We start from the raw sequence: 57,671 nt of genomic DNA on the forward strand, positions 1-57,671 counted from the left end.
GCACGCTCGTTCGTGGCCCGGCCGGTTCTGAACAACCTAGCCTGTTCTTGACCATGGTGCAGCACGACCCGGTGTTACAGCGCGTGAAACTCATCGCCGAACCGTGGGATGTTGGCTTTGATGGCTACTGGGTTGGTCGCTTTCCACCACCATGGGCCGAATGGAATGGTCGTTATCGTGATACGGTACGACGATTTTGGAAGGGTGATCCCGGTCAGGCTGCCGAATTTGCTTCGCGGTTTATGGGTTCGATGGATCTCTACCATCACAACGGGCGTCGGCCGTATCACTCGATCAACTTCGTCACTGCGCACGATGGTTTTACACTGCGCGATCTGGTTTCGTACAATGAGAAGCATAACGAGGCCAATGGTGAAGAGAACCGCGACGGCGACTCATACAACAACTCGTGGAATTGCGGTGTTGAGGGACCAACCGATGACCCGGACATTCGCGCACTGCGGTTGAGGCAGATGATGAACTTTATCGCTACGCTCTTCCTCTCGCAGGGGACACCGATGGTGCTGGCAGGTGATGAACGTGGGCGAACGCAGCAGGGTAATAACAATGCGTACTGCCAAGACAACTCGATTTCGTGGGTGGATTGGCAATCCGACCCTGAGGCCGAGCTGCTGTTGACGTTTACCCGTCGTCTGATCGCGTTCCGTCGTGAGCATCCCGTTTTGCGCCGACGCCGCTTCTTTGTCGGTCATCTTGCGAATGCTGAGTATGACGTCGAATGGTTAAGCCCGGATGGGCAAGAGGTGAGTGCTGAATTGTGGCAGCAGCCCGATTTGCACTGTATTGGGGTGTTGTTGAACGGCGCCGTCATTGATGATCGCACCGAAGACGGTAAACCCATGCGTGACGATGTATTGCTCGTGTTGATCAATGCCGGCAACGAGGAGGTGCCGTTTATCTTACCTGACTGGCCTGACGATGCTGAATGGCACGTTGTCATTGATACCGCACATCCCGATTTGCACGAACCGGTGCGGGTAACAGATCAGTTGTACCACATTAAGCCACGTGCGCTGGCGGCATTGATTGAGCGGATCGAACGGGATCCGCCGGTTCACATCGACCAAACAACCTTGTAGTACCGTTTGGTGGATGGGTCATATCGGGCTATTCGGTAGGGGTATAGTATTGTTATACCCCTTGTTAATTGTGCATACCTGATAAAAGAATCCACATCAATTCGAGCAAAAATGGTATCATACCACTAGCACAATTCCTTGTAGTAAGCAACAGGTGGTTTCAAGCATACGTACCAACTGGTTAAGGAATTGGGATTCATGGAGCATTCCGCACCCCCGTCTGCTTCCGAGCACTCGGCGCAAGAAACCGAACTCGCTCAGCAAATTGCCGATTTGCAAGCAGAAATTACCCGATTGCGCACCCAAAACCGGTTTCTCCTCGCTGCTGTTAACGAAATGGCGAGTGGGATGATCGTGACCGATGCCGGTGCTGATCAGCCAATTGTGTTCGTCAACCGGGCATTCAGCACGATTACCGGCTATGCTCCCAATGAGGTTCTTGGCCGTAACTGCCGTTTTCTGCAAGGTCCACAGACCGACGCGGCAACGGTGGATCGGCTACGCGAGGCGATTGCGGCGGCGCACCCAATTCAGGAGCGTATCCTCAATTATCGCAAAGATGGGCAACCGTTTTGGAATCAGCTTTCGATCAGTCCAGTACGCGACGAGACCGGGAATGTTGTCGCGTTTGTCGGTGTGCAAACTGATATAACGGCACAGGTTGCCGTTGAGCAGGCGCTTGCCGAACGTGAACAATTACTGCGCGCTGTGGGGAAGATGGCAAGCGTAGGTGGCTGGGAGCTTGATCTGGCAACGGGAACAATGGTTTGGTCGGAGGAGATGTTTGCTATTCACGAGTTGCCGGTCGGTGACATACCACCATCTCCTGAGTTGATAGATTTCTACCCTGCCGAAGTACATCATCTGATCAGTGAAGTGTATGAACGGTGCCTTGCCACCGGGGCCGAATGGGATCTCGCCTTACCGTTTCGGACAGCAAAAGGCAATCTCCGTTGGGTGCGTTCGATCGGCCAGCCGGTCTGGGAGAATGGGCGCATAGTCAAGCTGCGCGGTACGTTTCAAGATATTACCCGCACCAAAGAAAATGAGCTAGCACTTCGTGCGAGCGAACAGCGCTATCGCATGCTGGCCGACATGCTACCAGGTACCATCGTGTTGATGTTCAACACCGATCTCCGCCTTACGCTAGCTGCCGGTCCTGAATTAGCTCGCTTTGGCGTCACTTCAGCACAGCTTGAAGGTCGCTTGTTGCCTGATCTGCTTCCTGAACCGTACTGTTCAAAATTACTATCCCTGTGTCATGAGGTCTTGAACGGTGCGACGCATCGCATCGATTATCCTATCGATGATCAAGTGTTTGATACCGTCTTACTTCCCGTCGAGATCACACCAGGGCAAATTAGTGGTGGTCTGATTGTTGGTCGGAATATTACCGTCGAGCGACAGATCGCAACCGATTTACTGCGCGCCAAAGAAGCTGCTGAGCAGGCCGAACGTGCTCGAACCTCGTTTCTTGCCGCGATCAGCCACGAAATGCGGACACCGTTGAATGCGGTTATTACGAGTACGGAGGTCTTGTTGCGAGGAGGCTTGACCGACAAGCAGCGCGACTTCATCGAGACAATTCGGATCGGGAGTGAATCGCTCCTAACTCTTATCAATAATGTGCTTGACTTTTCCAAACTGGAGGCGGGGCAGGTAGAGCTAGAGCCCAAACCGACCGATCTGCGGGCAATTATCATGGCTGTGTGTGAGTTGTTTCGCCGCGAGGCCGTGCGAAAAGGCTTGCACATGGGTGTCAGAATCGATCCCGCGCTTCCAGCGTTAGTCATCGTTGATGGGATGCGAGTACGCCAAATCGTGACAAATCTGGTCAGTAATGCAATAAAGTTCACCGATCATGGGAGTGTCTCGATAACAGTTGATCTGCTTGATGTCGCCGATGACCGGTGTCAAGTAGCGATCAGGGTGAGTGATACCGGTATTGGGATCACATCCGAACATCTGCCCAGGCTCTTCCAGCCGTTTATCCGGTATCGTAGCGAACAAGTACGGCGTGATGGGGCCAGGTTGGGTTTGGCGATCAGTGCTCAATTGGCTTCCCTGATGGGTGGTGAGCTACGGGCCGATAGTCGTTTGGGCGAGGGTTCAATCTTTACTCTTAGCTTACCAATGCAACGTGTGGTAGCGCCGGTAGAACCGTTGAAGTCGGTAGGATCACCCTCGTCTGTTCAGACACCAGCACTGCACGTCTTAGTGGCCGAGGATAACGAGATCAACCAGCAAGTGGCGTTGCATCTTCTACGGGTCTTGGGGCATCACGTGACGGTAGTTGCGAATGGTCGTGAAGCTTTACATGCCGTCCAACATGGCCAGTTTGATGTTGTGCTAATGGATCTACAAATGCCGGAAATGAACGGGGAAGAAGCGACGCGCCACATTCGTGCGCTTGGCAATCGCATCCGGCAACCACGGATTATTGCTCTCACCGCCTATGCCTTTGCCGGTATCCGTGAGCGTTGCCTGGCAGCCGGTATGGACGGTTTTCTTAATAAACCGGTTCGTTTACAAGATCTTCGCGATGCCTTACATCCACCCACCGACCGACGTGATCAGATAGTCCATAGTACCGCTACAGATGAGGAGCTGGTGATCGATAGGGCAATGTTCAACGAGCTGTTGGCCGCACTCGGTGGTGATCAGATCGAAATAAGACGCACAACCTGTGAGCTGATCCGACACGAGTTCCAACAACAGCTCGATCAGGTAACTGTGGCCATTGCCCGGCGTGATCGTGAACAAGTACGACAGATAGCCCATCGTCTGAAAGGCGGTGCTCGTCAAGTTGGGGCCGTGCTGGTGGCAGCCGCAGCGCAGGCGCTCGAACGTGCAGCTACCACCGATCAGCCGCTTGAAGACTGCTTGAGCGGTCTCCAGCAGGCGGTCGCCGAAACGCTGCGCGTATTGCAGGTTGGTTGACCGTTCCCTTGAACTGTGCTACAGTAAAGTTATCGCAGCTCGCAATATACTGACAGAGTGGTCAGCCGGTCATATATCAAGAGGAGTAGTGTATGGCGAAGAAAATTCTCTTCCTCGTCGGCGATTATGTCGAAGATTACGAGGTCATGGTGCCGTTCCAAGCACTTGCCGCTCTCGGCTATCAGGTGCATGCCGTCTGCCCCGGTAAGAAAGCCGGCGAATTCGTGCGCACGGCAGTTCACGATTTTGAAGGCGATCAGACCTACAGTGAGAAGCGGGGTCACAACTTTGTCCTTAACAAGACTTTTGATGAGGTGAATGAACACGAATACGATGCCCTGGTCATTCCTGGTGGTCGCGCACCGGAATACATTCGACTCAACCCGCGTGTGCTCGAAATTGCCCGCCACTTTTTCACCGCCAATAAGCCGGTGGCAGCGATCTGTCACGGTTTACAAGTACTGGCAGCGGCCGGCGTCTTGAACGGTCGTCGCTGCACCGCGTATGCAGCAGTTGGCCCTGATCTGCCGTTAATTGGTGCTGAGTATCACGAACTTCCCGCCGATCAGGCGATCACCGACGGCAATTTGGTCACTGCACCGGCATGGCCGGCACACCCGGCATGGCTGGCGCAGTTCCTGAAAGTGTTGGGGGCTAAGATCGAGATTGAGCCGCAAACTGAGCCGGTCACTGCATAGTGATACGCTTTGTACCGCATGGTTTGCCCTGAGACGCGGACCAAGGAGATGCCATACCTCCTTGATCCGCGTCTTGTTTGCGCAGCAAACGGCAGAATAAGCGATTGTTTTAGGCTGTGCAGTGGAACCTGAACAACGGTAGCTACGTCTCAGAAAAGAAGTGAGGTTTTGTCTTGTCAACGCGGCTCATTATCGGTACAATGCCAATACATTCCATATTCAGGTAAGTATCTACCGGCGGACGGATGCCTATGCCCTATATCTCGTTCATCTACCCCGAAGCGTTGTGGTTACTCATCATACCGGTTGTGATGATTGCGGTCGCGCTGTTAGGCCCGCGCCGCTTATCACCAATGCGGTTCTGGGGTAGCTTGATCGTGCGAACCTTGATAGCGGTATTCCTGGTGTTTGCCTTTGCCGGCATTCAATTTGTGCGTCCGGTTGACCGACTTACGACTGTTTTTTTACTCGATGGCAGCGACTCAATGCCGGCATCGACCCGTGCTCAGGCCGAAGCCTTTATCCGTGCGGCGTTGCAAGAGATGCCGCCGGACGATCAAGCGGCAATCGTTGTCTTCGGTGGTAATGCCTTGGTTGAACGAGCCCCCGATAGTGATCGACGATTAGGACGCATTACTTCAATTCCCATCACTAACCGTACTAACATTGAAGCCGCCATTCAACTAGGCATGGCATTATTCCCCGCCGACTCGCAAAAGCGGCTCGTGTTGCTCTCTGATGGTGGCGAAAATAGTGGGCGGGCGATTGATGTGGCCCGTTTGGCGGCTAGTCGTGGTATTCCTATTGACATTGTCGATCTGACCCTCGTCGAGACCGATGCAGAAGCATTGGTGGCCAGCGTTGAAGCGCCGAATAGTGTCCGCGATGGTCAAGAGGCGTTGATCGTGGCAACTGTCGAGAGCACGGTAGCGCAGCGTGCAACGGTGCGCCTGATCGATGATGTTGGGGTCGTCGCGGAACGTGAACTCGATCTCAGACCCGGTGCGACACGGGTTGAATTCGTGGTTCCGATTAAGGGAAGTGGTTTCCAACGCTATCGGGTGCAAGTCGAGACTGCGCAAGATGGGCGGGTACAGAATAATGAAGCAGCAGCCTTAATTCGGGTCCAAGGGCCGCCGCGCGTCTTGTTGGTGGCACGCAACGCCACCGATGCTCGTCCGTTAGCGACGGCGCTTACTGCAGCCGATATTGTGGCCGAGATTATTGCGCCGGAGGCTGCCCCACGTTCGTTGGCCGATCTCAGCACTTACGATGCGTTGGTATTAGTAAATACACCTGCGCGGGCATTGCCGGTTGGGCTGATGCAGGCTATCCCCGGTTATGTGCGCGATCTCGGTCGTGGTTTGTTGATGATCGGTGGGGAAGAAAGTTTTGGCGTCGGTGGCTATGGTCGTACTGCGGTCGAAGAGGTATTGCCGGTCTATATGGACGTTCGCAACCGTGAGCTACGGCCCGATCTGGCAATTGTGTTTGTGATCGATAAGTCAGGCTCGATGGATGCTTGTCATTGTGCCAATCCCGATCGCGGCGGCCCCATTACCTCTTCGACCGAGCGAAAAATTGATATTGCCAAAGATGCAGTGGTGCAAGCGACGGCATTGCTCAGTCCACAAGATACGGTCGGGGTGGTGACGTTCGACGGCGCCGCTTTTCCGACGTTTGCCGCTACCCGCGGGGCTACGGTTGAACAAGTGATTGATGCAGTGTCCGGCGTTGAGCCGCGCGGACCGACTAATATTCGCGCCGGTCTGCTGCGCGCCGAAGAGATGCTCCAGCAGGTCGATGCCCGTATTAAGCACATGATTTTGCTGACCGATGGTTGGGGGAGCGGTGGTGATCAGCTCGATATTGCGGCTCGTCTGCGTGAACAGGGAATTACATTGACTGTGGTGGCAGCGGGAAGTGGTTCGGCAACCTATCTGCAACAGTTGGCGGCTGAAGGTGGTGGTCGGTATTATCCGGCGGCTGATATGGCTGATGTACCGCAAATCTTCGTCCAAGAGACCATTACGGCGATTGGTAATTACATCGTTGAACAGCCATTTGTACCGGTACGCTACAGTAATAGCCCTATTTTGGCCGGAATTAACGCAGTTCCACCACTCTACGGTTACAACGGCAGCACGCTCAAAGATACTGCGCAGTTGATCCTGGCGACCGAAGACCAGCAACCAATACTGGCAACCTGGCAGTATGGTTTGGGACGCAGTGCGGCCTGGCTTAGCGATACCAAAGGCAAGTGGGCCCGTGATTGGTTGACATGGGACGGATTTCCACGATTCGCAGCTCAGTTAGTCGGGGATCTGACACCACGTGGTGGTTCCGATGTCCGCGCCGAGGTGACGGTTGCTGGTGGTGAGACAGTTGTGCGACTGATGACGGCTGCCGGGCAAAATGATTTGACGGTGACGGCTACGCTGATCGGTGGCGATGGTTCGCGTCGTGAAGTGCGGTTGACACAGGTTGCACCAAACCAGTATCAAGCGCGGTTAGAAAGCCCCGTGCCCGGCACGTATTTAGTGCAAATTGCCGGCACTCGCGGTGATCGGGTGGTCGTCCAAGAGACAGCTGGAATGGTCGTTCCGTATTCTTCGGAATATCGCAGTGCTCAAGCCAACCCCGGCTTATTAGCCGAACTGGCGAATATGACCAAAGGTCGGTTTGTTGAACAACCGGCTGAGGTGTTCAGTCGGATCAATCTGGTTTTCTCGGCACAAGAGATTGCGTTGCCGCTGCTCCTATTGGCGTTGATCCTGTTGCCCATCGATATCGCCTTGCGTCGGCTGATGTTGCGGCGGAGTGATTTTGGCGCGCTCGGTACATTGGCCGGACGCTCCCAACCGGCCGGCTCAGTGCCGGTTACGCCTGATCCGGTGCTCGGACGATTGCGGTCTGTGCGTGATCAAGCTCGCCGCCAGATGGCCGGTGCCCAGCAACCGCTGACGCCACCACCGTCGGTTCCTGCGTCATCAACCTCGTCGTCGCACCCGGTAGCTCCTCCCACGTCTGCGACCGAAGATGCGCTGGCGCGTTTGCGGGCTGCTAAGGAGCGTGCGCGCCGACGAATCACCGGTGATGAAAATAACGGTGAGGGAACTACTTCGTAGGCTTACATGGTGGTATCTCCTTTTGCTCGTAACTGGCGGTAGCAACTAATACAGTGCTGGTTCGTTTGTGGTGCGAGTAGTCGCTCGGCATTTGCATAACGTGTTGGGCAACCGACCTTGCCGAGCTAAGCTTGCGTCGGTTTGTAGTCAGCTAAGGGTGGAGTGATGAGCATCGCACATAACGCGACGGTACCGCAGCGGAACTGGCTCGGCCGATTAGTATTAGCCCTCTTGATCGGGTCGCTGGCCGGTATCCTTACGTACCTGACTGCAAGTGCCATCGGATCGGTATGGCTACTGGTGAATCAACGTGAGCTGGTCGAAGCAACCCAACAAGCTCTCCAGCAGGGAGTGATGGGGTTGGCAAATAGTAATCTGCGCACCCTACGCATGATTGCCGAGGCTCAGCAGCGGTGGAGCGCCGAGTTGAGTATATGGCTAGGGCTTGGCGTAGGATTGGTAACGGCCATTGGTACGTATATCCGGCTTGAGTTAAACGCCGGTGCATCATAATGTAGTTTCTGTTCAGAATTCACGCCTATTTTTCTTCCCACTGCCAAAGTTCATTCGGCAAATCGAGCACAAACGGTGACGGTTGATCGGCATCGGCGCATACCAGGAGGGCGCACATTGCACGGCTACACCCAACATAAAACAGGCGGCGCTCCTGTTCGATCATCTCGTCTCGTTCTTCCGGTGGTAAATGCTCGAAACTATGCGGCAAATGGTCTTGCGCTAACCGCAGCACCGCCACAAATGGAAACTCAAGCCCCTTGGCCGAATGGATGGTCATTACCTTCACCACCGGCTTACAGAGATCGATCTGCCTCTTTTCGGTAAGTTCTGCCGACAACCCGATCTTTTGTAATTCATCACAGATCTGCTGGGCTACCTGCCGGCTATGGCAGAGTACGGCACCGGCGTGAATGGGCAAGCGCCACTGGCGGGCTGCGGTCATCAAGAAATCGCGGATGGCGATAGCCTCTTCGCTAACGGAGCGGCAACATCGCACGACCGGACGGTGGCCTTCGTGGATGGCGTCGATTGAGATGTGGCCGTCGGTTTGATTGAGAATAGCAGCGCACGCCATCGCAATTTGGTCTGTGTTACGATAGTTGCGGCGCAAGATGTAGCTCCGTCCACGCACTTGCAACATGGTATCGATATGTTGCCATGCAAAACCGCGTTGGTACAATGACTGCGCAGCATCTGCTGTTAAATAAATTGACGCTCAAAAGTTATGGGGCAAGCTAGTTTTGATAATTATAAAAACAACCATCACGACTCTGCAAAGCAGGGTCGTGATGGTTGTGTCCTACTAAACCGGTTTAGATTTAGGGTCGGAACGGCTGCGGTTCTGGAATGGTCGCCGGATCGAGATCACCACTGACCGGATCGACGCCGGTTGTCAACTCACCCTTGGTCAGGGCGGCAAGAATCTCCTCCATCCGGCGCTTGACCGCATCAGGTACATCATCGGCGGTGTCGTGATAGTCGGCGTAACCGATACCACCGTTCGCTGCCTCGTACATCGCGATACCGTTCCCTTTGAAGGTACCGTTCACAACCGCCTTGATTTGATCGTAGACGGCAACATCAACCCGCTTCAATGCCGAGGTCAGTAACCGGTCGGCACCGGGGGCGGTACCACGGGCGAATGTCGTAAAGTATTCATCTTGATCAACGCCGATCACATAGACACCACGCGCTGCGGCCTCTTTGATCGCACCGGAGCCGGTAGGTCCACCGGCGCCCATAATGACGTCTGCCCCCTCACCGATCATCTGCTGGGCCGTGCTCGCACCGAGGGCGGGGTCGATGAAGGTAGGCAGATAGACGCCGAGCAGGTTGATGTTGGGATTGACATAGCGTGCGCCGTTATCAAAGGCATTCTTGAAGCGCTTGACCGGTGGGATCTCTTGTCCGGCAACAATACCGACGGTGTTGGTCTTGGTCATCATCCCGGCCAGCGCGCCGACCAAGAAACCGGCCTGATCCTCACGGAACTGCAATCCGACCAAATTGTCGGTCACCGTGCCCGGCTCGTAGAACTGGTCGACCCCAATGAAGATAATATCAGGGTGTTCGGCGGCGAACTTCTTGGTAGCGTCGGCAATGAGGAAACCGACGGTGATGATCACATCAAAGCCCTCATCAATGAAGGTCTGAATATTCTTCTCGTAGTCGGCTTGGGCCTGCGTCTCGATGTACTTGTACTCCAGCCCAAACTCTTGCGCCGCCCGTAACGCACCGAGGTGAGCCGACTCATTAAAGGTTCCATCGTTGACTTTGCCCAGATCGGTCACCAGCGCGATCCGGGGTAGCTTGACATCTGAGGTGCGGAACGGCTGCGGTGTTGGGATAGTCGCCGGATCAACATCACCGCTGACCGGATCGACGCCGGTCGTCAGTGTGCCGTTGGTCAGCGCCGCGAGGATCTGCTCCATTCGCACCTTCACTTCAGCCGGCACGATGTTAGCAGTGTCGTGGTAATCAGCGTAGCCGATACCCCCGTTCGCCGCTTCGTACAGGGCGATACCGTTTCCTTTGAAGGTGCCGTTCACAACCGCCTTGATTTGGTCGTAGACGGCGACATCGACTCGCTTGATCGCCGATGACAGAATTTTATCGGCGCCGGGAGCCGAGCCGTTGGCAAAGGTGGTGACGTATTCGTCCTGGTCGACACCGATGACAAACACGCCACGCGCTGCCGCTTCTTTGATCGCGCCGGAGCCAGTAGGGCCGCCCGCACCGAAGATCACGTCTGCCCCCTCACCGATCATCTGTTGGGCCGTGCTCGCGCCGAGGGCGGGGTCGATGAAGGTGGGTAGATAGACACCGAGCAGGTTGATGTTGGGATTGACATAGCGTGCGCCGTTATCAAAACCGTTCTTGAAGCGCTTGACCGGTGGGATCTCTTGACCGGCAACAATACCGACGGTGTTAGTCTTGGTCATCATCCCGGCCAGGGCACCAGCCAAGAAGCCGGCCTGATCCTCACGGAACTGCAACCCGACCAAATTGTCGGTCACCGTGCCCGGCTCGTAGAACTGGTCGACGCCGATAAAGATGATGTCAGGGTGTTCGGCGGCGAACTTCTTGGTAGCGTCGGCGATGAGGAAACCGACGGTGATGATCACATCGAAACCCTCATCGACGAAGGTTTGAATGTTCTTCTCGTAGTCGGCTTGGGCCTGCGTCTCGATGTACTTGTACTCCAGCCCGAACTCTTGCGCCGCCCGCAACGCACCAAGGTGGGCAAACTCGTTAAACGTTCCATCGTTGACCTTGCCCAGATCGGTCACCAGTGCGATCCGGGGCTTGCTGGAATCTGTTGGAGCAGTAGTTGGAGCGGTGGTTGGTGCGGCTGTGGGAGCCGGTGTCGCTGTCGGTTGAGCCGTAGGCTGACCACACGCGGTCAGTACCGGCAGGAGTAGCGCGAGGAGCGCTATCAGTGTAAGAAGAGTCTTTCGCATGCTTCCTTCTCCTGATCTACGATGACCGGAACACTTGCGAAGAACCATGCGGGCGACATGGCCCTTCACTTGTCGGCGCGCCGATTGGCTTGCCATGACATTCTGGGTTAGCGCGATTATAGCACAATTGCTGTGCAACCTTTCTGGGATGAATCCGTATGTTATACTGACAGCACAAGGAGAGGATACACGCAATGGCCCTCATATCGGTTCCGTATATCGCTTACCGTCGGCATTCAGGTGTCTTTCTCATGCGTTCGTGGTGACGACCGCGAACGCATATCTTTTTCGGTTGATAGCGCTGGGTCGTTAGCAACGACAAGGAAGGTGGTTGTATGGACGTTACGCTTGGGGTTGTCATCGGACTGTTAGGGTGGTTTATTGTTCGCTACATCGCCTTCAGCTTTTACACTGTCGATCAAAACGAGCGCGCAGTGAAAACCATCTTCGGACGAGCTGAACGCCTGCCGGGACCACCGATGGACGATCCATTTGCCGAGTATTTGCGCCCGGATGAACGCGAACGTTATCGCTATCCGCAGGTGCGGGTTATTCCTCCCGGTGGTCCTTATTTTAAATGGCCGTGGGAACGTGTGTACAAGGTGTCGGTCGCAACCCAGACCATCAACATGGCGCTCGATCTGGAAGACCCGACGGCGAATCAGGGTGGTCGTGTGTTGGAGGCGGTCACCAAAGACCAACTGAACGTCGGCCTGAAAGGCCAGATCCGCTATCGGGTATCGGAGCGCCACCTCTACGCCTATCTCTTCGGGGTGAAAAATCCGGTGGTTCACGTGATGGGATACTTCATCTCAATCTTGCGTGAGCGGATCGCCAACTTTTCGGCACCGGCTACAGAAACCGGTCAGTTAAATGCGATGGCTGGGGAAGGGAGCGAAATGACCGGTGTTTCGATCAACGATCTGCGCAAGAATCTGCGTGACCTCAACGAGCTAATGGATCGCGAGTGTCTGTCATCGGCGGCACGCTACGGAATCATTCTTGACGCTTCACTAATCACCGAAATCGATGCACCGCCGGAAGTGGAGTCGGCAATGGCAGCGATCAATACAGCGCACAACCAGGTATCGTCGGATATCAGCCTCGCCCAAGCTACAGCCGATCAGAAGATCGTACAGTCGAAGCGGGCGGTTGAGATCGAGACGCTGAAAGCGCAGGCCGAAGTTGAGCCGTTGCTGGCGTTGGCCGAGCAGTTACGAGCACTCAAAGCGAGTGGGCGTGATGCGCTCAATGCCTATCTACGTAACGTTCGTTTAGGTCTCTACCGGCAAGCTGAGCGTGTTATTCTGGAGGTGGAGCAATGACCTTTCTCTTGACCGTGATCATAGTTGCCACGATGACCTTCATCGGCGCATTTATTGTAGTGCCCACCTTATTTGGCCTGCTGCGCTTATTCGGTATCTACACAATTGTGCAAGAGGGTACATGCCACGTGTATACCCTCTTCGGTAGCGTGGTTGGGGTATTGCGTGAGCCGGGGTTGGTGATCTTACCACTCCATTTAGGGATAAACGCTTTCCTAATCGGCCTGTTTGGTCGCCGTTATGTGATCGATATGCGGCTTGATCAGCGTTACCTACGCAGCCAACCGGTGAATTCCGAAGAGGGTGCGCCGATGGGTATCGGTGTTTGGTACGAGATGGCAGTAACCGATCCGGTGGCCTTCTTGTTCAAGAACGCCGACCCGCAAGGTTCGTTAGCGGCGAACGTTAGTAACGCTGTGGTGCGAACCTTGAGCAATATGCCGTTGGCGCAAATGTTGGAAAACCGGCATGCAATGAGCCAAGCGGTGCGTGCTGAGGTATCGCCGAAGGCGGCAGAGTGGGGGTATCGGTTGGGGTCGGTGTATATTCGGAAAGTTCACTTCCGCGATATTAACATGATCCGGCAGATCGAGGCGAAGGTAGTGAACCGGCTGCGCCAAGTGACGTCGGCGATTTTGCAAGACGGTGCTAACCGGGTGAATATTATCACGAGTACTGCCGAGCGGCAGGCGGCTATCGAATTTGCCCGTGCAAAGGCGGTCAGGCCCCAGATTTTGGGGCAAGCACTGGCCCGTATCGGTACCGATCCTGAAGTGCGCGATGCGCTGTTTACTATTCTCGAGTTACAAAACTTAGCCGAGAGTAATGCCCGGGTGACGCTTGTACCAGCCCAAACCGATCATCGGATGATCCCGGCCTTGATGGCAGCGCAAAACGAGCGACACTAGAGCATTCCTAACGATGACTGCCCGTCATCATGGTGATGACGGGCAGTACTGGTGTATGAAGAGATCATCGTTCGTTGTCTCCGGCTCGATCAGGCTTCTCGCTGGCGGGCTTGCTCGGTTTGTAGGGCTAAGCTACGGAGTTGCTCGAACAGTTCGATGTTCAGTAACACTGCTGATGGATACCCCTTTTGTGTGATCACAACCGGCTGCCCGCTCTCTTTCGCCCGCCGGATTAAGGCCGCTAAACTAGCCGCAGCTTGTGAGATTGGTACTACGCCTCCCTGTAAGTCGATATTAATTGACCGTCCCATGTTTGTACCCCTTTGAACGAGCACTATTAATAGTACAGTTCCATTGTATCACGTTGTATTCTCGCTGTATAGATCGAATGTTCAAGATTTTGTAGAATGAGAGGCTATTTTTTCAGATACTCTTCCGATGATCGCATTTGCATCGTTACGATTGAGATAGGTTTGTAAAAACTTTGTATATTCGATAAGCAGGGATTGGCGTAGCATATTTGCGTAATCAGCCAAATTATGCTGGCGTCCACTTTAAGAAATGCGTGCTAAGCATAGACACAGTTTTAATACTCTGCCAACGTCATTCTAACAATCACCTGTTAATGTATAGGCAGGCTCGAATGAGAGCACTGCTCTGAAAAGAATCAATACCATCAATACCAATGATGCAAGGAGGACGGCTATGACGAACATCACCCGTTGGGATCCCTTCCGCGAGATGACGCAACTGCTCGATGACACTTTCTTCACCGGCTTCACCGGTGTGATGCCACGCAATGGCAGCCTGGTGCCGGCGCTTGACCTGAGCGAGACCGCCGATGCCTATCATATTGAAATGGCGGTGCCCGGCATGACGGCCGATCAACTCAACATCACCTTCGAGAACAACGTGCTGACGATCAGTGGTGAAATTACACAGAGCAACGATCGCAAGGATCGCCAATATCACGTGACCGAGCGCCGCTATGGCCGCTTCAGCCGCAGCATTCGCTTGCCCAACCAGATCCATCCGGATCGGATTGAGGCCAAGCTGGAGAATGGTGTGCTGACGGTGACGGTACCGAAGGCGGAAGAGATCAAGCCGCGCAAGATTGCGGTCAACGTCGCTCACTAGTCGTCGCACCAAGCATCGTCGTGGCGTATACGGTGCGCGGGGAATGTACCTCCTCGCGCACCGTTTTATATTTGCAAAGCTGATCCTGTTGTCGGCGTGATCGATAACCTTGATCGCGTGATCGGGTACAATACCTCTAAATAAATCCCCAATTATTTACAAGACGGCAATGCATGTAAGTGAGCCTCGTCTGGCTAAGGAGATGGCATGAACGCGATCGATGATGCCTTGTTGCAACAAGCACACTACTGGATGCGGTTGACCCGCGCACTTGACGACCGAGGCACCTTTCTTCACAAGCAAAGCAAAATTGTTGGCGGCTATTTTTCCCAGATCGGTCACGAAGCGTTAAGCGTGGCCGCTGCCATGAGCCTTGGTCCGCGTGATATTATCGCACCGATGCATCGCGATCTCGGTGCGTATCTCGTCCGTGGCCTGACTCCGCGCCGGATTTTGGCCCAGTGGCTGGGCCGCGAAACCGGAGTAACGCGCGGGCGTGATGCAAATCTGCACGGGATGGGTGATCTTAGTCTGGGTATTATCGGTTTTATTAGCCATTTGCCCGCCTCAACCGGCGTGATTACCGGCGTGGCCCACGGGATCAAACTCAAAGGCGAACCACGAGTAGCGATGTGTTTCTTCGGTGATGGCAGTGCTTCGCAGGGCCTGGCACACGAGGCAATGAACTGGGCGAGTGTGTTTAAGTTGCCGATGGTTATCATCTGTGAAAATAACCAGTACGCCTATTCGACCCCTCTCAGTCGCCAGATGGCCATCGAGCATATTGCCCAACGTGCAGCCGGCTACAACATGCCGGGCGTCATTGTTGATGGCAACGATTTTGTGGCTGTTTATCAAGCAGCTACCGAAGCAGTTGAACGGGCACGGGCCGGTGGTGGTCCAACCTTTATTGAGTGTAAAACGATGCGAATGCGCGGCCATGCTATCCACGATAATATGGCGTATGTGCCGAAAGAGCTACTGGCCGCATGGGAAGCACGTGATCCGATTGCACGGATCGAAGCCGAGTTGCGTGCGCGGGGCCTGCTCGATGATGCGAAACTGTCAGCGCTACTGACCAAGATCGAGGCCGAACTCGATGAGGCACAAGCGTTTGCCGAGGCTTCGCCCTACCCCGATCCGGCTACACTCACCGATGGCGTCTATGCATAATATACCGGCAGGAGGAGCCAATGACATGGGATCAAGGTTTGCATAAGCTGACAACAACGATCACCGACGAGCAGGGAACGCGCGAACTGACCTATCTGGAAGCGATCCGAGCGGCATTGCGGTACGAGATGCAGCGCGACCTGCGGGTGCTGATTATGGGGGAAGACATTGGCGTCTACGGTGGCGCATTTAAGGTGACGCAAGGGTTGATCGAGGAGTTTGGCGAAGATCGGGTGATCGATACCCCGATGACCGAGCTGGCAATGATCTACGCTGCTATCGGTATGTCGTTTGAAGGTTTCTTGCCGGTAGTCGAGATGCAGTTCGCCGATTTCATCTCAACCGGATTTGACGCCATCGTCCAGTTTGCGGCTACTAACCATTTTCGCTGGCGGCAGCCTGTGCCGATTACGATCCGTGCGCCTGGTGGCGGTGGTTTGCGTGCCGGTCCGTTTCACTCGCAGTCGAATGAAGCATGGTTTGTGCATACTCCCGGATTGAAGGTCGTGGCGCCGGCTACGCCTGCCGATGCCTATGGTCTATTGCTGAGCGCTATCCGTGACCCCAACCCGGTGATTTATTACGAGACCAAGTATCTCTATCGGTCACTGAAGGGACCGGTGCCGGAAGGGGAGAGCTTGGTACCGATCGGTCAAGCGGCATTGCGACGCAGTGGTGAAGAGTTGAGTATCATCGCGTATGGCGCGATGGTGCAGGAGGCGTTGCAAGCGGCGATCACCCTGGAGCGTGAGGGTCATAGTGTTGAAGTGCTCGATCTGCGTACCCTCAAACCACTCGATGAAGCGGCAATTCTGGCAACGGTACAGAAGACCGGCAAGGTGCTGATCGTCCATGAAGCGAACCGCACCTGTGGCGTAGGCGGTGAAGTGGCGGCGATTATTGCCGAGCGTGCCTTTGAGTATCTCGACGGGCCGATTACTCGCCTTGCGGCGCCTGATACCCCTGTCCCTTACAGCCCTCCCCTCGAAGACGCATACCGACCAAATGCCGCAAAAATCCTCGCCGCAGCACGAGAATTGTTGGCATACTAAATATAGTACGGTGAAGACGCAGAGCGTATCTTGTGCTACCTCTGCGTCTTTAGGCCGATTGAGAATGTGCTATCATAGCGCGGAGGCAAGCAGATGAATGAGATAAGCTAACGCTATGGCTGCGATTGAATTGCATGCGTGGTATCGCCAGTATCGCAAACTAAAAGAAGAGGCTGCCGATGCGATTTTGCTCTTTCGCTTCGGTGATTTCTACGAGACGTTTGATGATGATGCAAAGTTGATTGCAGAATTACTTGACGTAACGTTAACACGTAAAGAATACGCCGTTGATAAGCGAGCGCCGAAGGATCAGCAGAAGCTGTATGCGCCGATGGCGGGAATGCCTTACCACGCCGTTGATCGTTATGTGAGCGAATTAGTTGCCCGTGGTTACCGGGTGGCTATTGCCGAACAGTTGAGCGAGACGGAGGCGATGCGCAATGATACGCGGCCTCGTTCGGTCTACGCTGCCGGTTTGACCCCGCTCGAAAGCAGCGGCAAGATGGTACAGCGGGCCATTGTACGGATTATTACGCCGGGTACAGTGATCGATCCGGCGATGTTGCCCGATCGCACGAATAACTATTTGGCAGCAGTGCTGGTTGAACAAGGGAAGGTAGGGTTGGCGTATGCCGACCTTTCGACCGGGGAATTTGCCGCTGCCGAGTTTGTTGATGCACGTGCACTGACCCAGTTGCAAGCCGAGCTGGCGCGTCTTCGTCCCGCTGAGGTGCTCGTCCCTGACGATGAGGCGCTCCGTTTGCCAAACCTGGCCCCGGTACAGGCACGTTTGAGTCAAGACTTGGCCCCGCTCACCAAAGAGGAGCGTGAGGTATTGTTGCCCCACGAGCGGGTGGCCCGTCGTCTTGATGCCCCCAGTGCTGCCAGTTGGACGCAAGGTCACGTGACCGAGTGGCCGACGTGGCGCTGGGAGTTGGCGACGGCTGCCTCCGCGTTGTGTGAGCAGTTGGCGGTTGCGACACTGGCGGTGTGTGGTCTTGAAGACCGCCCGTTGGCGACGCGCGCTGCCGGTGCATTGATTCAATACGCCCAGACCACGCAACGCCAGCGGGTCAACCAGTTGCGGTATCTACGGGTGTACCAGACCGGTGCATATATGCTGCTCGATCCACAGACTCGGCGCAATCTTGAATTGCTGGAAAGTAGTGGGCGGCAAGGGGCAAAAGCTTCGTTGATCGGCGTGCTCGACCGCACGTGTACGGCAATGGGGGCGCGTTTGCTACGGCGTTGGATTGCCCAACCGCTGATCGTTTTAGAACCATTGCAAGTGCGTCAGCATGCTGTAGCACGCCTGGTCGCCGAGACGATGGCTCGGCTTGAGCTTCGTGAGGCACTGGCCGAGTTGCCCGATATGGAGCGGGCGCTCAATCGGATCGCACAAGGTATTGCCGTGGCAACACCGCGTGATATGGTTCAGTTGCGGGCCGCGTTGCGTAAACTACCTGGCATCGCGCAAGCTATCGCACCGTTGTTACCCGACTTGCTCGCCCCTGAAATAGACGGCGAGCCGTTGCTCATGTTTGATCCGTGCAGTGATGTGCTCGATCTGCTAGAACGGGCACTCGACGATGATCCACCGGCGTTGCTCGGTTCGTCAAACTATCTGCGGGCTGCCGAAGAGGGTGGCGAGCGACCGCGCCGTGTGATCCGGCCCGGTTTCGATCAGCGTCTCGATGCACTGATTAAGGCTAGTCGCCATGCCCAAGAGTTCATCGACCGTCTCGAAACGAAAGAACGTGAGCGGACCGGGATTCGTTCGCTCAAAGTGGGTTACAATCAGGTGTTTGGTTACTATATCGAAATATCGCGCGCCGTTGACCCGAAACTGATCCCATCACATTACGAACGCAAGCAAACGCTGGTGAATGCTGAGCGTTATGTGACTGAAGAGCTGAAGTACTACGAAGGGTTGCTCAGCGATGCACGGTTAAAGCTGGTTGATCTGGAACGAGATATCTTTCAACGGTTGTGTGATGATATTCAGCAACACCTCGACCGGCTACGGATAACAGTGGCTGCGGTGGCCCGCATCGATGCGTTAGCGGCCCTGGCCGAGGTAGCAGTGCGTGGCCGCTATGTCCAACCGACCTTGCGAACCGATCGGGTATTGCGGATCAAGCAGGGCCGTCATCCGGTTGTTGAGCGGACGCTGGGTGAGCCGTTCATCGGCAACGATGTCGATCTTGATGGTGATAATGTCCAGATTTTGATCATTACCGGCCCGAATATGGCTGGTAAAAGCACCTTCTTGCGCCAAGTAGCTTTGATTACCCTGATGGCGCAAATCGGCTCGTTTGTCCCCGCCGATGAAGCCGAAATTGGCTTGGTGGATCGCATCTTTACCCGGATCGGTGCTCAAGACGACATCGCCACCGGTCAGAGCACCTTTATGGTCGAGATGACCGAAACTGCTGCATTGCTTATGCAGAGCACACCCCGTTCGCTGATCATTCTCGATGAGGTGGGGCGTGGGACGAGTACGTATGACGGTATGGCAATTGCCCGGGCCGTAGTTGAGTACATCCATAACGAGCCTCGGTTGGGGTGTCGGACGTTATTTGCGACTCACTATCACGAGTTGACGGCACTTGATGCCGAACTACCTCGTGTGCGCAACTTTCACATGGCGGCTGTCGAGCGTGACGGCCGAGTCGTCTTTTTGCATGAGCTGCGTCCCGGTGGCGCCGATCGCTCGTATGGTATTCATGTCGCCGAGCTAGCCGGGATTCCGGCGAGTGTAATCAGGCGGGCCAACGATTTGCTGGCCGAACTCGAGGGTCACACGGCACGACCGATGGATCAGCGCGTCGAACCAAGTTCGGATGGGGAGCGGGTATTGCCACCGGCGCCCTCAACCGCGGGTAGTATGCAATTATCGCTGTTCGATCTCGTACCGCACCCGGTGGTGGAGTACCTCCGTCGGTTGCGGATTGAGGAACTCACCCCGCTAGAAGCGTTGAACCGGCTGGCCGAATTACAACGGCTGGCTCAGGAAGGATAGAAACGGAGCAGAAAACCTTGCAGATCGCCCGTGATCTTGTTCCCGGCTTGGCCAACCGGGCGACGGTTTTGAGCATTGGCCGTTTCGATGGCGTTCATCTCGGTCATCAACAACTGATCCGTACCACAGTCGAACGGGCACGTGCCTTGGATATGCTTAGTGCAGTGCTGACGTGGGAGCCGAATCCGCGTGCCGTGTTACAGCCCGGTCAACCATTACAGTTATTGACGGATCTCGATGAGAAGATCGAGCAAATTCGACGACTCGAACCGGATGTGCTGATTATTGCGCCGTTTACAAACGAGATCCGCCAACTGAGTGCTGCCGAATATATGGCGCGGATCTGCGCTGCATTGCCGGTACGTGAGGTTTGGGTTGGTGAGGATTTCGCGATGGGACGGGGACGCGAGGGTGATATTCCGCGACTAATGGAGATCGGGTGTGAGCTGGGGTTCGCCGTCGGTGCCATGAACAAGTATACGATAGCCGGGATTCCGGTCAGCTCCTCACGTATCCGCGAACTGGTGCTGGCGGGAAACGTCGCCGGTGCCGGTGCGTTGTTGGGACGGCCTTTCGCGCTGCGGGGCCTCGTTACTCGTGGTGATGGACGTGGTCGCCAGATTGGGTTTCCTACTGCGAATTTGCAGGTGAATCCAGATGTAGTAGTGCCGGCGCATGGGGTCTATGCTTGCCGTACCTATCTCGCGACCGGTGAGGTTGTGCCAACGGTGACAAATATCGGGGTACGTCCGACGTTCGATGGTACCCGCCAAGTGGTTGAGGCCCATCTCATCGATTGGCAAGGTGATCTGTACGATCAGTATGTGCGGATCGAGCTGTTGATGCGGCTTCGTAACGAGCGGAAGTTTAGTGGTATTGATGAATTGGTCGCCCAAATCCGCCATGATGTTGCCGAGGCACGTGTAGTGTTAGGTATCCCTCCAACCTCGTAGGATGAACTGCCACAAGGGCACCCGCTAGGGGGGCTATCCGTTCGCAATAATCGTACACGTCGGCGTGCCGTTCGTTTGTGTGTTTCTCCCCGAACGTCGCGGCTACTCCTTGTGTTATGCCACGGTACCACCTGCCCTTGTGGCGGTCTTGCCGAGTACAGATCGCCCTCTCGGTCGGTGCAAGGTCTACCGTGCCGTCCAACCTAAAGCAATTTCGTACACTGAGCCGGTAATAGCACCAGCGGCGTCGGAGCAGAGAAAAGCTGCTAAGCCGGCCACTTCTGATGGCTCAATGAGGCGCTTGATCGCTGCCGGTTCGAGCATTACCTTCTCGATCACCTGATCTTCAGGAATACCACGAGTACGGGCTTGATCGGCGATTTGCTTTTCGACCAACGGTGTGCGCACATAGGCCGGTGCGATTAGATTGACGGTAATTCCGTAAGGGCCTCCTTCGAGAGCAGCCGTGCGGGTAAGCCCAAGCAAGCCGTGTTTGGCCGAGATGTAGGCACTCTTAAACGGCGATGCCCGTAGACTATGCACCGATCCGATGTTGACAATCCGACCACGACCGTTGGCTTTCATGCTCGGCCAGACATACTTGGTCAAACGAAACGGTGCAGTCAGCATCACTGCGATCATCGTTTCCCAACGATCTTCGGGAAAGTCTTCGATGGCGTCAATGTGTTGAAAACCGGCATTGTTGATCAGAGCATCGACTCGGCCATAAGTATTGAGCGCGGTATCAACCGCTTGTCGGCAACCCGCCTGCGTTGCTAAATCAACGCCAACAAACATGCCGCCGAGCCGTTCGGCGACTGCTTCACCGGCAGAGCCGGGGAGATCGACCAACACCACCCGGTAGCCGTCGGCAGCAAATCGTTCGGCACAGGCTAAGCCGATACCGCTGGCTGCACCGGTAATTAGGGCAACGTACTCGCTCATCACTGAACTCTCCTGTCCTGTGGCGCATAACAGTGCGGTTCTTTTCCTACAGATTCATCTGCTGGTGCGCTATCTCTTCGCCGGTCGGTCGTGCGGTGATTGTAGCACACAGCTTCCTAGTTCAGATTTAATCGTCTTGCAGCACCTTGTTGATCACAGCGACGACCATTTCCGGTGATTGATCGGCGTTAATATGGTGGACTAAACCACGATGCCTGTAGAAATCGAGTACTGGTGTTGTTTCTTGTTCATAAAGACGGAGGCGAGCGCGGATTACTTCGGGTCGATCATCGTCACGTTGACGAAGGACGCCTCCTTTTGCCAAGCATTGTGCTATCCGTTCGGTGTCATCGATGTGCAGCGTCACATCGTCTCCAGCAGGGCTACGACAAACCCGGCGTCCACTGAGGCGATGAAGGATCGCTGCCTCACTGAGATCGAGCACGATGACGTTATCGACCTGTCGTCCTAGTTCGGCCAGCATTGTTTCAAGCATCTGTGCTTGTGCAACACTACGAGGATAACCGTCGAGAAGGCACATTTGTGATAGCGGAATTGCCTGCAACCAGGCACGCATTAGCTTGGCCATCACATCGTCGGGCGCTAGCCGACCTTGTTCGAGCAATGTTGCAATCTGCCGACCGATAGGACTTTGTGCGCGAATCTCGGCCCGGAGACGCTGACCGGTGGCAACAACGGCCACCCCGGACTCTTGGGCAAGCAGGTTAGCGATAGTCGTTTTGCCTGTACCAGGTGGGCCGATCAGGAGGAGCGTTTTTCCAACTGTCATTGTTTATCTGTTATGATGATACGCGCTCGATCACTTCATCGATGTTCGGATATGTTGGATCGAGCTGCTTTACCGTTTGAAAGGCTTCTAGTGCTTCGGCAAAACGACCTTGCTCTTCATACGACCGACCTAAACCAAAGTAGGCGTCAGTGTAGGAAGGTTTCAAGTCAATTGCTTGTTGGAAGAACGTTTCAGCCTCACTGTAGTGTTTGCTATAAAAGTAGGACCACCCAAGACCGTTAAATATTTCGGCGTTTGTATTATCGAGGCGAAGGGCTTTTTGCAGCACTTCAATTGCCTCATCATACCGATCTTGGTACAAGAGGATCCAACCGAGACCATTGTACGCAAACGCATCGTAATCATTGCGGTTTAGCGCTTCACGGTAGGCCGCTTCGGCCTGCCTGTACCAATCGCCGGCGGTTTCACTGTCAGAGCTTTGAAAACCGATAAAGAGCTTTGTCTCACCGAGATACGCATATGCGTTGGCGAAGTGTGGATTTGCATCGATTGTCTGCTGAAAGTAATCCAACGCTTGTTCAAAATTTTTATCATCGAAGGCCAGCCGGCCCAACCCAAAAAGTGCCAAGCTCTCATCAGGGTTCAATTGGAGCGCCTTCTGAAACGCCGCTTGCGCTACATCGGTTTGATCGTCGCGATAGGCCAGCCCACCCAATGCAGCTTGGGCTGCGCTGAAAGTTGGATCGAGCGTCAGTGTGTTCTGAAGTTCATCACGGGCCAATGTGCTATCCTGATCGGTAGTGAGATAAATCGTCCCAAGTTCATAGTGAAAGAGGGCGAGGGTTGGGAAGCGATCGATGGCTGCTTCAAGGCTACTAACAGCCTGTTCCAGCGTGTTTGGATCGTCGCGCAGGAGAAAATCCCGGCTAAAAGCCCAACCAAGAAGGGCATGTGCAAAGGATTGGTTAAGCGGATCGGAAGCAGCGAGTCGATCTTCCGCCTTACCGATCGCGTTAAAGGCGCGATCCATCAAATCGTTATCGTGACTATCTGCCGCATCGGTTGCCAGCACCGCTGCATAGAGCGCGTGGCCGAGCGCTTCGTTGTCATCCGCCTTGATCGCACGTTCGCCGGAGAGACGTGCTTGAACTCGATTACCGAGATGCAGATAGGCGTATCCGCTAATACCAAACCCCATAGCTTGGGCGCGTCTATCGGTAGCATTTATCAGCGGATCAGCCGCCGCAATTACTTCGTTCCAACTCCCTTGGGCCAGCAATGCGCCGGCCAAACGCGCATGGGCTGTCATGTCGTCGCTGTTCGCAGCAACGGCTTCGCGGTAAGCTGCAATAGCCTCAGCCAATCCGCCAGAGCGGGCTAATGCAGTATCGCCGGTGCTTATCAACGACGCAGTTTCATCGGTAGGAGGAACCGGTGGTGATGAAGATCGGAACAGCGCAAACAGCGCGACCCCACCACCGGCAAGCAACCCAAGCGTGATGACACCCACCAGAATGCCTATGAGTAGCCCTTTTCTGGTTGAGCGGGTAGGGGTAGCGGGTACGTTAAGCGGATTAGGAGCTGGGGTAGTAGGGGCAGCAGCGTAAGGATGAGATGCTGGCATCGACGGTGTTTGGAGGTAAGCCGGTGATGGGGTGGTTGGGCCGTACACCGGCGGTGGCGTAGCCGGCTGGGTCGGCGGGAAGGGCGTAGCCGGATGGGTCGGCAAAGGAGATGGTAGTCCGCTGCCGATTGCCGGCATCCCACCTTGTGGAGTAAGTGGCCGGCTCAGCTCACTTTCACTCATCCCAACCGCTTGGCGTAGGGCTGCCACCATCTCGGCTGCGGTGGCAAAACGAGCTTCCGGCTTACGAGCCAGTGCGCGCATAATCACATCTTCCACTGCCGGTGGTAAATCACTGCGCACATCGCGCGGTGGGATAGGAGCATGGACGAGGCGCGCGGCCAGCATCGCCATTGGGGTCTCGGCTTTAAACGGAAACGCGCCGGTTAACAACTCATAGAGCATCACCCCAAGCGCGTAAATGTCGGTTGGTGGCCCAACGTTTGGCAGACCCTGTGCCTGTTCAGGTGACATATACTCCGGGGTTCCCATCACCGTACCGGCAATTGTGAGACCGCCGTTACTCCCCGTACCACGGGCAAGACCGAAGTCGGTGAGATAAATCCACCCCTCGTCGGTAATCATTACGTTAGAGGGTTTAATATCGCGGTGAATGATTCCCTGTCGGTGAGCGTAATCGAGTGCTTCACCAACTTGCGCTAGGATCTGAGTGGCGCGCTTAACAGAGAGGGCACCCTCTTGTTGGAGCAATTGCTTGAGCGTGCGGCCCTGAATAAACTTCATAGCGATGTAGTGGTAACCCGCTACCTCGCCGACCTCATAGATCGGCATAATGTGAGGATGTTCCAGCCGGGCAGCGCTGCGCGCCTCTTGCCGAAAACGGGCGATGTAACTCTGATCGCTGGTCAGGCTAGGCGGTAAGATTTTGAGCGCCACTATCCGATCCAAATCGGTCTGACGCGCTTTATAAACGACCGCCATACCTCCCCGTCCTAATTCTGACAGGATCTCGAAGCGCCCAAGGGTCTGACCAACCAGAGAAACATCGCTCATAAGATACTCACCCACACGCTATGAAGATTTTGTTTACCACATCGCAGGAAAGCCTACCCCTGCCATCACGAATCATCACCAAACCCTACGCGCCGGCTGCATAGGTATAACGACTGACAAGGTTCCCATTTGCATCACGCAATATTGCACTATCACCGCTATTATTCCAAATTGGGCGGCGTGATCCCCAATACAGGTTATTGGCGTCATCGGTACCGGCTTTCGTCCACACTTTCACCTCGGCGCCACTGGTCAGCGTAAAATGCGGGAAGGTGTATGTGTGATGTCCTCCTTCATCGATCAACGTCCACCCAGTAAGATCGACGGGCTGGTGAGATACATTCGTGATCACAACAAACTCACCTTCCAGATCGCTACCGGGCGGGTCGTATTCAATATACGTAATACTCACATTCGGCGGTTCAGCTATGAGCCGTTCAATATCGGTAATCGATGCGGAAACCTCGTCGGTGATCAGCTCGGCAATGTCTTCTTCAATCGGCTCGTCATTGCTGGGGGGCGATGGTGGTGTTTCTTCCCGCAGTGGTGATGCAAGCGGAACCTTTGCTTCTTCCGGTGTAATCATGACTGTCAAGTGTTGTTCTGGTTCATCACGGCGACGGTACCGTGGTTGCTCGTCTACCCAACGAATGATTTCACGTTCAGCAATGCGGGCGAAATCACCAGGGAGGCTGGCAAAGGCGCGACTCAGTTCATAGATAGCGCGTTCCATATGGGTACGACTTTGTGCAGGTAACAGACCGAGCGGTAACCGTAGCAGACCGTATCCAATACGACCAATCTGAACCGTCGTCGTCGTGATTGCGTTGTAGAGCGGATCTTCACTTCCTGAGCGGGTAGACATTGCCCCCTCCTCGTCTGTATCCAGTCGGCAGTTGCCAATCGACTGCCGGTTGCTACTGCAAGCTCGTCACCAATCCGGCATATTTATCGGTGAGTATGCGGGCGTGCTCTTCGCTACTGCCTTCAGCAATGACGTGAAAAAATGGTCCATCGGGATCGGGTAAAATAAGGACCCATTCTTGTCCCAATTCAATTTTGATTCCGTCAATTTGTTCGCCGTGTCGTTCGTGGTATTGTTGATTGAGAATACGCATCACTTTGCCTTTGCTTTCCCAGCGACACGGCACGCGGGTTTGCCAAATATAGTAAGGTGGGAGATCGGCCAGAACCTCACTCAGAGTTGTTTGATTGAGCGTGAGAAGTTCCATCAACCGTGCAATTGCAAACATGCCGTCGGCGACAGGGTAGAAATGGGGGAAGATATAGTTGCCGGTACCATCACCAAGGAGCAAGAGGTCAGGCCGTTCGGCGGCGAGGTTCATCAATGCGCCGAGGTGAGCGCGTGTGCGAATGATACTTCCGCCATACCGTGCGGCAATCTGTTCAAAGGCACGGGGTGCTGTCACCGGGACGGCAACGATCCCACCGCCGTATGCGCGCATCGAGAGCGCCGTCATGGCGGCCAACGCACGGAGCGGGTGCAAGCGTTGACCACGATCATCGATGAGAAAAATCTTCTCGCCGCCGGGATCGAGACGGACACCGAACTGTGCGCCAACTACCGGCGTGATTTTGGTCAATCGCGTCATTGCGGCCTCAAACTCTGCACCGGTCTGAAACACCATCCGTTCATCGAGATAGACGTTCAGTTCGACGGCATCGGCCTGCATCCGACGCAGAATCTCGGCCATGACCGTACTGGTACTGGTGTTCGCGTAATCGATCACGATTGGAAAACCCTTGCCAAAAGCGGCATTTTGGCCAAGGGCTTTCATAAACGCGGCTCGGTACGTCTCTTCCACATCTTCGCCGTAGAAAATGCGGCCAATTTCATCCAGATAGGCACGTCGGTAATCTTCACGGAAGAACGTACTCTCGATTTTACGCTCGATCGTACTATTGATGTCAAGTCCGAGATGGTTAAAGAATTTGATCTCGGCAACTCGGTTATCAAACGGTGAGATTCGGACATGGACACCTCCGGCGGCGCCGATCGCATGGGTATAGTAACGGGCTAATGGGATTGGTACATTGCGTAGATCGCAGACATTCACCCCCGCCGAAGGCAAACCGGCAATAATTGCACGCTTCAGCATGCGAGGGGTAAAATGTGCATCGCGGTTAATCGTCACCGTAGTGCCACGCGGTAGTGTCGCACCGTATGCTGCACCGAGCCGGGCACACATTTCAGGCGTAATCTCGATATTAACTAAACCGGTAATCCCATAGCGGCCAAACAGCACACGGCGTCCTTGGCTCCCCCAAATGATACTTGACGTAACAGTTGCGCCTTCATCTACCTCTTTGGAGGGCCAAATCTTAACGTTTGGTTGCACCACTGCACCAGCGCCGATCTGAACTCCATCGCCGATCACAGCTCCCTCGAAGATCATTGCCCGGGAGCGAATGTTGCACTGGCGTAACACAATCGCACCGCGCAGCTCGGCCCGTTCACCAATGTACGAGTTACGCCAAATGATCGAGCGATCGATATTGGCCCGTGAATCGACAATGGTGTAGTCACGGATCACCGACGGCCCGTGAATAATCACCCCACCTTTGATCTTAGCTCCGTGACCAAGGTAGATCGGGCCGTGCAGTTGGGCATCAGGAGCAATTTCGGCATCGCGATCAATCCAGATGTCGCCACCAATATTGTGACCGATGCGCGGTAGATTGACTTTGCCCGACAAATAATCGCTGCAAGCGCGCATGTAAGCCTCGATAGTACCGACATCGGTCCAATACCCATTGGCGATATACCCGTACAGTCGATCACCACGGTGCAACATACGTGGGAAGACATCTTTCGACCAGTCGGTGACGCGGCCTCGTTCAATGTAACTAAAGATATCGGGATTGAAGACGTAAATACCGGTATTGACGGTATCAGAAAAGACCTCTCCCCAGCTCGGTTTTTCGAGCAACTGACGGATGCGGCCTTGTTCGTCGGTGATGATCACGCCGTATTCAAGTGGATTAGCGACGCGGGTGAGGGTGACGGTTGCGGTCGCACCGGAGGCCATATGGTACTCGATGATCTGAGTCAGGTTAAAATCGGTCAGAGCATCACCGGATATAACGAGGAAAGGTTCGGTGAGCAGGTGCTCGGCATTTTTGACACTACCGGCAGTGCCCAACGGTATCTCTTCCAGCGAATAGGTAATATTAACCCCATACGCGCTGCCGTCACCGTAGTAGTCTTGGATAACATTTGCCAGGTACTGCACGGTAATGATAATGTCGGTGATACCGTGCAGTTTGAGTAATTCAATGATATGTTGCATCACCGGTCGGTCGACCAGTGATACCATCGGTTTCGGGCGATTTATCGTGAGCGGTCGCAGGCGAGTACCCTCGCCGCCGGCCATCACAACGGCTTTCATGGCGGCTCCTGCTGACTGTCGATACCGCGACGGTATACGAAATGCGCGGCGGAAGGGGGCTTCTGTCACATAGCCCCTTTAGTATAACATGTCACGAACCTGCCCGGCAACCTCTTGCCGGAAACAGCTTCTCGTGCTATACTCGCCAGCGGGGGACGTGGCGGAATGGCAGACGCGCATGACTTAGGATCATGTGCCGCAAGGCGTATGGGTTCAACTCCCATCGTCCCCACCAGGCTCCGCCCATCATGCGAATGATGGGCGGTTTTTTATTGCAGTTCATTCATTAACACTCAGCGCAATGCGTCGGTGTTCGTTATCGATCGCGAGGATCGTGACCATCACCTGACTACTGAGTGGGAAGCATTCACGTAATGGTCGGCGCTTCGCCGGAATTTTGCTAATATGGACGAGACCTTGGATGCCGGGTAAGAGTTCGACAAACAGACCAAAACCGGTGATACCGGTAACAGTGCCTTGCACCGTCATGCCGCCGGCAAGGCGTTGCGAGAGACTTGCCCACGGATCAGGGGTGAGTTCGCGGATGCTTAGATTGATACGCAGATGCTGCCGGTCAATGTTGGTAATCATCGCACGGACCGGTTGGCCGGGTTGCAGGACGTTGCGTGCGTCGCTGATCCAACGCCAGTCGATGTCGCGCACGTGAACAAACCCTTCTATCCCACCGAGATCGATCACTGCTCCATAACTCAATACGCGCAACACCGTTCCCTCAACGATGCTCCCAACGCTGACGGATGCGATCCGCTCTTGTCGTTTGCGGAGGCGTTCACTCCATAACACCGTTGGTGCAGGATCTGGCGACGGTGGCGATGGTTCCTCGGATGTAGTGGTCACTTGCTCTAGGATGGTGAGGCAGCGGGCCGCATGATGACGAATTTCGGCGTTGGGAAAGCTCTCAGCCAATTGGGCAAGTAATGGCATACTCGCCCGGTCATTCCATTCGACCAGAATCTGCATAATCTGGATCGTCAATGACCGTCGGTTGGGGGCAGAGCGTTGGAGAAGAGCACGTAGTTCCGGGAGTGCAGCTCGATAATCGGCCATCTTCACCAAACGAATAACTTCGTGTGAGAGATGAATGCTTTTTTCATTCAAGAGTGATACAATCTCCGGAGCGGCTTCAACCGCTTGGAGTTGGTTGAGAGTACGCACTGCTAATGTTCGTAGGCCGACGACATAGCGGGCAATTTCAACGAGGAGTGGTATCGCCGTGCGGGCACGTAAGCGCGCTAATGCCTGCATTGCGACACTTGCCGCTCGGCTGGGAATATGGGGCTGAGTTTCCTGCCACGCCGTTATGCAATCTTCGAGCAAGCGTAACAGCCCAGGGACGGCTGCCGGGGTATGCAGCATTCCCGCCGCCTCGGCAGCCGCGATGCGGATGGCAAGGTGTGGGCTGTTGAGAAAGTTGGGAATGGCTACAGCGAGCGTGGTATCACCAAGGCGGGCAAGTGCGGCGATGGCGGCAGCAACGATGGGAGGATCTGGATCATCGAGACAAGCTGTGATTTGTTCACGTGCCTCTGCGATCTGTTTTCGTCCTAACGTGCGGATTGCCGCGGCGGCTACAAACGGTTTCGGGTCATCGATACTTGCTAATAAGGCATCGATGACCGCAGGACTCAGCGGTTTACTGGTATACCCAATCGCTTCGATGGCAACTTCACGCACGGCCGGCCAATGATGGTGCAGGGTCGGTAACACCAGATCAGGATCGACCTCAAGATTGACCAGTCGGCTGGCCGCACGTGCGCGCACCAGTTGATCGCGCGAATGGATCGTGCGGGCCAGCTCTTCGAGCTGATCGGTTAACAGTTCACTCAGGCGCTCACGGTTGAGAGCCGGATCGCCTTCGTAATCATCGAGATCACTCATCGCTGTTCCTCGGCTACGGGTGGATCGATTCCGAGTAGATGACGTTGTACCTTCCCCATGGCATTGCGTGGTAATGCCGTGACGAAGCGGATCTGGCGTGGCCGTTTGTACGCAGCCAGTTGATGACGACAATGATCAATCAGTTCTTGTGCTGTGGTATGGATGCCTGATCGTATCACTACATCGGCCACCGGTACTTCGCCGAGATCGGGATCGGGTTGGCTGTAAACGGCACATTCAGCGACTGCCGGATGCTGGGCGAGAACTTCCTCGACTTCACGAGGATAGATATTGTAACCGCCACTGATGATGAGTTCACGACTACGACCGGTAATGTGAACATAGCCATCGGTATCAACGAACCCGATATCTCCGGTGTTAAACCAGCCATCGTTAGTAAACGCAGCCGCTGTAGCACGCGGATTACGCCAGTAGCCACGGAAAAGGTGTGGTCCGCGTACTTGGATCTCGCCAACCTCGCCTGCCGGTAGCGGTTGGCGTGTTGTCCGATCGACAATTCGAGCCTCTTGACCGGGAAATGGCATGCCAACACTGCCGGGGCGGCGCTCGCCTTCGTAGGGATTGGTCAAATTCATTCCCGTTTCGGTCATGCCATAGCGTTCGAGGATGGGTTGTCCGAAGAGAGCAGCAAAATCGGCAAAGGTCTGCGGGCTGAGTGGGGCCGAACCGGAAACAAACAGTCGCATGCGATGACGAGGAACGCCGTGCTGGCGTGCTGCTTCGATCAACCGCACATACATAGTAGGTACGCCGAAAAAGAGGGTAATAGCCGGGTCGGCCATGCGTTGCAAGGCCAGTTCGGCATCAAATCGTGCGTGCAATTCAAGACTCGCGCCGCTTCGGATCGTGCCATGGACACCTACACCTAGTCCATGGACGTGAAACAGTGGCAACATCAAGAGTAAACGATCGGCCTCGGTCCAGCACCAAGCGCGGATAACCGCATCGCAATTTGCGGCAAGGCTGGCGTGGGTGTGGACTGCTCCTTTGGCTCGACCGGTGGTGCCCGATGTGTACGCGATCAGTGCCATATCGTCGGCAGCCGGCGGTGAAAATGCAGTCGGGTCCGCCGGTGATGTACCACACCGTGATGTGTCGGGTTTGATCATGTGTGAGTGTGGAGCCGTCATTGCCTCACGCAAGATCGCTTCGTTCTCGTCAGTTGCAACGACGATGAGCGGTTCAGCATCGGAGAGCAGATGGCTCAGTTCGGTGTGGCGATACTGTGGGTTCACCAGAACGACGGCTGCCCCGGCCAATTGAGCGCCGAAGTAGGCAGCGAGAAAGGCCGGTGAGTTGGGCAGAGCCAACGCGACACGATCGCCATGCGCAATGCCGAGGTCGCGATAGCGGGCGGCCCAGCCGGCAGATGCTGCTGCAAGATCACGATACGTTATTACGTGATTCTCAACCACAACACATGGTCGGAGCGGTTCGGTAGTTGCGTAATGGAGGAGGGTGGCAACAATTGGCAGTGGCGACATAATGTGACCTCATGGACATCGGAAACTACGAACGATCGTCAACGCATCACGACCGGTATGTGTTGCGTCTGATTGGATCGCATTATACCGAGAGGGATGCGTAGATTGGGTTATAAAATCACGACAAACGGCGAAGCTCTGGTGAGCCTCGCCGTTCGCAACGTGGTTGAAGATGAAACCTACTTATCGCGTTTTGCCTCACCTAACGCTGCTTGAGCTGCGGCAAGGCGGGCAATCGGGACACGGTAGGGCGAACAACTGACGTAGTTGAGACCGACGCGGTGGAAGAACTCGACGCTTGCCGGATCACCACCGTGCTCACCACAGATGCCAACCTTCAAGTTCGCGCGCGCCGTGCGTCCACGTTCAGTACCGATTTTCACCAATTGCCCAACACCACGCTGATCGATGGTCTGGAACGGGTCATCAGGGATGAGCTTCTTCTCGACATACGCCGGCAGGAAGCGACCCGAGTCGTCTCGTGATAAGCCAAGCGTGGTCTGGGTAAGGTCGTTGGTACCGAAGCTAAAGAACTCGGCGACCTGAGCAATCTCATCGGCGACCAGCGCAGCCCGTGGCAACTCGATCATCGTTCCGACGAGATACGGGACCTCGATCCCACTTTCGGCGAAGACCTCAGATGCCACCCGGCGCACGATCTCTTCTTGGAGTTTGAGTTCGCTGACAAACCCAACCAGTGGAATCATCACTTCGGGGTGAACGTCGATTCCCTCCGACTTAACCTTGACAGCGGCTTTGAAAATGGCCCGAGCCTGCATCTCGGTAATTTCGGGGTAGAGAATGCCTAAACGGCAGCCGCGAAAACCGAGCATGGGGTTTGCTTCACGCAAGCTCTCGACACGAGCCTTCACTTTGTGAGGATCGACGCCGAGCTTGGCAGCGAGTGCTTCAATCTCCTCGTCATCGTGCGGCAAGAACTCGTGCAGCGGTGGGTCAAGTGTACGGATGGTAACCGGGAGGCCGGCCATTTCACGGAACAGACCTTCAAAGTCGCCCTGCTGAAGTGGCTCGATCTTCGCCAGTGCCGCGCGCCGCTCTTCAGGTGTATCGGCGAGGATCATCTCACGCATTGCATCGATGCGGTCACCTTCAAAGAACATGTGCTCGGTGCGGCAGAGACCGATCCCCTCAGCCCCAAACTGGCGGGCGACGCGGGCATCGCGTGGAATGTCGGCATTGGCACGCACGCCAAGTTTACGAAACTCATCAGCCCACGACATCAAGGTAGCGAAATCACCCGATAACTCCGGTTCAACCGTCGGCATTTGGCCGGCAAAGACCTCACCACTTCCACCGTCAATCGTGATCCAGTCACCTTTACGGATGGTTGTACCATTAACCGTCATCAATTGATCGGCGTAGCTAATCCGCAGATCACCGGCTCCGGCCACGCACGGCTTACCCATACCACGGGCGACAACCGCAGCGTGGGAGGTCATACCGCCCCGCGCGGTGAGAATGGCTTGAGCAGCGACCATACCGTGAAAATCTTCGGGCGCCGTCTCAATCCGTACTAATATCACCTTTTCGCCGGTCTTAGCCAGATCTTCGGCCTCGTCGGGGTCAAAGACGGCCTTCCCAGAAGCAGCACCCGGCGAAGCGGGCAAACCGGTGGTGAGCGGTTTGGCTCGTTTGCGGGCTTCAGGATCGATCATCGGGTGCAGCAACTGATCGAGTGAATGCGGATCAACCCGCTGAACTGCCGTCGCCTTATCGATCAGCCCCTCACGTACCATATCGACGGCGATCTTCACCGCGGCAGGGCCGGTGCGCTTGCCGGTACGGGTCTGGAGCATCCACAGCTTGCCACGCTCGATGGTAAATTCAACATCTTGCATGTCTTTGTAATGACGTTCGAGCTGTTTGGCAATCTCGTGGAATTGGGCATAGACCTCCGGCATCTCCTCGGCCAACTTGCTGATTGGTTGGGGGGTGCGAATGCCGGCAACAACGTCTTCACCCTGGGCATTGACCAGATACTCGCCGAAGATTTCTGGATCGCCGGTGCTCGGGTTGCGGGTGAAGGCAACACCCGTTGCCGAGTCGTTACCCATGTTGCCAAAGACCATAGCCTGCACATTGACCGCCGTTCCAAGGTTATCGGGAATCTTATTCACCCGGCGATAATCAACCGCACGGCGACCGTTCCACGAACGGAAGACAGCAGCGATGGCTGCACGTAACTGCTCGAAGGGGTCTTCAGGAAAATCAACTCCAACGTCCTCCTTGATAATCGCCTTGAACTTCTCGGCTAAGGCGAGCAGCTCTTCGGTCGTCAGATCGGTGTCTTGACGTTGGCCGTGTCCTTTCGCTTCTTCCATCTCGTGCTCGAAACGGTCACCGTCAACACCGAGCACAATTTTTCCGAAGAGTTGGACGAAACGGCGGTAGGCATCGGCGGCGAAGCGGGGATTATCGGTGAGGCGAGCTAGTCCTTCGCGGGTCTGCTGATTGAGGCCGAGATTAAGCACGGTATCCATCATACCGGGCATGGAGAACTTTGCCCCTGAGCGAACGGATACCAAGAGCGGATTATTCGGATCACCGAAGCGCTTACCAGTTTGGGCTTCGATGTCCTTGAGACCTTCGAGGACCTGTTCCCACATACCTTCGGGAAAACGTTGACCGTTCTCGTAATAGGCATTGCACGCTTCGGTGGTGATCGTAAAACCGGGAGGCACCGGGACACCGGTACGAGTCATTTCGGCAACACCGGCGCCTTTTCCGCCGAGGAGATCGCGCATGCTTGCGTTTCCTTCGCGGAAGAGGTAGACCCATTTCTTTGACATAACCTGTTTCCTCCTTAAACAAGGTGGCGGAAGACAATACGATTGCACCCTGTAGCATCGTGATATGTGCTACAGGTGAGAAGATAGTCGTACCAGCGACACGAATGGGCCCCCATCTTGTGTAGTATTGTTGCCCCATCGCAGATCATGGTATTCAGCTTGTGCAAACGCGAACAATGGTAGATAGCGCAACTATACCGCGCTGAATCACAACTGTCAACGCAGTCGGTTTATCCTGTTGGGTGGAACCGACGCGAGATCAGGGAAATAATTTCGTCAGCGCTCTCTTCAATCGATTTATCGGTCACGTTAAGCGTCGTCCAGCCATGCTGGCGGAAGATGCGACGTGCCCATTCCACTTCATCAATTGCCGCTTCAAGGTTGGTGTACGTGCTACCCAGGTTGATGCCCATCCGGCGTTGCCGCCAGCGGCGGCGGGCGGCGATTTGCTCCGCTTCGACGATCAGACCGATGACCCGACGCGGATCGACCTGTAACAGGGCTTCGGGCAATGGGATTTCACGCACCAGTGGTACATTCGCCACCTTCCAACCGAGGACGGCCAAATACATGCTCAGTGGAGTTTTACCTACCCGTGAAATACCCACCAGGACAATATCAGCCTGATGCAGCTCGTAGGGTTTGTTGCCATCGTCGTGCGCAACGGTATACTCAATTGCCTCCAACCGGGCAAAATAGGTTGAACGACGGGCTTGATATAAGCCGGGTTTTCCCAGCGGCTCTTTTTGGAGGACGGTTGCCAATCGTGATAGGACACTACCGACGAGATCGATCTCGGCAACGCCCATCGCGCGCGCGAGACGCATCAGCTCACGGCGTAAGGTCGGCTCCATGAGCGTATGCAAAATGGTGCCGTTTTGCTGGGCGGCTTGCGCAACGACTTCAGCGATCTGTTCGGGATCTCGTACATTCGGCACAATGATAAGTGGGACTTCGGCGCCTTCAAACTGTGAGAGAGTTAGGCGCGCGACTTGTTCGCCAACGGCGCCGGCGCCGCCGGAAACAATGTAGAGTGGAGGGGCAGATTGATTAGTCGGTTCGCTCATTCGCAAACGTTTCGTAATCCACAATACGCCCGTAATTCGGCAAAATGAGATTATAAGGTTATAGACGGATACAGCCGTGTACTGGTATGATACCACACAACGGGTACAGCTCGTGGCGGGTAACACTATGGAAGTCTTTTCAATTGATGGTGCGCAGATACACGCACTTGATGTCGGACCGCGTCACGCCCAAATTGTCATCCTTATCCACGGCTGGTCGAGTTCGTCGTTTGCGATGTCGCCACTCATTCCCCTGCTGAGTCGGCGGTTTCGGTGTATCGCAATCGATCTCCCCGGTTACGGTGAGTCACCGCCGCTACGTGAGCGAGCGACGATTGGCCGCTATGCCCAACTGGTTGGGCGTCTGATTACCGGTCTCAGTGAACATCCGGCCGTCTTGATCGGTCACTCGATGGGTGGCATGATCAGTACGACGTTGGCGCTGCAAGTGCCCCAGTTAGTTGACCGCATGGTCTTGATTTGTCCAACCATTTCCGGTCGGCTCTCGTTCTGGATCAACACCTTTGTCTCGCCCATTACGATGATGGAGCGTTTTCCCTTCTTTAGTCGGTTGTTGTCGTTGCTCGAACCATCAATGCTGTCTGTCACCGATAGTTTGATGAAACCGGCGTCATTTGCCGAACGCTCAGCAATTAGTGAAGCTGATTATTTGCGGTTGCGAGCTGATGCACGGCGGCCGGGGCAGGGTCGGGTGCGGGCGGAATGTTTTGTCGCGATGCGTCGGCAGGATCTGAGTGGCCGTCTCCGTGAACTTGAGACTCCAGCGTTGGTGATTTGGGGAGCTGAAGATAATACGGTTCCTTTACGTGATGCCGGCGTAGTCGCCGATGAATGGCAGAATGCCGATTTACGGATCGTGCCGAAGGCAGGGCACTGGCCCCATTTTGAGACGCCAGAGGTCACGATGCGCTATATCGCCAGTTATCTCGGCTTACCCTCACTCATTAGTCAACCTGATACTTTGGTGCAACCGGCAGAGATGACGACCCAGATCACCGAGTTTTTGGTCAATTCGCAGCTCGGGAATGGTCTCAGTCTGGCCCAACGCACACGGCTGGCCGCCCATCTCGAACGGCGACGCTACCCGCCGCGTGCTTTGGTTGATCGTATGAATCAAGAATCGACCGATCTCTATCTGGTACAAGAGGGGACGTTGGAGGTTTGGAGTCCGCCGATCGATGGTAATCCGACCAGTCAACGCTTGTTGATGACGGTGGTCGCCGGTCAGATTACCGGTGAAATGTCATTACTCGATGGTGGACGCCGTAGTGCCGATCTACGGGCGGGTGAGGATGGCGTAGTGGTGCTAGCGTTACGACGCGAACGGTTGCGAGCGCTGGCCGAGGACGACCCGGCGTTAGGCAATGCCGTCCTCTGGAATATTGCCAGTGCGCTGGCATTACGTTTGCGCTTGGCGAACTGGCAGCAGCAGGGATTGGTGCGTGAGTTGCAAGCGCTGAAGCAATAGTGCTATGCTGTACGTGGGTAGATTGAGTGCAGAGAGCCATGTTGCTCAGAAGAGGTGGATAGTGATATGGAAGCGACCAATCGTCATGTTGTTACGACGGCGTGGTCGGAGCGTGCCACTCTGATCGGTGGCGATGCGATTGTCTTCATCGTGTTTGCGCTGCTTGGCCGCAGCTCGCATGGTCTGATTGATGAAAACCCGTTCCTTGCCGCGATACGGGTTGCCCTTCCCTTCTTCATCGGCTGGCTGGTCGTTGCGCCATGGCTCGGCTTGTTTCGTCGTCAGCCGCCGGTGCAGATGGTTGGGTTGACGCTGGTAGCGTGGCTGCTTGCCCTACCGGTTGGTCTCGGATTGCGCTGGTGGCAACTTGGCCGCTCAAGTCCGTTCAGCTTTGCGTTGGTTACCTTTCTGACAGTAGTGGCCCTCTTGTTGATCTGGCGTGGTAGTTACAGTTGGTGGCTAAGACGGCGTTCTGCTTGATATAAAGACGCAAAGGGTTGCTGCTTTGAGGCATCAGTCACCCTTTGCGTCGCAACCATCCCATCCTAACCACTACACACCGACGGCCAATTCGAGCGGTAAGCGCTCATCGATCCAGTACCGTAGACTCGGATAGCGAAGTTCGATACCGAGGTCGTGACGCATTCGCGCGTTACTCATTCGTACCGATGAAGTGAGCGCCCCGATCACCGAGCGATCAAGACCGGCCCGCAGTCCCACTTGTGGGTCAAACGTGCGTGGTGGTAGCATACCGAGCCGGCGACGTACTTCGCTCACGATCTCGATCAGGCGGAGCGGTTCATCATCGCAAACATTGTAGATGGCGCCGATCTGCCCCATCTCGACGGTACGGATCAACACCTCTAATGCATCATCAATGTGAATATGAGGCATAAAATTACGCCCGTTGCCGTAAATAGTCAGTTGGCCGCTGGCAATCGCTTCGAGTGGATCACGGTCAGGACCATAGACGGTGGCCATACGCAGGATTATTGCCGGGAAGCGATAGGCTCGCACCGCTTGCAAAATAATCTGCTCGGCGGTTGCAAGGATTGTGCCGAGCGGGTATGACGGCGCGATTGGGCTATCTTCATCAACCCACTTTTCGCCATGATCGCCGTAAGGGGCTGCGTTGGAAGCCCACACATAGGCACGCACCGTGCGGGCTCGCACCGACATAGCAATCAAGTGTTGATTCCCGTCAACGTAGAGGGAGCGAAGAAGAGTAGAGCCATCGATTGGCATACGGTTGGTGAGGTTATACACGACCTCAATCTCGTCGGTGATGCCGTCGATGGTTTCAGGGCGGGTAAGATCGCCGATCCAGACTGCCATGCCTAAAGAGGCGAGGCGTTCGACCACGGGGTCTTCAGCGCTATAGACAAGACCGCGCACGCGGTGGCCAGCAGTGAGGAGGCGCGCTGCCAGACGCGAGCCGATGTACCCCGCTGCGCCGGCAATCAGATAATTGGTCATAGGTCACCTCGTCGTGTAGGGGCGGGTGACTACGATGACACCGCCCAACTGATAGAGCAGGCTGCACATCGGCGAGTGCGGTGCTTGTCTGTGTAGGTGCAGCGAGTTACTGAATATTGTAACACTCAGTTGATAAGGTTGCCAGCGGAAAATTACCTGACAAAAGATTGACAGAAGGTGGATAGAGTAAGTGAGTTGGATTGGTAGATTGCTCGCTCCGCGCGAAATGACAAGGGGGCATCGTAGTGAGTTGGGTTGGTAGATTGCTCGCTCCGCTCGAAATGACAAGGGGGGGCACCTGACCAGGTCACGATGAGCGCAGCATACCATCCTCCCCGTGTCATGTCGAGCGCAGCATACCATCCTCCCCGTGTCATGTCGAGCGCAGCGAGACATCTTTGTAGTGCGTTGAAGCGGTAGATTGCTCGCTCCGCTCGAAATGACAGGGGGGCACCTGACCAGGTCACGATGAGCGCAGCATACCATCCTCCCTGTGTCATGCAGTACATTCTAGAGAGCACAGCGCAACAAGAGCAAGCGAGGGAGACGCTCGCGTGGTCAAATTACAATGTCCCTTACCGGCTCGGCGTATTCAGATGACCATCACCAAACCGTATTACGGAATACGGTCATACGCCGGCAACGTCAGAAACTCGACGAAGTTTGGGTCGGTAGTGATTTCATCGAACAGTTCGGCGGCCTCTTCGTAGCGACCATCTTCGTAGGCCGGGCCGAGAATCTCGCGTACCTTCGCCAGCTCTTCGGGAAGCATTTGCCGGAACAGTTCCACGGTCACTTTACGACCATCCTCCAACACTCCCTTCGGGCTGCGGATCCACTGCCAGATCTGAGCGCGCGATATTTCAGCAGTCGCCGCGTCTTCCATCAGGTTGAAGACCGGCACACAGCCATTACCGGCCAACCATGCGCCGAGGTATTGAATCCCGACATTGATGTTGAGCCGTAGTCCCTGCTCGGTAATCGGTTCACTCGGGCCAAAGGCCAGCAGATCGGCGGCTGTCACGTGGACATCATCGCGTTGGCGGTTAATCTGATTGGGAGTGGGCATCAGGCGATCAAAGACCTCCATCGCGACAGAGACGAGGCCAGGGTGAGCCACCCACGTACCGTCATGCCCATCGTTTGCCTCACGCTCCTTATCGGCACGCACCTTTGCTAACGCTGCTTCATTTGCTGCCGGGTCGTTCTTAATCGGGATTTGCGCGGCCATCCCCCCCATGGCATGCGCTCCGCGCCGATGACAGGTCTTAATCGCGAGCAGCGAGTACGAACGCATGAAGTGCGTTGTCATTGTGACCAACGCGCGGTCGGCGAGACAGAAATTGGGGTCATTGCGAAACTTCTTAATGCACGAGAAAATATAGTCCCAACGTCCACAGTTGAGGCCGGCTGAGTGTTCACGTAGCTCGTAGAGAATCTCGTCCATCTCAAACGCAGCCAGAATCGTTTCGATCAGCACGGTCGCTTTAATCGTCCCTCGTGGAATACCGCGCAATTCTTGGGCCAGCACAAAAATGTCGTTCCACAGCCGTGCTTCCAGATGACTCTCGAGCTTGGGTAGGTAGAAGTATGGTCCGCCCTGTACCTCAATAGCCGTCTGTGCATTGTGGAAGAAATAGAGGCCGAAATCGAAGATAGCACCGGCGATCGGCTCACCATCGACCAGCATATGCTTTTCCGGCAAATGCCAGCCGCGTGGGCGGACAAACAAGATCGCCGGATTGGGGTTGAGTGCGTAATACTTGCCTTCAGGACTGGTATAGGTAATCGTCCGGCGAAGAGCATCACGCAAATTGATCTGTCCTTCGATCTGGTTTTGCCATGTTGGCGTATTCGCATCCTCAAAGTCGGCCATAAAGACCTTCGCCCCTGAGTTGAGCGCATTGATGATCATCTTGCGGTCAACCGGACCGGTAATTTCAACGCGGCGGTCGTTGAGTTGAGGAGGGAAGGGTGCAATCGTCCAATCGCTTGCGCGGATATGGGCCGTTTCAGGAAGAAAATCAGGCCGTTCACCGGCGTCGATGGCTCGTTGCCGTTCAGTACGGCGGGCGAGTAATTCAAGCCGACGTGCATTAAAGCGACGATGTAGGGTAGCGAGGAACTCTAAGGCTTCAGGGGTGAGAATCTCGGCGTACTCTGGAGTGATGGGTGCGGTGATGGTTACACCGGCCGGAAGGTGGGGGGTGGCCATACAACCCTCCTTTCATAATACGGAAAACATTTCCGTGTACTATTATACCAGAAAAGGTTACTCCATGGTGCAGGTTTGCGTTATGAGCAGGTTTGACCGTGTCTCTGCTCAGTGACATTAGGAAATTGCCGCTATCCTGTGCTATAATTGGCTAGAATTATGCGTTCTATAAGATTAGGATGACCATGAGCGACTTGATTACCATCAAAGGCAGCCGCGATGGGCTACGGCTTCGTTTAGATGCCAACGCTGCATGGTCGGAACTGTTGCGTCGGCTCGACCATCACCTTAGTGAACGGCGCAGCTTCTTTCACGGTGCCAGTCTGGTGATCGATCTTGGTGAGCGTGAAGTCTCTGCGTTGCAGCTCGAAGAGATGCTGGCTTTGATCCGCCAGCATGGGGTGCAAGCAACCGCGATTGATTCGTCGGAACGAACAACACGGATGGCGGCGCGGGCGGCCGGTTTGGCGACACGCCCTCTACCGCGCTATACCGAACCGACTCCGGTGGTGGAATCTGAAGCCTTGATGGTCATGCGTACATTGCGTTCGGGTCAAGTCTTGCGTCATACCGGTCACCTCACCTTGATCGGCGATGTGAATCCCGGTGCCGAGATCATTGCCGGTGGCAGTGTTGTGGTCTGGGGGCGGCTACGTGGGTTAGTGCATGCCGGTGCGTTGGGTGATCCTACGGCAATTATCTGTGCCCTCGACCTTAGTCCAACCCAGTTGCGCATCGCCGATTTCATTGCGCGTCCGCCGGATCGTGATAAAATGAGCCGCCCTGAGTTCGCCCGGATCGCCGGCGGCGAGATTGTTGTTGATGGATGGGAAGCGTTCAAGCGTTAGCGGGGTTGTATGGGACGAGTCATTACCATCACTTCGGGTAAAGGGGGTGTTGGCAAAACGACGACCACTGCCAATTTGGGGACGGCACTCGCGATGCGGGGAGCACGCGTGGCTGTAGTAGATGCCGATATTGGCCTACGAAACCTTGACGTAGTGATGGGGCTCGAAAACCGCATCGTCTACGATCTAGTGGATGTGGTTGAGGGTCGGGCCCGGTTGCGACAGGCGTTGATTAAAGATAAACGGTTACCTGAATTGTGTCTGTTGCCAGCTGCCCAGACTCGTGATAAAGACGCGGTTAACGCGCAGCAGATGATCGATCTGACGAACCAACTACGTGCTGAATTTGACTTTGTCTTGATTGATAGTCCGGCGGGGATCGAAGCCGGTTTTCGTAATGCGATCGCCGGAGCCGATGAGGTCATTATTGTAACGACCCCGGAAGTGTCGGCGGTGCGCGATGCCGACCGTATTGTGGGTTTGGTGGAAGCGGCCGAAAAAGGGCCGGCCTCATTGATTATCAATCGGATCAAGCCGCGGCTAGTGAGCCGTGGTGAGATGTTGTCGGTTGAAGATGTGTTGGAGTTGTTGGCGATCTCGCTGCTCGGTATCGTGCCCGAAGATGAGACGATTGTGATCGCGACGAATCGTGGTGAGGCTGCTGTTTACGATGCCAATTCGCTTGCCGGTCGCGCGTATATTAACATTGCGCAACGACTATCCGGGGAAGATGTGCCGGTGATGGCGATCCCTGACCAACAGGGAGTCCTCGATCGTCTGCTCGGTTTGTTTGGACGGCGACGGATATAGACGAAAGGAGTGCTCGTGTCCTTTTTGAATGGCCTCTTTGGTCGAAAACGCGATTCGAGCGCCGAACTGGCTAAGCAGCGGTTGTTGACGGTGCTGATCGATGATCGCTATAAACTGACTCCAGAGATGATGGCGCAGATGAAAGCCGATCTGGCAGAGGTGCTGAAGCGCTATTTGCCGGCGATCGATGCCGAGCAGATCGAGGTGACGCTTAGCCGCGGTGAGGCCCACGATTTGCTTAAGGCCGATGTGCCGTTGCGCCGCACGTTAGAGGGCCCGTCACATCGGTAACTGCACTGTTCGTTATTCTCGGTATAATGAAGGGCAGCGAATCATCGAATGTGGTGATTCGTTTGCCCGTTTTCTGTTAATCGGGGGTTGAGGAAATCGCGATGGAAAATGACGCACGACCGATCCGCTTTTCTTATCAAGCAAAATGGATTACAAGCGCAATTGTTGTTGGGTTAATAATCGTTTTCTTGCACGAGATTACGCATATTTTGCCGCCGTTTATCGGAGCAATTATTACGGCGTATCTGTTTAATCCACTCATCGGTTGGTTGCACCGGCGTACCGGCATTAGTCGGGCGATCTGGATTGTGATCTTGTATATTGTGGCCGGTTCTGTGCTCTATGGACTGTTTATCGCTCTCTGGCCGCGCATCGGGCAACAGAGTCGCGATTTGGCGGCGAGTGCACCGATGATAATTCGTGAATTGACTATCTGGTTCGAGCAGAATGAATCGATTGTTCTTGGCGATGTAGTGATTAGCCTTGCTCCGCTCGAGGCACAGTTGATCGGGTTGATCCGTGATATTGCTGGTTGGTTGAGCGGGAATGTGCCCAAGATTGTCTTTTCAGCGCTCGAAAGTGTGATTTATCTGTTGGTCTATTTGATTATTACATTTTATCTGTTGTTACAAGCACCACAGTTGAAGGAATGGGCACGGAATCTAATCCCATCGCCCTACCGACGTGAAATTGGTGATCTCGGCTATCAAATAGATCGCGTGTTTAATGCCTATATTCGAGGGCAATTAATTCTCATCGTGATCATGTCGGTTCTGCTCTATATTCCGCTCTCGATTTTGCAGGTACCATACGCACTCGTGATCGCGATTGCCTCCGGTGTGCTCGAGATTTTACCGATTATCGGGCCGTGGTCGGCAGCCGGGATTGCGATGATGGTGGCGTTGTTTCAGCCGGTTACACCGTTTGGGTTGTCGAATGTCTCATTGGCGATTCTGCTCGGTGTTATTTATTTCGTGTTACGCCAGATCGAGGATCATTTCATTATTCCTAATGTTATGGGGCCATTGGTGCGTTTGCATCCGGGCGTAGTTATCTTTGCCATTCTGGCCGGCGGTGCTTTGGCCGGTGCATTTGGCCTCTTTATCTCGATCCCAATCGCGGCTGTCATTCGGATTATTCTCAGTTATCTCTATCGGAAGTTGACCGATCAGCCCGAACCCCCGTCGAGCGCCGATCATCCCAACCCGGCTCCTCAGGCTGAGCCGGTGGTCGGTGAGGCTGCGCTGAGTTCACAAGGATAAGGATAAGGTATGAAATATTGTTCGCTGGATCAAGATGTCGGTACGCTGTACTTCTATTTTGCCGATCTCGCAGAGGGCCAGGTGGTGGCAGCGATGGAGTATCCCGCCCACCTCCTCCTCGATGCCCAAGGAGCTATCTTTGGCTGTCGGATCGATCTGGACGATGATGTCATTCTGAGCCAGCTCGAATTGGTGCTCGATGGGCCGTACAACTGGCTCGATGGTGAGTATGGTCATCTCTATGTCCGCGTCGCCGATGAAGAGCCGGCGGAAGTAGTGGCGCTGCACGACGTTGCTGTGCTTGATCTCGATGCCGACGATGTGGTGCTCGGGATTGAGGTATTGCTGTCGGAACAGTGGCGTACTTCCGAACGACTGTCGCGTTTGGCTCCGCTGATGGTGTCTTTCGACGATGAGCCGGTTGCCGGTGAGGGGCCAATTGTGTTTACCCCTACGTCTCCTACCGAGGAAGAAGCTCAGGAAGAAGGCGTTGAAGGTATTGAAACCTTGGCGGATACGACTGTCCCCCTCGACCAATGGCGTTCCGGTTTTGTCGCTCTCGTCGGTAAGCCAAATGTGGGTAAAAGTACGCTGCTCAACGCCCTGCTCGGTCAGAAGGTAGCGATTGTCTCACCACGCCCGCAAACAACCCGTGTGCCGGTGCGTGGTATTCTATCGCGGCCCGGCGAACAGATTATCTTTATCGATACGCCCGGTATTCACGAGTCAAACCACCGGCTCGGTAAGCTGATGGTTGAGTTGGCCGAGCGAACCTTGCCCAACGCCGATGTGATCTGTTTTATGGTTGATATTAGTCAGCCACCGAGCCGACTCGACCGTATGATTGCCCAGGAAGTCCAGCGGGCGCACGGTCATAAGCTGCTCGTCCTGAACAAGGTTGACCAAAAGCCACGCCAACCTGGGGCGAATTACTTACCGGCGTACCGTGAGTTGGGTGAGTGGGAGATGGAGATTGCCATCTCGGCTCGTCGCCGGCTGGGATTGACGGCATTACTGAGCGAGATCGGTCGCCGGCTGCCATCAGGGCCACCTCTCTACCCACTCGATCAGATCACCGACCAAACCGAACAGCAACTCGCTGCTGAGTTTGTGCGCGAGAAGGCACTCTTCTATTTGCAACAAGAAGTTCCGCACGCAATCGCGGTTGAAGTTGAGGAGTGGATCGAGAAGGAAACGGCTACGTATATCCGCATGACGATTAATGTGGAAAAAGAGAGCCAAAAGGGCATCCTGATCGGGGCCGGTGGGAGTATGCTGAAGAAGATAGGTAGTGCAGCGCGTACCTCGATTGAGCGGATGTTGGGCCGTCCGGTCTATCTCGATCTGTGGGTGAAAGTGCGGCATAACTGGCGAGATGATCCATCGGCACTGGGGTGGCTCGGTTACCGGGCGAAGAATTTTCTGTAGTTGAGTGTAACGTGTACCGAGCGCCTTGCCGATAGTTCGGTTGATAGTGGCGCACTTCACATTGGTGCTGCGTTGTGTCAAAGGTGGAATGCGGCAGCCTTGTTGCCGCACCCCATTAAGAGGTACGGCACATCGCACAATGCGGTAGGATGTGATACGATAGTTGTGAGGCAGCGTATACCGGCTATTCGTTGATGATGTCTCCACCTGCCTGATGAAGCATAGGACGCGAGCTGCTGCATACTTCAATTGCAACTTTGCCACCGGCAATTGCGTATGATCCGTTAGATTAGCCCATTCTCATACACCGTAAAGCGTGCTAAAACAATGGCAAGCCACCGCCCGTCTCCTGCTCTAAACCAAAGTCCTGGGGCTGAGGTGACCAGCATCCTCTGTCCTATCTGTCTCAAGCCGAACCTGCGGCGGGCACGGTTTTGCCAGCACTGCGGTCACGATGTTGTGCTGAATAATGACCAGCCCAGTGATCATCGTCGCTATGTGATTACACGCATCATTAAGCGCGGCGGTCAGGGTGCTGTCTACGAGGGCATTGACCAGGACGGCAATATCTACGCGATTAAAGAGATGCTCGACCGCTTTACCGACCCAAAAGAACGGGCCGAAGCGGTTGAACGATTTAATGCCGAGGCGGAGTTGCTGCAACAGCTCCGCCATCCGCGTATTCCCCGCGTCTACAGCCACTTTACCGATGAAGGTCGCCACTATTTAACGATGGACTTTATTCGCGGCGAGGATCTCGAACAGATCGTCGAACGCGAGGGTCGGATTGATGAGCAGCGAGTACTGCGGTGGGCCGATGAGCTGTGTGATGTGCTTGGGTATCTGCACAGCAAGGGCTTGATCTATCGCGATATGAAACCCTCAAATGTGATGATTGAACCGAGCGGTGACATTAAGCTGATCGATTTCGGTATTGCTAAGCTTTTCAAACCTACCGAACGTGGTACACAGATCGGTACACCGGGCTATGCCCCGCCTGAGCAGTATCAGGGGCTGGCGACGCCACAATCTGACATCTACGCATTGGCCGCAACGTTACACCATCTGCTGACCGGGCGCGATCCGACCCAAGAAATGCCTTTTTCATTTCCACCGGTTCGTTCACTGGTACCGACTATTTCGGAACGGACAAGTGCGGCACTCGAAAAGGCGTTGCAGAAGGTGCCATCGGATCGCTATGCGACGATGGAGGAGTTTCGTACTGCGCTCATTCCACGTGTCCAGCTCCAGTCGCAACCGGTACAGGTACGTGTCGCACCGTCGGCCTCGGCCAAAGCGCCAGTACCGGCACGACCGGCTGCACCGGTTCTACCGCCGCAACCGGTGGCGCCCCCTGCCCAACCGGTCCAAGCGGCTGCACCGGTTCCACCGCCGCAACCGGTAGTATCCCCTGCCCAACCGGTTCAAGCGGCTACACGCACGCGACCATCGAGGCGGATGGCATTTGGGCAAGTTGTCGTTTCCCTGATCCTACTCGCGTTGATTGGGTTGACCCTCGTGAGTAGCTATGTGATCGCCGTGCGGCCAAGTTGGGCCGAACCGCTGATTGCACCGATATTGAGTACGACGGAACAATCCCGTTCACCAACCGGTGAGCTACGCGCAGTCGAGTATGACCTAGAGGTGACGGTACCGGCGGATGCTAATCAGCAAGCCTTGCGAGAAGCGTTTCTACAAGCCTATCGCGAACGGATACGGAGCGAGTTTGGGGAGACTGCCCTGATTAACCCTAACGTACCAATCAGCTATATCGTTCAACCAAAACCCATTGATCAACGGGATGGTCAAATTACTTACCGTGCCCGCCTGACGGGTAGAGTCTGGGTGCAAGAGCCGTAGGACGGTGAGGTAAGAGAACAATGTGGGGGCGAACCGCGATGGTTTGCCCCCTTCATTATGCCGGCACGGAATAGCGTTACTCTTCGAGCGTTGAAATATCGCCTTCGGGTAGGCCCAACGCACGGGCACGCAGTACACGGCGCATAATCTTACCGGAGCGTGTCTTGGGTAGCGACGTTACAAAGGTAATCGAGTCGGGGCGAGCAATCGGGCCAAGCTCGTGACCAACGTGTGCGCGCAGTTTTTCTTCCAGCTCGTGGCTCGGTTCGTAACCGGCACGCAGAATAACGAAGGCGTGGATCGCGTTGCCCTTCACCTCGTGCGGCAACCCAATCGCGGCGGCTTCGGCAACTGCGGGGTGGCTGACCAACGCACTCTCGACTTCGGCGGTGCCCAGCCGGTAGCCGGACACCTTGATCACATCATCGAGGCGGCCAATTACCCAGATATAGCCGTCCTTATCTTTCCGTGCGCTGTCACCGGCAGCGTAGTACGGCGGCACCTTCTGCCAGTAACCTTCGACGTAGCGCTGTGGATCGTACAAGATCGTGCGCATCATTCCCGGCCACGGTGTCTTGATCACCAGCAGACCATCTTCATCGGGTGCGCAGGGCGTACCATCTTCATGCACCACATCGACCTCGATGCCGAGGAAGGGGCGGGTCGCCGAACCGGGTTTTAGCGGTACAGCCGGGGTCGGTGTAATCATAAAGTGGCCGGTCTCAGTCTGCCACCACGTATCCATGATGGGGCAGCGATTATGGCCGATCTTTTCGTAGAACCACTTCCACGCTTCAGGGTTAATCGGCTCGCCAACCGAACCGAGCAAGCGCAGAGTGCTAAGATCGTGGCGCGAGGGCCACAAATCGCCGAAGCGCATCAAGCCGCGAATAGCAGTCGGGGCCGTGTAGAGGATGGTAATCCCGTGCTTGGCGACCATGCTCCACCAGCGATCGGGGTATGGATAGTTGGGAGCGCCTTCGTACATAAACGAGGTAGCACCGTTGATCAGGGGTGCATAGACAATAAACGAGTGGCCGGTAATCCAGCCTGGGTCGGCGGCGCACCAGTAGCGATCTTCGTCTTTGATGTCAAACACAAACTTGAGCGTCGTATAGGTACCGACCATATAGCCACCGTGGGTGTGTACTACACCTTTGGGTTTACCGGTTGTGCCCGATGTGTAGAGGATAAACAGCATATCCTCGGCGTCCATCTCTTCGGTGGGGCAATGGCCGTTGGCAATCGGCAAACCGAGGAGATCGTGCATCCAGAAGTCTCGCCCCTGCTCCATTGGGGCACCGTGGTTGGTGTGGCGGAAGACGAGACAGGTTTGGACGGTGGGAGTCCGGGCCAACGCCTCGTTCACGATCTTCTTCAGTTCGACGATCTTGCCGCGCATGTAGCCGCCATCGGCAGTGATCAGCACCTTGCTCTTGGCATCGGCTAAGCGGTCAGCAAGCGCCGCTTCCGAAAAGCCGCCGTAGACCACACTGTGAGCGGCGCCGATCTTAGCACAGGCCAGCATGCTAAACATCAGCTCAGGGATGCGGGGCATATAAATGGTAACAATATCGCCCTTCTTCACCCCCATGCTCTTCAGCACGTTGGCAATCCGCGACACCTCGTAATTGAGCTGGTAATAGGAATAGGTGCGCTGGCTCCCATCCTCACCTTCCCAGATCAAGGCCAGCTTGTTCTTGCGCCACGTCTTGAGGTGGCGGTCGATTGCATTGTAGACGATATTGGTTTTCCCACCAACAAACCACTTGTAGAATGGTTTGTTGCTATCATCGAGCACCTTATCCCACGGTTTGAACCACTCTAGCTCACCGGCCATATCGGCCCAAAACTCTTCGCGGTGGGTGATGGTCCACTCGTATAGTTCATCGTAGGAGTTGAAGCCCTTGCTGCGAGCATACGCCATCACGTTGGATTGCTCAACCAGCGCCGGATCAGGGTAGTACAGTTCACCGGTGTCAGGCAGCGCCACATCGCGAGTCTCAGTCATGAGTCGAACCTCCTTGTTGCGTGTTTGCGCGGCAGTTCAAGCGAATGGATACACGAATTATAGGCGTGGCCGCGCCTCCATGTCAAACCGTATCTGTGTGGATATTTTCACAATAGCGCAAGATTGTGAGCAGAGATTAAAGTTCCAGTAAAGTTTTTGTGAACGAGCGCACCTTACTATCCGAGGTAAGGTGCGCCGATGCCTTATGAGAGATCGCTGCGGAGCATTGCGATTGCTTCGCGCACCATATCGACGGTGGCATCGTCTTCGATGGTGCTGAGATCGCCAATATTGTCACCCTGATAGACAGCGCGGATTACGCGGCGCATGATCTTACCCGACCGCGTCTTGGGCAGCATGCTGACAAAGTGAACTGCTTTAGGCGTCGCGATGGGGCCGATCCGCTCGCGTACCAGTTGTCGAATTTCGTTAGCAATGTCGTCTTGCATTTGTGGCGTGATATGCTGTTTGAGCACGGCTACAACCAACACATCCTCGCCTTTAAGCTCGTCGCGTACACCGATCACACTCGCTTCGGCGACCGCCGGATGCGCCGAAACTACCTCTTCGATTTCGCGGGTACCGAGGCGGTGACCGCTCACATTGAGCACCTCGTCGGCGCGACCCAGCATAAACAGGTAGCCGTCTTCATCTTGAATGGCGTAGTCGCCAGTCATGTAGCGCAGTTTGTCTTTGAAATAGCCCCAGTATCCCTTCACAAACCGCTCGTCATCATTCCAGAGTGTGAGCAATGTACCAGGGGGCAATGGGCCGTGCTCGACGAGAAAGCCTTTCTCACCGGGTGGCACACGGTTACCATCAGCGTCAACCACCTCAAGACGATGACCAAATGCCGGTTTTGTCGGCGACCCCGGTTTGATCGGCAACAGCTCGACACCGACCGGGTTCGTCACCATCGGCCAACCGCTCTCGGTCTGCCAGTAGTGGTCGATGACCGGTACGCCGAGGGCTTGAGTTGCCCACTCGTAGGTCGGTGCGTCGAGTGGTTCACCGGCGGCGAAGAGGATCTTCAGCGAGCTAATGTCGGCATCACGCATCCATTGCTCAGGGAACTTACGCAACGCGCGGAGTGCCGTCGGTGCAGTGAAGACGTGGGTCACACCGTACTTCTCGATCACCCGCCACCAGACACCGGGATCGGGGTGATCGGGGCGACCCTCGTACACGACGGTGGGTACACCTTTCAACAGAGGGGCATAAACAATATACGAATGGCCGACGACCCAACCGATGTCACTGGTACTCCAGAATACGTCACCGTCACCACAGTTATAGATGGTGCTCATGCTGGCGTAGAGTGCCACCATGTAGCCGCCAGTGTCGCGTACTACCCCTTTAGGCTTGCCAGTGGTACCGGAGGTATAGAGGATATACGAGGGATCGGTACTGAGCATACGGGCCGGCTCAATGTATCGCTCACCGCGTTTAGCTAACTGCTCATACCAATCGAGATCGCGCCCCTTCTTCAGCTCAACCGGTACGATACCACGGTTGAGGACAAGCACATCGCGCACGCTATCGGTGTTAGCTTCTTCGAGCGCCTTATCCACGATCTCTTTCAACGGAACCGGCTGGCCCTTGCGCATCCCAGCATCAGCAGTGACGATCAACACCGGCTCGGCGTCATCGATCCGCGAGGCGAGTGAGGTAACCGAAAATCCGCCGAAGACTACCGAGTGGATAGCGCCAATGCGAACACACGCCAACATGGCAAAGATCGCTTCGGGTACCATCGGCATGTAGATGATCACGCGGTCGCCTTTTCGCACGCCGAGATTGTGGAACAGACCAGCAAGCCGATTCACTTCGCGGTACAGCTCGAAATAGGTCAGGGTGCGTGATTGGCCGGTCTCAGCGCTCTCCCAGATCAAAGCTGCTTGTCCGCGTCGTCCGCCAAGCGCGTGACGGTCAACTGCGTTGTAGCAGAGGTTCGTCTCACCACCGACAAACCAACGGGTGAACGGTGGGTTGCTGTTATCGAGTACCCTATCCCACGGTTTGAACCAGTGCAGTTCGGCAGCGAACTCAGCCCAGTAGCCTTCGGGGTCTTCAATCGATCGGCGATAGACGGCTTCGTAGCCCACAGTGCTCCTCCTCTGCCAGTTAACACACATGTGTACGCGGAAAACGAATGGTTACCTTAATTATATCATTGTGAAGTCACATACGAGTATCTGAACGCTACTCAACGGTTCGTTGGGTGTCAGCACCGCCTTATTGTGCTGCGCTCTTTCCGGTTACCAACACCGGCACCGGGCTGCGCTCAAGCAAATCGCGCGTCACATCTTGGAATGAAAGGCGCTGGATCACGCGGAGCCAGCGCTGATCGGCCGGTCTCCCTATCGGTGTCGGTTGATGACTTCCGATGACAAGGAGATCGTAGTGCTGACATTCGGCGAGTACCGTTTCTTCAACAAGGCCGTTGAGGATTTGGAGATGGGCGGTGATCCCTTGAGCTTGTAAGCCGGCAACCAGTTGATGCAGCGTCGTACCGGTCATCTGATCAAGGTTGAGCACATCCTCACCTGAGAGGGGTGAAGCAGCAAACCCTTCAAAATAGACTAAATCTTGCGAAGAGACATGCAACACTGTGACCGTCGCATGGTAGGCGCGGGCCAATTGACCGACGAGGGGAATGCTTTGTAACGCTTGTTCACCACCGGCGCTAGCGACGATGATCTGATGGATCGGTTTGACCTTCCCCTGAACACGCAAAAACGGTATCGGTAATGAGCTAAGTACGTTCAATTCACGACGCCGTTCGCGCCAGCCGAGAAGGGTTGTCGGTGAGGTAAAGGCTGGAATGAGCAGCAGATCGGGTTGCTCACGTTGAAGTGCTGTTTCAATAGCGGCGGCGAAGGTATTCCCGTGTGTCTGGAGGTGGACGGTCAGGTCAGCTATGAGCGGTAATTGGCCGAGTGCTTCATGCGCCAACTCGGCTTCGTCTTGAGGAGTAATCAGGGTCACGCGATGGGCTAATGCGGTGATCAACGGGATGGAGAGCAAGATCAGCTCGTTCCGTTGTGCATTCTGCCCGGCATACAAGGCAATATGCATTGTTGTCCTCACCATCGTACAAATAGCAGCACTAGCGGTATGGCAAATATCAGGCCTAAAAAGCCGATCAGACGCGGCGTAGAGCTAACAATAAACGCTTCAGTGCCGAGCACAATGCGGGCAAAGGGACGGTAGCATAGCAAGAGGATCACTAGGGAAAAGAAGGTGACACACATCATTTCGACGAAGACAATCGTAAACGCCGCGGCGCCGCCAATGATGAGCGCGGCGACGAGGGTGTCGATGAAGGTCGTGATGTTTGCTCCCATAATGTAGGGTAGTGCATTTTCACGCCGGATAAGGCCTCGTATCGTGAGGGGCACCAACATTGATAGGGAAACCGAGACGGAAAGGGTAAACGAGGTAATCAATGCGCCGAGTAAGAACATCGCCCATGGCCGGTAGAGTAACTGTCCTACCTTACCAAACACGCTTTGCCCACCAGGTACATCGGGGATGGCACGGTCGAGCAGACTAAACGCACTCAGGAGGATCAGGGCGCCGATGATTAACAGCAACCAATCGGGTGAGATATGAACGATGAATGCTACGACGGGATCGACGATAACGTCAATCACCGAATTGAGCGGGCTGTCAACAGTGGCTGTCATCACTCCGATCCATTGGGATTGGAGCAACCAGTAACCGAGCACCAATGCAGGTATGTAGATAGCTGCCGTTGTAAGCAGTGCCAACACCCCGATTGCAACACTCGCTGCGCGTTGGTGGCCGCGCAGATGGTAGAGAAAGCCAACAAACAAAACGATAAAGGATGCACCAAGCCGCGAGCCGGTGATCATCGTAAAGGTTTGCAACCCATCGATCGTGCCTGAGGCGAAGAAAGCCACCGCGATGGCAGCAACCGGCGATCCACTCAGAAAGATGTAAGCCAGCAGCCAACCAAAACCGAGCGCACTGCCCAGTGAGGTGATATTCAGTTGTTCAACGAGCAACTTGCCATAGCCGGCTGCACCGCGTTTGAGCAATTCTAATGCGAGCACAAACAGCAGGAGACCGATCAGTGCGTAAGCAAGACGCTGCACCACGGTTAACCAAGTGGGTTTGTGTACACCGATGGTAATCTCGCTCGTAGTGACGGGTTTTGCCGGTTTCACGCTCTGCTGCTCTTCGGCTAGCACCGTTGCCGGGAGGGAAGTGGTCTCGCGTGGGGGAGGTTGTTCCATTCGTATATCCTTATCCTGAACTGACCAACCACTTCAGTATTGTTGTAATAGTCTGATATGATAAGAGATGACAGAGTGGCTGCCAAGAGAGGTTCTTCTATGAATCAAGGATATGTCGTCCAAATCAATGTCAATCCCAACGGTGGTGTGCCAAAACATCCGGTAGCGGTTGCCGAAATCACCTACGACGGAGTGCGGGGTGATCGGCAGCGTGACCGCGAGCACCATGGCGGGCCGCGACGGGCTGTCTGTCTCTATTCTATCGAACGGATCATAGCGTTACAGGCGGAGGGTCACCCCATTGCACCTGGTACCATCGGCGAAAATCTGACGATTGGTGGCCTCGATTGGGATCGATTGGCGATTGGGGACCGCTTGTTCATCGGCGCATGGGTTGAATTGGAGATTACCGAATACACGACACCGTGCAATACGATTGCCGGCTCATTTCAACGGGGCTGGTTCAGTCGCGTCAGTCAACGCCTCTACCCTGGATGGAGCCGGCTGTATGCACGGGTAATCAACGAAGGCGAAGTGAAGGTTGGTGATGCGGTCATCCATCTTTGTGCCGGTGAGTAGCAGTCTCATGAGACGATGGATAGAGCGCCAGCACCGGTACCGGACTACCCCGAATCAGCTTGTCGGCAGTACTTCCCACCATCAACTGTCGCCAACCACCTTGTCCACGTGTTGCGAGAGCAATCGTGTCTACGTTTAGCTCACGACTGAGGTTGAGCAACGCGCGTGCCGGTTGGTCGGCTGTACCGACGGCAATGTCGGTAGGGGTACCTTGGGCTTCAAGTCGAGTTGCCACTGCCTGTAAGTAGGCTTCGATGTGCTGCGTGTCGATGTCTGGGTTCGGCGGTGAGCGGAGTCTATCAATGACGCGGGCTAAAATCAGCCGTGCATTATCGAGTGCGGCTAAGGCTTGCACCACCGGTAGAATCTTCTCGGCAAGTGGCGAACCATCAAGTGGGACGAGGATACGTTGGAGCGGTTGAGCGGCGCGTTGAGCCGATTCGCCCGGTCGCATAATCCAGAGTGGTGTATGGGTTAACCGCAACAGGGCCTCAGTAACGCTTCCCAGCCAGAAATATTCAAAACCACTCCAACCGTGTGTTGTCATGACGATCATGTTGGCCTGAATGGTTTGCGCATGCGCAGCCAACGTCTCAGCGACCGGACCCTCAAGGCGTGTGGTCACAACATCTAACCCATGCAAAAGGGGGGATTGAGCGGTTTGTGCCAGATAAAACCGTTCGTGCTCAGCCGCCAATGAATGCAGTTCGGCATCGATTACCGGTAACGTCTCGATCACAATCGGTGTCAACGCATTTGGATAATGGACGTGAACGAGATGGACAGTAGCGTCTGTGGCGCGAGCCAACCGAGCGGCCGCAGCAAGCGCTTGCTCGCCGACCGGAGAGCCATCGAGGGGAATGAGAATGGTACGGAACATGGCGCGCCTCCTTCTCTGTGTCGTAGTTGGCCGTTACCGAAAATCGATCCGGATCAATCGCCATTGATCGTTTTCTTTGTGTAATCGAGCGGTAAATGCTTGGCTGGAGCCATCGGTGTACATGATCGATCCACCGATCTCGGCGCTCTCCCCCTCAACAAGATTAACGGTAAAGTTAAAACTTGTGATCGATACATCCTGAACCTCACGGAACAATCGGCGGTTGGCAAACAATTGTTCAAGATCGCGGCGTGTTACCCTAGTTTGAGTGGAATCGGCGAAGATTGCTAATGCAGCAGCGGTATCGTTTCGTCGACCTGCATCTATGAAATCGATCACTACCTGTTTAATAGCCGCCAGATCGGTGCGCGAATAATTGAAGAGTTGCCAACCACTAAAGGCAAGTAGTCCGCAACACGAGACGAGAGCTATTCCTCCGGTGATTGCGATGATGAGGAGAACTCGTGAACAACCAAACGATGATGACTGTATCGGCATCGGATACTGGTCCATGGCTCGGTTCCGCTTTCTAGTATATTCACTATAGCAGAAGATTTGGTATTGTTGCGGTTGGAGATGGTGGCAGTTAAGCAGTCATCGCACAACCGAGCTGTATGTAATCGTAACAACGCTTGTGACCCTCCGCATTGCACGATCACTCACTTGCCTTTACAATCGAAACGCAGCCGGGTTTTGCAATGGTACGGGAGGCGTATGCGAATTATAGCAATGATTATGGCAGGCGGCGAAGGCACTCGTCTGAGTGTACTTTCGGAAAAGCGGGCAAAGCCATCGGTGCCGTTCGCCGGTAAGTTTCGCATTATCGATTTTACCCTCTCGAATTGCGTCAATTCCGGCATTTTCGATGTAGCAGTATTGACGCAATACCGACCCCATTCGCTCAACGAGCATATTGGGATCGGCAAACCGTGGGATCTCGACCGGAACCGTGGTGGTGTGCGGTTGTTGCAGCCGTATCAAGGTCGACGCGATGAGTCGTGGTATCGAGGTACCGCCGATGCGATCTACCAGAATCTGAACTACATTCAAGAACGACGCGCCGATCTGGTATTAGTTCTCTCCGGTGACCATATCTATAAAATGAACTACAACGACATTATCGACACCCACCTGCGCAAACGGGCCGACTTAACGGTGGCAGTAATGGAGGTCCCTCTGGAAGAGACGGATCGCTTTGGGATTATGACGACCGATGAGAACGACCGGATCATCGAGTTTATCGAGAAACCCAAGGCGCGCGATAAGGGAAATCTGGCCTCGATGGGTATTTATGTTTTCAATACCGATATCCTCATCCGGCGTTTGTCGGAGGGTGGGCCGGAGCGACCGCGGATCGATTTCGGTAAAGATGTCATTCCGGCGATGGTAGCCGAGGATCGCGTGTTTGCCCATCGCTTTAAAGGTTATTGGGTTGATGTTGGGACGATTCAGTCGTATTGGGAAACGAGTATGCAACTGCTCGATCCCTCGCTCGATTTCGATCTGTTCGATCCAAATTGGCTGATTCGCACTCGTAGCGAAGAACGACCACCGGCCAAGATCGGGCCACAAGCGCGGGTTCATCAGTCGATTATCTGTAACGGTTGTACGATCCGTGGTACGGTAATACACTCGGTGTTGTCGCCGGGCGTGTATGTGTCACCGGGTGCGATTGTCCGCGATAGCGTGGTGATGAACGATACGTGGATCGGTCCTGGGGCGGTGCTCGACCGCGTGATCGTCGATAAAAAAGTTGTGGTCGGTGCCGGTGTGCGACTCGGTTTCGGCGATGATTTGACGGTGCCCAACCGCAAACAGCCCGATAAAATCAATTGTGGTGTGACCGTGGTCGGTAAAGCGGCGCATATTCCTGCCGGTGTTACCATCGGGCGCAATGTGGTGATCAACCCTGATCGTGATACTGAAGATTTTCCTGCCGGTGATGTGCCGTCAGGAGAGACGATCTGATCGACCGGTCAAGTGATTCGCCGAACACAGCGTTGGAGTAGTTATGTTACGTACTCTTGTGATGATCCTGGCCGGTGGTGACTCACCGGCGTTGAGCGTGCTTACCGCTGAGCGTACCGAAGCGGCGGTACCGTTTGGCGGCAAGTATCGGATTATCGATTTTGCCCTCTCGAATTGTGTCAATTCAGGGTTATACAATGTTGCAGTCCTGACCCAGTATCGACCTCGTTCACTTCACGCCCATCTCGGTGTTGGCCGCCCATGGGACTTAGACCGTGCCCAAGGTGGGTTGCGTATCCTGCATCCCTCACCAACACCCGATGGTGGTGGCTGGCAACGCGGTACGGCCGATGCA

At 55.0% G+C, this 57,671-nt stretch carries 43 protein-coding genes and 1 tRNA gene (2 of these 44 cut by a window edge); 24 read left to right on the forward strand and 20 right to left on the reverse strand.

What is annotated here, in order from left to right; translation table 11 throughout:
- The 5 genes from glgX to ACP5OT_RS01570 form a co-directional block, all read left to right on the forward strand.
- Positions 1-1,100, forward strand: the 3' portion of a protein-coding gene (glgX, locus tag ACP5OT_RS01550) for a glycogen debranching protein GlgX (RefSeq protein ID WP_424674656.1). The gene continues 1,063 nt to the left of window position 1, outside the view; the window shows 1,100 of its 2,163 coding nt (coding positions 1,064-2,163); its start codon lies off the left edge, out of view; the stop codon is at positions 1,098-1,100.
- A 198-nt stretch (positions 1,101-1,298) separates the two neighbouring features.
- Positions 1,299-4,040: a PAS domain-containing protein gene (locus ACP5OT_RS01555; RefSeq protein ID WP_428131136.1), complete on the forward strand. Its 2,742-nt coding sequence runs from the start codon at positions 1,299-1,301 to the stop codon at positions 4,038-4,040.
- 92 nt (positions 4,041-4,132) lie between these two features.
- Positions 4,133-4,738, forward strand: coding sequence for a DJ-1/PfpI family protein (locus tag ACP5OT_RS01560; RefSeq protein WP_424674654.1), 606 nt, complete (start codon positions 4,133-4,135; stop codon positions 4,736-4,738).
- Positions 4,739-4,989: 251 nt separating this feature from the next.
- Positions 4,990-7,866 carry a VWA domain-containing protein gene (locus ACP5OT_RS01565; RefSeq protein WP_428131138.1) on the forward strand — a complete coding sequence of 959 codons (2,877 nt, stop codon included), beginning with the start codon at positions 4,990-4,992 and terminating at the stop codon, positions 7,864-7,866.
- Between the two features lie 165 nt (positions 7,867-8,031).
- On the forward strand, positions 8,032-8,379 hold the full coding sequence (locus ACP5OT_RS01570) for a hypothetical protein (RefSeq protein WP_424674652.1): 348 nt from the start codon (positions 8,032-8,034) through the stop codon (positions 8,377-8,379).
- A gap of 25 nt (positions 8,380-8,404) precedes the next feature.
- Here the strand turns inward: ACP5OT_RS01570 and ACP5OT_RS01575 are convergent, their stop codons facing one another.
- Complete coding sequence (locus ACP5OT_RS01575) at positions 8,405-9,022, reverse strand: 3'-5' exonuclease (RefSeq protein WP_428131140.1); 618 nt, start codon at positions 9,020-9,022, stop codon at positions 8,405-8,407.
- Between the two features lie 178 nt (positions 9,023-9,200).
- Positions 9,201-11,342 carry a BMP family lipoprotein gene (locus ACP5OT_RS01580; protein ID WP_424674650.1) on the reverse strand — a complete coding sequence of 714 codons (2,142 nt, stop codon included), beginning with the start codon at positions 11,340-11,342 and terminating at the stop codon, positions 9,201-9,203.
- Positions 11,343-11,677: 335 nt separating this feature from the next.
- Between ACP5OT_RS01580 and ACP5OT_RS01585 the strand changes: the two genes are divergently transcribed.
- Together ACP5OT_RS01585 and ACP5OT_RS01590 are read left to right on the forward strand one after the other, a co-directional pair.
- Positions 11,678-12,667 (forward strand): SPFH domain-containing protein, encoded by a 990-nt coding sequence (locus tag ACP5OT_RS01585; RefSeq protein WP_424674649.1) that lies wholly within the window; start codon positions 11,678-11,680, stop codon positions 12,665-12,667.
- Positions 12,664-13,575, forward strand: coding sequence for an SPFH domain-containing protein (locus ACP5OT_RS01590; RefSeq protein ID WP_424674648.1), 912 nt, complete (start codon positions 12,664-12,666; stop codon positions 13,573-13,575). The genes ACP5OT_RS01585 and ACP5OT_RS01590 overlap by 4 nt, the downstream gene beginning before the upstream one ends.
- Positions 13,576-13,664: 89 nt before the next feature.
- Here the strand turns inward: ACP5OT_RS01590 and ACP5OT_RS01595 are convergent, their stop codons facing one another.
- A complete protein-coding gene (locus ACP5OT_RS01595; RefSeq protein ID WP_015942445.1) occupies positions 13,665-13,886 on the reverse strand; it encodes a type II toxin-antitoxin system prevent-host-death family antitoxin in 222 nt (73 codons plus the stop codon).
- Between the two features lie 394 nt (positions 13,887-14,280).
- Between ACP5OT_RS01595 and ACP5OT_RS01600 the strand changes: the two genes are divergently transcribed.
- The 5 genes from ACP5OT_RS01600 to ACP5OT_RS01620 all read left to right on the forward strand — a co-directional run bounded on the left by ACP5OT_RS01600 (position 14,281) and on the right by ACP5OT_RS01620 (position 20,912).
- Positions 14,281-14,712, forward strand: a complete 432-nt coding sequence (locus ACP5OT_RS01600; RefSeq protein WP_287907540.1) for an Hsp20/alpha crystallin family protein — start codon at positions 14,281-14,283, stop codon at positions 14,710-14,712.
- A gap of 207 nt (positions 14,713-14,919) precedes the next feature.
- The gene (locus tag ACP5OT_RS01605) at positions 14,920-15,885 is read left to right on the forward strand and encodes a thiamine pyrophosphate-dependent dehydrogenase E1 component subunit alpha (protein WP_424674647.1); all 966 of its coding nucleotides are present in this window, start codon (positions 14,920-14,922) and stop codon (positions 15,883-15,885) included.
- Between the two features lie 20 nt (positions 15,886-15,905).
- A complete protein-coding gene (locus tag ACP5OT_RS01610; RefSeq protein WP_424674646.1) occupies positions 15,906-16,937 on the forward strand; it encodes an alpha-ketoacid dehydrogenase subunit beta in 1,032 nt (343 codons plus the stop codon).
- Positions 16,938-17,052: 115 nt separating this feature from the next.
- The gene (mutS, locus tag ACP5OT_RS01615; RefSeq protein ID WP_428131143.1) at positions 17,053-19,959 is read left to right on the forward strand and encodes a DNA mismatch repair protein MutS; all 2,907 of its coding nucleotides are present in this window, start codon (positions 17,053-17,055) and stop codon (positions 19,957-19,959) included.
- A 17-nt stretch (positions 19,960-19,976) separates the two neighbouring features.
- Positions 19,977-20,912 (forward strand): bifunctional riboflavin kinase/FAD synthetase, encoded by a 936-nt coding sequence (locus ACP5OT_RS01620; RefSeq protein ID WP_428131145.1) that lies wholly within the window; start codon positions 19,977-19,979, stop codon positions 20,910-20,912.
- Between the two features lie 186 nt (positions 20,913-21,098).
- Here ACP5OT_RS01620 and ACP5OT_RS01625 read toward each other — a convergent pair whose 3' ends face one another.
- From ACP5OT_RS01625 to ACP5OT_RS01645, 5 genes are all read right to left on the reverse strand, one after another.
- Positions 21,099-21,857 carry a 3-hydroxybutyrate dehydrogenase gene (locus ACP5OT_RS01625; protein WP_424674643.1) on the reverse strand — a complete coding sequence of 253 codons (759 nt, stop codon included), beginning with the start codon at positions 21,855-21,857 and terminating at the stop codon, positions 21,099-21,101.
- Positions 21,858-21,984: 127 nt separating this feature from the next.
- Positions 21,985-22,647, reverse strand: coding sequence for an adenylate kinase family protein (locus ACP5OT_RS01630; RefSeq protein ID WP_424674642.1), 663 nt, complete (start codon positions 22,645-22,647; stop codon positions 21,985-21,987).
- A 10-nt stretch (positions 22,648-22,657) separates the two neighbouring features.
- Positions 22,658-25,246 carry a protein kinase domain-containing protein gene (locus ACP5OT_RS01635; RefSeq protein ID WP_428131147.1) on the reverse strand — a complete coding sequence of 863 codons (2,589 nt, stop codon included), beginning with the start codon at positions 25,244-25,246 and terminating at the stop codon, positions 22,658-22,660.
- 85 nt (positions 25,247-25,331) lie between these two features.
- A complete protein-coding gene (locus ACP5OT_RS01640) occupies positions 25,332-26,111 on the reverse strand; it encodes a lamin tail domain-containing protein (protein WP_424674640.1) in 780 nt (259 codons plus the stop codon).
- 52 nt (positions 26,112-26,163) lie between these two features.
- Positions 26,164-28,656: a sugar phosphate nucleotidyltransferase gene (locus ACP5OT_RS01645; RefSeq protein WP_424674639.1), complete on the reverse strand. Its 2,493-nt coding sequence runs from the start codon at positions 28,654-28,656 to the stop codon at positions 26,164-26,166.
- A 151-nt stretch (positions 28,657-28,807) separates the two neighbouring features.
- Here ACP5OT_RS01645 and ACP5OT_RS01650 point away from each other — a divergent pair.
- A tRNA-Leu gene (locus tag ACP5OT_RS01650) sits at positions 28,808-28,891 on the forward strand.
- A gap of 44 nt (positions 28,892-28,935) precedes the next feature.
- Here ACP5OT_RS01650 and ACP5OT_RS01655 read toward each other — a convergent pair.
- From ACP5OT_RS01655 to ACP5OT_RS01670, 4 genes are all read right to left on the reverse strand, one after another.
- A complete protein-coding gene (locus ACP5OT_RS01655; RefSeq protein ID WP_428112724.1) occupies positions 28,936-30,555 on the reverse strand; it encodes a S1 RNA-binding domain-containing protein in 1,620 nt (539 codons plus the stop codon).
- Complete coding sequence (locus ACP5OT_RS01660) at positions 30,552-32,060, reverse strand: acyl-CoA synthetase (RefSeq protein ID WP_424674637.1); 1,509 nt, start codon at positions 32,058-32,060, stop codon at positions 30,552-30,554. Before ACP5OT_RS01660 ends, ACP5OT_RS01655 begins: the two co-directional genes overlap by 4 nt.
- A 179-nt stretch (positions 32,061-32,239) precedes the next feature.
- Complete coding sequence (gene ppdK / locus ACP5OT_RS01665; RefSeq protein ID WP_428112726.1) at positions 32,240-34,870, reverse strand: pyruvate, phosphate dikinase; 2,631 nt, start codon at positions 34,868-34,870, stop codon at positions 32,240-32,242.
- A gap of 230 nt (positions 34,871-35,100) precedes the next feature.
- Positions 35,101-35,937 (reverse strand): pyruvate, water dikinase regulatory protein, encoded by an 837-nt coding sequence (locus ACP5OT_RS01670; RefSeq protein ID WP_424674635.1) that lies wholly within the window; start codon positions 35,935-35,937, stop codon positions 35,101-35,103.
- A gap of 127 nt (positions 35,938-36,064) precedes the next feature.
- Between ACP5OT_RS01670 and ACP5OT_RS01675 the strand changes: the two genes are divergently transcribed.
- Both ACP5OT_RS01675 and ACP5OT_RS01680 read left to right on the forward strand, forming a co-directional pair.
- Positions 36,065-37,426 (forward strand): alpha/beta fold hydrolase, encoded by a 1,362-nt coding sequence (locus ACP5OT_RS01675; protein ID WP_424674634.1) that lies wholly within the window; start codon positions 36,065-36,067, stop codon positions 37,424-37,426.
- A gap of 66 nt (positions 37,427-37,492) precedes the next feature.
- Positions 37,493-37,906, forward strand: coding sequence for a DUF3054 domain-containing protein (locus ACP5OT_RS01680; protein ID WP_424674633.1), 414 nt, complete (start codon positions 37,493-37,495; stop codon positions 37,904-37,906).
- A 72-nt stretch (positions 37,907-37,978) separates the two neighbouring features.
- Here ACP5OT_RS01680 and ACP5OT_RS01685 read toward each other — a convergent pair whose 3' ends face one another.
- Positions 37,979-38,902, reverse strand: coding sequence for an NAD-dependent epimerase/dehydratase family protein (locus ACP5OT_RS01685; RefSeq protein WP_424674632.1), 924 nt, complete (start codon positions 38,900-38,902; stop codon positions 37,979-37,981).
- 616 nt (positions 38,903-39,518) lie between these two features.
- On the reverse strand, positions 39,519-41,117 hold the full coding sequence (gene aceB / locus ACP5OT_RS01690) for a malate synthase A (RefSeq protein ID WP_424674631.1): 1,599 nt from the start codon (positions 41,115-41,117) through the stop codon (positions 39,519-39,521).
- A gap of 185 nt (positions 41,118-41,302) precedes the next feature.
- Between aceB and minC the strand changes: the two genes are divergently transcribed.
- The 6 genes from minC to ACP5OT_RS01720 all read left to right on the forward strand — a co-directional run bounded on the left by minC (position 41,303) and on the right by ACP5OT_RS01720 (position 47,616).
- Entirely contained in the window at positions 41,303-41,965 is a 663-nt protein-coding gene (minC, locus tag ACP5OT_RS01695) for a septum site-determining protein MinC (RefSeq protein ID WP_424674630.1), read from the forward strand.
- A gap of 9 nt (positions 41,966-41,974) precedes the next feature.
- Positions 41,975-42,775 (forward strand): septum site-determining protein MinD, encoded by an 801-nt coding sequence (minD, locus tag ACP5OT_RS01700; RefSeq protein ID WP_015942465.1) that lies wholly within the window; start codon positions 41,975-41,977, stop codon positions 42,773-42,775.
- Positions 42,776-42,790: 15 nt separating this feature from the next.
- Positions 42,791-43,066 (forward strand): cell division topological specificity factor MinE, encoded by a 276-nt coding sequence (gene minE / locus ACP5OT_RS01705; protein WP_424674629.1) that lies wholly within the window; start codon positions 42,791-42,793, stop codon positions 43,064-43,066.
- Between the two features lie 101 nt (positions 43,067-43,167).
- Complete coding sequence (locus ACP5OT_RS01710; protein ID WP_424674628.1) at positions 43,168-44,328, forward strand: AI-2E family transporter; 1,161 nt, start codon at positions 43,168-43,170, stop codon at positions 44,326-44,328.
- 9 nt (positions 44,329-44,337) lie between these two features.
- Complete coding sequence (gene era, locus ACP5OT_RS01715; protein WP_428112756.1) at positions 44,338-45,756, forward strand: GTPase Era; 1,419 nt, start codon at positions 44,338-44,340, stop codon at positions 45,754-45,756.
- 327 nt (positions 45,757-46,083) lie between these two features.
- Positions 46,084-47,616 carry a protein kinase domain-containing protein gene (locus tag ACP5OT_RS01720; RefSeq protein ID WP_424674626.1) on the forward strand — a complete coding sequence of 511 codons (1,533 nt, stop codon included), beginning with the start codon at positions 46,084-46,086 and terminating at the stop codon, positions 47,614-47,616.
- 76 nt (positions 47,617-47,692) lie between these two features.
- Here the strand turns inward: ACP5OT_RS01720 and acs are convergent, their stop codons facing one another.
- The 4 genes from acs to ACP5OT_RS01740 form a co-directional block, all read right to left on the reverse strand.
- On the reverse strand, positions 47,693-49,627 hold the full coding sequence (gene acs, locus ACP5OT_RS01725) for an acetate--CoA ligase (protein ID WP_424674625.1): 1,935 nt from the start codon (positions 49,625-49,627) through the stop codon (positions 47,693-47,695).
- A gap of 203 nt (positions 49,628-49,830) precedes the next feature.
- Positions 49,831-51,732, reverse strand: coding sequence for a propionate--CoA ligase (gene prpE / locus ACP5OT_RS01730; protein ID WP_428112757.1), 1,902 nt, complete (start codon positions 51,730-51,732; stop codon positions 49,831-49,833).
- A 130-nt stretch (positions 51,733-51,862) separates the two neighbouring features.
- Entirely contained in the window at positions 51,863-52,705 is an 843-nt protein-coding gene (locus tag ACP5OT_RS01735) for a universal stress protein (RefSeq protein WP_424674623.1), read from the reverse strand.
- An 8-nt stretch (positions 52,706-52,713) separates the two neighbouring features.
- The gene (locus ACP5OT_RS01740) at positions 52,714-53,889 is read right to left on the reverse strand and encodes a hypothetical protein (RefSeq protein ID WP_428131149.1); all 1,176 of its coding nucleotides are present in this window, start codon (positions 53,887-53,889) and stop codon (positions 52,714-52,716) included.
- Between the two features lie 99 nt (positions 53,890-53,988).
- Between ACP5OT_RS01740 and ACP5OT_RS01745 the strand changes: the two genes are divergently transcribed.
- Positions 53,989-54,468 (forward strand): MOSC domain-containing protein, encoded by a 480-nt coding sequence (locus ACP5OT_RS01745; RefSeq protein WP_424674621.1) that lies wholly within the window; start codon positions 53,989-53,991, stop codon positions 54,466-54,468.
- On the opposite strand, the gene ACP5OT_RS01750 is transcribed toward ACP5OT_RS01745, so the two are convergent.
- Both ACP5OT_RS01750 and ACP5OT_RS01755 read right to left on the reverse strand, forming a co-directional pair.
- Positions 54,443-55,348, reverse strand: a complete 906-nt coding sequence (locus ACP5OT_RS01750) for a universal stress protein (RefSeq protein ID WP_424674620.1) — start codon at positions 55,346-55,348, stop codon at positions 54,443-54,445. The genes ACP5OT_RS01745 and ACP5OT_RS01750 overlap by 26 nt on opposite strands.
- Positions 55,349-55,381: 33 nt before the next feature.
- Positions 55,382-55,861: a hypothetical protein gene (locus ACP5OT_RS01755; RefSeq protein WP_424674619.1), complete on the reverse strand. Its 480-nt coding sequence runs from the start codon at positions 55,859-55,861 to the stop codon at positions 55,382-55,384.
- A gap of 201 nt (positions 55,862-56,062) precedes the next feature.
- Here ACP5OT_RS01755 and ACP5OT_RS01760 point away from each other — a divergent pair, with 201 nt between their 5' ends.
- Both ACP5OT_RS01760 and ACP5OT_RS01765 read left to right on the forward strand, forming a co-directional pair.
- Entirely contained in the window at positions 56,063-57,316 is a 1,254-nt protein-coding gene (locus ACP5OT_RS01760) for a glucose-1-phosphate adenylyltransferase (RefSeq protein WP_428131151.1), read from the forward strand.
- 43 nt (positions 57,317-57,359) lie between these two features.
- Positions 57,360-57,671, forward strand: partial view of a glucose-1-phosphate adenylyltransferase family protein gene (locus tag ACP5OT_RS01765; RefSeq protein WP_424674617.1) — the 5' portion only. Its footprint extends 930 nt past the window's final position; only the first 312 of its 1,242 coding nucleotides appear in the window; the start codon lies at positions 57,360-57,362; its stop codon lies beyond the right edge, outside the window.

This window comes from Chloroflexus sp. (assembly GCF_049970315.1).
Lineage (GTDB): Bacteria > Chloroflexota > Chloroflexia > Chloroflexales > Chloroflexaceae > Chloroflexus.

Bases quoted from the DNA above. Each gene is read 5' to 3' on its own strand.
- ACP5OT_RS01555 (WP_428131136.1), top strand. From the start codon at position 1,299: ATGGAGCATTCCGCACCCCCGTCTGCTTCCGAGCACTCGGCGCAAGAA.
- ACP5OT_RS01560 (WP_424674654.1), top strand. From the start codon at position 4,133: ATGGCGAAGAAAATTCTCTTCCTCGTCGGCGATTATGTCGAAGATTAC.
- ACP5OT_RS01565 (WP_428131138.1), top strand. From the start codon at position 4,990: ATGCCCTATATCTCGTTCATCTACCCCGAAGCGTTGTGGTTACTCATC.
- ACP5OT_RS01570 (WP_424674652.1), top strand. From the start codon at position 8,032: ATGAGCATCGCACATAACGCGACGGTACCGCAGCGGAACTGGCTCGGC.
- ACP5OT_RS01575 (WP_428131140.1), bottom strand. From the start codon at position 9,022: ATGTTGCAAGTGCGTGGACGGAGCTACATCTTGCGCCGCAACTATCGT.
- ACP5OT_RS01580 (WP_424674650.1), bottom strand. From the start codon at position 11,342: ATGCGAAAGACTCTTCTTACACTGATAGCGCTCCTCGCGCTACTCCTG.
- ACP5OT_RS01585 (WP_424674649.1), top strand. From the start codon at position 11,678: ATGGACGTTACGCTTGGGGTTGTCATCGGACTGTTAGGGTGGTTTATT.
- ACP5OT_RS01590 (WP_424674648.1), top strand. From the start codon at position 12,664: ATGACCTTTCTCTTGACCGTGATCATAGTTGCCACGATGACCTTCATC.
- ACP5OT_RS01595 (WP_015942445.1), bottom strand. From the start codon at position 13,886: ATGGGACGGTCAATTAATATCGACTTACAGGGAGGCGTAGTACCAATC.
- ACP5OT_RS01600 (WP_287907540.1), top strand. From the start codon at position 14,281: ATGACGAACATCACCCGTTGGGATCCCTTCCGCGAGATGACGCAACTG.
- ACP5OT_RS01605 (WP_424674647.1), top strand. From the start codon at position 14,920: ATGAACGCGATCGATGATGCCTTGTTGCAACAAGCACACTACTGGATG.
- ACP5OT_RS01610 (WP_424674646.1), top strand. From the start codon at position 15,906: ATGACATGGGATCAAGGTTTGCATAAGCTGACAACAACGATCACCGAC.
- mutS (WP_428131143.1), top strand. From the start codon at position 17,053: ATGGCTGCGATTGAATTGCATGCGTGGTATCGCCAGTATCGCAAACTA.
- ACP5OT_RS01625 (WP_424674643.1), bottom strand. From the start codon at position 21,857: ATGAGCGAGTACGTTGCCCTAATTACCGGTGCAGCCAGCGGTATCGGC.
- ACP5OT_RS01630 (WP_424674642.1), bottom strand. From the start codon at position 22,647: ATGACAGTTGGAAAAACGCTCCTCCTGATCGGCCCACCTGGTACAGGC.
- ACP5OT_RS01635 (WP_428131147.1), bottom strand. From the start codon at position 25,246: ATGAGCGATGTTTCTCTGGTTGGTCAGACCCTTGGGCGCTTCGAGATC.
- ACP5OT_RS01640 (WP_424674640.1), bottom strand. From the start codon at position 26,111: ATGTCTACCCGCTCAGGAAGTGAAGATCCGCTCTACAACGCAATCACG.
- ACP5OT_RS01645 (WP_424674639.1), bottom strand. From the start codon at position 28,656: ATGAAAGCCGTTGTGATGGCCGGCGGCGAGGGTACTCGCCTGCGACCG.
- ACP5OT_RS01655 (WP_428112724.1), bottom strand. From the start codon at position 30,555: ATGAGTGATCTCGATGATTACGAAGGCGATCCGGCTCTCAACCGTGAG.
- ACP5OT_RS01660 (WP_424674637.1), bottom strand. From the start codon at position 32,060: ATGTCGCCACTGCCAATTGTTGCCACCCTCCTCCATTACGCAACTACC.
- ppdK (WP_428112726.1), bottom strand. From the start codon at position 34,870: ATGTCAAAGAAATGGGTCTACCTCTTCCGCGAAGGAAACGCAAGCATG.
- ACP5OT_RS01670 (WP_424674635.1), bottom strand. From the start codon at position 35,937: ATGAGCGAACCGACTAATCAATCTGCCCCTCCACTCTACATTGTTTCC.
- ACP5OT_RS01675 (WP_424674634.1), top strand. From the start codon at position 36,065: ATGGAAGTCTTTTCAATTGATGGTGCGCAGATACACGCACTTGATGTC.
- ACP5OT_RS01680 (WP_424674633.1), top strand. From the start codon at position 37,493: ATGGAAGCGACCAATCGTCATGTTGTTACGACGGCGTGGTCGGAGCGT.
- ACP5OT_RS01685 (WP_424674632.1), bottom strand. From the start codon at position 38,902: ATGACCAATTATCTGATTGCCGGCGCAGCGGGGTACATCGGCTCGCGT.
- aceB (WP_424674631.1), bottom strand. From the start codon at position 41,117: ATGGCCACCCCCCACCTTCCGGCCGGTGTAACCATCACCGCACCCATC.
- minC (WP_424674630.1), top strand. From the start codon at position 41,303: ATGAGCGACTTGATTACCATCAAAGGCAGCCGCGATGGGCTACGGCTT.
- minD (WP_015942465.1), top strand. From the start codon at position 41,975: ATGGGACGAGTCATTACCATCACTTCGGGTAAAGGGGGTGTTGGCAAA.
- ACP5OT_RS01710 (WP_424674628.1), top strand. From the start codon at position 43,168: ATGGAAAATGACGCACGACCGATCCGCTTTTCTTATCAAGCAAAATGG.
- era (WP_428112756.1), top strand. From the start codon at position 44,338: ATGAAATATTGTTCGCTGGATCAAGATGTCGGTACGCTGTACTTCTAT.
- ACP5OT_RS01720 (WP_424674626.1), top strand. From the start codon at position 46,084: ATGGCAAGCCACCGCCCGTCTCCTGCTCTAAACCAAAGTCCTGGGGCT.
- acs (WP_424674625.1), bottom strand. From the start codon at position 49,627: ATGACTGAGACTCGCGATGTGGCGCTGCCTGACACCGGTGAACTGTAC.
- ACP5OT_RS01735 (WP_424674623.1), bottom strand. From the start codon at position 52,705: ATGCATATTGCCTTGTATGCCGGGCAGAATGCACAACGGAACGAGCTG.
- ACP5OT_RS01740 (WP_428131149.1), bottom strand. From the start codon at position 53,889: ATGGAACAACCTCCCCCACGCGAGACCACTTCCCTCCCGGCAACGGTG.
- ACP5OT_RS01745 (WP_424674621.1), top strand. From the start codon at position 53,989: ATGAATCAAGGATATGTCGTCCAAATCAATGTCAATCCCAACGGTGGT.
- ACP5OT_RS01750 (WP_424674620.1), bottom strand. From the start codon at position 55,348: ATGTTCCGTACCATTCTCATTCCCCTCGATGGCTCTCCGGTCGGCGAG.
- ACP5OT_RS01755 (WP_424674619.1), bottom strand. From the start codon at position 55,861: ATGGACCAGTATCCGATGCCGATACAGTCATCATCGTTTGGTTGTTCA.
- ACP5OT_RS01760 (WP_428131151.1), top strand. From the start codon at position 56,063: ATGCGAATTATAGCAATGATTATGGCAGGCGGCGAAGGCACTCGTCTG.